The organism is uncultured Roseicyclus sp., from assembly GCF_937892565.1.
Taxonomy (GTDB): Bacteria; Pseudomonadota; Alphaproteobacteria; order Rhodobacterales; family Rhodobacteraceae; genus Roseicyclus.
In genome coordinates, this window is sequence record NZ_CALAHQ010000070.1 from 1 (window position 1) to 56,394 (window position 56,394).

General features: G+C 63.9%; 55 protein-coding genes and 1 tRNA gene (1 of these 56 only partly in view). 26 read left to right on the forward strand and 30 right to left on the reverse strand.

The features are described 5' to 3' along the window. The 5 genes from Q0094_RS09705 to Q0094_RS09725 all read left to right on the forward strand — a co-directional run. Positions 1-449, forward strand: a 449-nt coding sequence (locus tag Q0094_RS09705; RefSeq protein ID WP_297618483.1) for a M23 family metallopeptidase, incomplete at its 5' end; no start/stop codon positions are given. 87 nt (positions 450-536) lie between these two features. After that, positions 537-1,142, forward strand: a complete 606-nt coding sequence (locus Q0094_RS09710) for a LysE/ArgO family amino acid transporter (protein ID WP_297618486.1) — start codon at positions 537-539, stop codon at positions 1,140-1,142. Positions 1,143-1,182: 40 nt separating this feature from the next. Beyond that, positions 1,183-2,118, forward strand: coding sequence for a DMT family transporter (locus Q0094_RS09715; RefSeq protein WP_297618489.1), 936 nt, complete (start codon positions 1,183-1,185; stop codon positions 2,116-2,118). A 151-nt stretch (positions 2,119-2,269) separates the two neighbouring features. Beyond that, positions 2,270-2,962 carry an HAD family hydrolase gene (locus tag Q0094_RS09720; protein ID WP_297618492.1) on the forward strand — a complete coding sequence of 231 codons (693 nt, stop codon included), beginning with the start codon at positions 2,270-2,272 and terminating at the stop codon, positions 2,960-2,962. Positions 2,963-3,058: 96 nt separating this feature from the next. After that, positions 3,059-3,301, forward strand: a complete 243-nt coding sequence (locus tag Q0094_RS09725) for a YdcH family protein (protein ID WP_297618495.1) — start codon at positions 3,059-3,061, stop codon at positions 3,299-3,301. A gap of 124 nt (positions 3,302-3,425) precedes the next feature. Here the strand turns inward: Q0094_RS09725 and Q0094_RS09730 are convergent, their stop codons facing one another. The 4 genes from Q0094_RS09730 to Q0094_RS09745 all read right to left on the reverse strand — a co-directional run bounded on the left by Q0094_RS09730 (position 3,426) and on the right by Q0094_RS09745 (position 7,065). Continuing rightward, on the reverse strand, positions 3,426-3,896 hold the full coding sequence (locus Q0094_RS09730) for a CoxG family protein (RefSeq protein ID WP_297618498.1): 471 nt from the start codon (positions 3,894-3,896) through the stop codon (positions 3,426-3,428). A 33-nt stretch (positions 3,897-3,929) separates the two neighbouring features. Next, positions 3,930-5,363, reverse strand: coding sequence for a short-chain fatty acyl-CoA regulator family protein (locus tag Q0094_RS09735; RefSeq protein WP_297618501.1), 1,434 nt, complete (start codon positions 5,361-5,363; stop codon positions 3,930-3,932). 59 nt (positions 5,364-5,422) lie between these two features. Then, the gene (locus Q0094_RS09740; protein ID WP_297618504.1) at positions 5,423-6,637 is read right to left on the reverse strand and encodes a multidrug effflux MFS transporter; all 1,215 of its coding nucleotides are present in this window, start codon (positions 6,635-6,637) and stop codon (positions 5,423-5,425) included. 74 nt (positions 6,638-6,711) lie between these two features. Next, positions 6,712-7,065 (reverse strand): DMT family protein, encoded by a 354-nt coding sequence (locus tag Q0094_RS09745; protein WP_297618507.1) that lies wholly within the window; start codon positions 7,063-7,065, stop codon positions 6,712-6,714. Between the two features lie 244 nt (positions 7,066-7,309). Between Q0094_RS09745 and Q0094_RS09750 the strand changes: the two genes are divergently transcribed. The 5 genes from Q0094_RS09750 (at position 7,310) to Q0094_RS09770 (ending at position 11,981) form a co-directional block, all read left to right on the forward strand. Then, positions 7,310-8,842 carry an acyl-CoA carboxylase subunit beta gene (locus Q0094_RS09750; RefSeq protein ID WP_297618510.1) on the forward strand — a complete coding sequence of 511 codons (1,533 nt, stop codon included), beginning with the start codon at positions 7,310-7,312 and terminating at the stop codon, positions 8,840-8,842. Positions 8,843-8,880: 38 nt separating this feature from the next. Next, a complete protein-coding gene (locus Q0094_RS09755) occupies positions 8,881-9,291 on the forward strand; it encodes a RidA family protein (RefSeq protein ID WP_297618513.1) in 411 nt (136 codons plus the stop codon). Beyond that, positions 9,288-9,428: a hypothetical protein gene (locus Q0094_RS09760; RefSeq protein ID WP_297618516.1), complete on the forward strand. Its 141-nt coding sequence runs from the start codon at positions 9,288-9,290 to the stop codon at positions 9,426-9,428. The genes Q0094_RS09755 and Q0094_RS09760 overlap by 4 nt, the downstream gene beginning before the upstream one ends. Next, positions 9,425-9,799, forward strand: a complete 375-nt coding sequence (locus tag Q0094_RS09765; RefSeq protein ID WP_297618519.1) for a hypothetical protein — start codon at positions 9,425-9,427, stop codon at positions 9,797-9,799. The genes Q0094_RS09760 and Q0094_RS09765 overlap by 4 nt, the downstream gene beginning before the upstream one ends. Positions 9,800-9,935: 136 nt before the next feature. Beyond that, entirely contained in the window at positions 9,936-11,981 is a 2,046-nt protein-coding gene (locus Q0094_RS09770) for an acetyl/propionyl/methylcrotonyl-CoA carboxylase subunit alpha (protein WP_297618523.1), read from the forward strand. Positions 11,982-12,026: 45 nt separating this feature from the next. Here the strand turns inward: Q0094_RS09770 and Q0094_RS09775 are convergent, their stop codons facing one another. After that, positions 12,027-12,491, reverse strand: coding sequence for a DUF4174 domain-containing protein (locus Q0094_RS09775; protein WP_297618526.1), 465 nt, complete (start codon positions 12,489-12,491; stop codon positions 12,027-12,029). Between the two features lie 200 nt (positions 12,492-12,691). Here Q0094_RS09775 and scpA point away from each other — a divergent pair, with 200 nt between their 5' ends. The 7 genes from scpA to Q0094_RS09810 all read left to right on the forward strand — a co-directional run bounded on the left by scpA (position 12,692) and on the right by Q0094_RS09810 (position 22,564). Then, the gene (gene scpA / locus Q0094_RS09780) at positions 12,692-14,824 is read left to right on the forward strand and encodes a methylmalonyl-CoA mutase (protein ID WP_297618529.1); all 2,133 of its coding nucleotides are present in this window, start codon (positions 12,692-12,694) and stop codon (positions 14,822-14,824) included. A 156-nt stretch (positions 14,825-14,980) separates the two neighbouring features. After that, the gene (locus Q0094_RS09785; RefSeq protein WP_297618532.1) at positions 14,981-16,066 is read left to right on the forward strand and encodes an AI-2E family transporter; all 1,086 of its coding nucleotides are present in this window, start codon (positions 14,981-14,983) and stop codon (positions 16,064-16,066) included. Continuing rightward, positions 16,066-16,773 carry a DnaA/Hda family protein gene (locus tag Q0094_RS09790; protein WP_297618535.1) on the forward strand — a complete coding sequence of 236 codons (708 nt, stop codon included), beginning with the start codon at positions 16,066-16,068 and terminating at the stop codon, positions 16,771-16,773. Before Q0094_RS09785 ends, Q0094_RS09790 begins: the two co-directional genes overlap by 1 nt. Before the next feature lie 61 nt (positions 16,774-16,834). Then, positions 16,835-19,009 carry an RNA degradosome polyphosphate kinase gene (locus Q0094_RS09795; protein ID WP_297618538.1) on the forward strand — a complete coding sequence of 725 codons (2,175 nt, stop codon included), beginning with the start codon at positions 16,835-16,837 and terminating at the stop codon, positions 19,007-19,009. Positions 19,010-19,065: 56 nt separating this feature from the next. Further along, positions 19,066-20,634 carry a Ppx/GppA family phosphatase gene (locus tag Q0094_RS09800; RefSeq protein ID WP_297618541.1) on the forward strand — a complete coding sequence of 523 codons (1,569 nt, stop codon included), beginning with the start codon at positions 19,066-19,068 and terminating at the stop codon, positions 20,632-20,634. A gap of 84 nt (positions 20,635-20,718) precedes the next feature. After that, positions 20,719-22,062, forward strand: a complete 1,344-nt coding sequence (gene proS, locus Q0094_RS09805; protein WP_297618681.1) for a proline--tRNA ligase — start codon at positions 20,719-20,721, stop codon at positions 22,060-22,062. 118 nt (positions 22,063-22,180) lie between these two features. Next, positions 22,181-22,564: a BrnA antitoxin family protein gene (locus tag Q0094_RS09810; RefSeq protein ID WP_297618545.1), complete on the forward strand. Its 384-nt coding sequence runs from the start codon at positions 22,181-22,183 to the stop codon at positions 22,562-22,564. Positions 22,565-22,944: 380 nt separating this feature from the next. Here Q0094_RS09810 and carB read toward each other — a convergent pair whose 3' ends face one another. The 6 genes from carB to Q0094_RS09840 all read right to left on the reverse strand — a co-directional run bounded on the left by carB (position 22,945) and on the right by Q0094_RS09840 (position 32,090). Further along, entirely contained in the window at positions 22,945-26,274 is a 3,330-nt protein-coding gene (gene carB, locus Q0094_RS09815; RefSeq protein ID WP_297618548.1) for a carbamoyl-phosphate synthase large subunit, read from the reverse strand. Between the two features lie 87 nt (positions 26,275-26,361). Then, the gene (locus Q0094_RS09820; RefSeq protein ID WP_297618551.1) at positions 26,362-27,591 is read right to left on the reverse strand and encodes a cyclopropane-fatty-acyl-phospholipid synthase family protein; all 1,230 of its coding nucleotides are present in this window, start codon (positions 27,589-27,591) and stop codon (positions 26,362-26,364) included. A 290-nt stretch (positions 27,592-27,881) separates the two neighbouring features. Next, positions 27,882-29,663: an SLC13 family permease gene (locus Q0094_RS09825; protein ID WP_297618554.1), complete on the reverse strand. Its 1,782-nt coding sequence runs from the start codon at positions 29,661-29,663 to the stop codon at positions 27,882-27,884. An 84-nt stretch (positions 29,664-29,747) separates the two neighbouring features. Beyond that, positions 29,748-30,653, reverse strand: a complete 906-nt coding sequence (locus Q0094_RS09830) for a DMT family transporter (RefSeq protein ID WP_297618557.1) — start codon at positions 30,651-30,653, stop codon at positions 29,748-29,750. Further along, on the reverse strand, positions 30,654-31,469 hold the full coding sequence (locus Q0094_RS09835) for a TIGR00282 family metallophosphoesterase (protein WP_297618561.1): 816 nt from the start codon (positions 31,467-31,469) through the stop codon (positions 30,654-30,656). 54 nt (positions 31,470-31,523) lie between these two features. Further along, positions 31,524-32,090 (reverse strand): 5-formyltetrahydrofolate cyclo-ligase, encoded by a 567-nt coding sequence (locus Q0094_RS09840; protein ID WP_297618566.1) that lies wholly within the window; start codon positions 32,088-32,090, stop codon positions 31,524-31,526. Between the two features lie 74 nt (positions 32,091-32,164). Here Q0094_RS09840 and Q0094_RS09845 point away from each other — a divergent pair, with 74 nt between their 5' ends. The 5 genes from Q0094_RS09845 (at position 32,165) to Q0094_RS09865 (ending at position 36,388) form a co-directional block, all read left to right on the forward strand. Beyond that, complete coding sequence (locus tag Q0094_RS09845) at positions 32,165-32,776, forward strand: VOC family protein (protein WP_297618569.1); 612 nt, start codon at positions 32,165-32,167, stop codon at positions 32,774-32,776. Continuing rightward, entirely contained in the window at positions 32,773-33,243 is a 471-nt protein-coding gene (locus Q0094_RS09850) for a GNAT family N-acetyltransferase (protein ID WP_297618572.1), read from the forward strand. The genes Q0094_RS09845 and Q0094_RS09850 overlap by 4 nt, the downstream gene beginning before the upstream one ends. Positions 33,244-33,294: 51 nt before the next feature. Further along, the gene (locus Q0094_RS09855; RefSeq protein ID WP_297618575.1) at positions 33,295-33,996 is read left to right on the forward strand and encodes a molecular chaperone DjiA; all 702 of its coding nucleotides are present in this window, start codon (positions 33,295-33,297) and stop codon (positions 33,994-33,996) included. A gap of 51 nt (positions 33,997-34,047) precedes the next feature. Further along, the gene (locus Q0094_RS09860) at positions 34,048-34,392 is read left to right on the forward strand and encodes an AAA+ family ATPase (protein WP_297618578.1); all 345 of its coding nucleotides are present in this window, start codon (positions 34,048-34,050) and stop codon (positions 34,390-34,392) included. Positions 34,393-34,558: 166 nt separating this feature from the next. Further along, positions 34,559-36,388: a M3 family oligoendopeptidase gene (locus Q0094_RS09865; RefSeq protein ID WP_297618581.1), complete on the forward strand. Its 1,830-nt coding sequence runs from the start codon at positions 34,559-34,561 to the stop codon at positions 36,386-36,388. A 26-nt stretch (positions 36,389-36,414) separates the two neighbouring features. On the opposite strand, the gene Q0094_RS09870 is transcribed toward Q0094_RS09865, so the two are convergent. The 5 genes from Q0094_RS09870 to Q0094_RS09890 all read right to left on the reverse strand — a co-directional run bounded on the left by Q0094_RS09870 (position 36,415) and on the right by Q0094_RS09890 (position 40,208). After that, positions 36,415-36,660, reverse strand: a complete 246-nt coding sequence (locus Q0094_RS09870; protein ID WP_297618584.1) for a CDGSH iron-sulfur domain-containing protein — start codon at positions 36,658-36,660, stop codon at positions 36,415-36,417. Between the two features lie 59 nt (positions 36,661-36,719). Next, positions 36,720-37,025 (reverse strand): DUF4389 domain-containing protein, encoded by a 306-nt coding sequence (locus Q0094_RS09875; protein WP_297618587.1) that lies wholly within the window; start codon positions 37,023-37,025, stop codon positions 36,720-36,722. Further along, a complete protein-coding gene (locus Q0094_RS09880; protein ID WP_297618590.1) occupies positions 37,015-38,004 on the reverse strand; it encodes a Gfo/Idh/MocA family oxidoreductase in 990 nt (329 codons plus the stop codon). The genes Q0094_RS09875 and Q0094_RS09880 overlap by 11 nt, the downstream gene beginning before the upstream one ends. 119 nt (positions 38,005-38,123) lie before the next feature. After that, complete coding sequence (gene rpoH, locus Q0094_RS09885; RefSeq protein ID WP_297618593.1) at positions 38,124-39,020, reverse strand: RNA polymerase sigma factor RpoH; 897 nt, start codon at positions 39,018-39,020, stop codon at positions 38,124-38,126. A 156-nt stretch (positions 39,021-39,176) separates the two neighbouring features. Beyond that, positions 39,177-40,208 carry an RluA family pseudouridine synthase gene (locus Q0094_RS09890; protein WP_297618596.1) on the reverse strand — a complete coding sequence of 344 codons (1,032 nt, stop codon included), beginning with the start codon at positions 40,206-40,208 and terminating at the stop codon, positions 39,177-39,179. Here Q0094_RS09890 and Q0094_RS09895 point away from each other — a divergent pair. The 3 genes from Q0094_RS09895 to Q0094_RS09905 all read left to right on the forward strand — a co-directional run bounded on the left by Q0094_RS09895 (position 40,207) and on the right by Q0094_RS09905 (position 42,480). Next, positions 40,207-40,524, forward strand: coding sequence for a DUF6476 family protein (locus Q0094_RS09895; protein WP_297618597.1), 318 nt, complete (start codon positions 40,207-40,209; stop codon positions 40,522-40,524). The genes Q0094_RS09890 and Q0094_RS09895 overlap by 2 nt on opposite strands. 186 nt (positions 40,525-40,710) lie before the next feature. Continuing rightward, complete coding sequence (locus tag Q0094_RS09900; RefSeq protein ID WP_297618599.1) at positions 40,711-41,694, forward strand: acetamidase/formamidase family protein; 984 nt, start codon at positions 40,711-40,713, stop codon at positions 41,692-41,694. A gap of 24 nt (positions 41,695-41,718) precedes the next feature. Beyond that, positions 41,719-42,480 carry an SDR family oxidoreductase gene (locus tag Q0094_RS09905; RefSeq protein ID WP_297618602.1) on the forward strand — a complete coding sequence of 254 codons (762 nt, stop codon included), beginning with the start codon at positions 41,719-41,721 and terminating at the stop codon, positions 42,478-42,480. A gap of 5 nt (positions 42,481-42,485) precedes the next feature. Here the strand turns inward: Q0094_RS09905 and Q0094_RS09910 are convergent, their stop codons facing one another. The 10 genes from Q0094_RS09910 to Q0094_RS09955 all read right to left on the reverse strand — a co-directional run bounded on the left by Q0094_RS09910 (position 42,486) and on the right by Q0094_RS09955 (position 53,820). Further along, on the reverse strand, positions 42,486-42,782 hold the full coding sequence (locus tag Q0094_RS09910) for an antibiotic biosynthesis monooxygenase (RefSeq protein ID WP_297618605.1): 297 nt from the start codon (positions 42,780-42,782) through the stop codon (positions 42,486-42,488). 29 nt (positions 42,783-42,811) lie between these two features. Continuing rightward, positions 42,812-44,524 carry an AMP-binding protein gene (locus tag Q0094_RS09915; protein WP_297618607.1) on the reverse strand — a complete coding sequence of 571 codons (1,713 nt, stop codon included), beginning with the start codon at positions 44,522-44,524 and terminating at the stop codon, positions 42,812-42,814. 21 nt (positions 44,525-44,545) lie between these two features. Continuing rightward, on the reverse strand, positions 44,546-46,933 hold the full coding sequence (locus tag Q0094_RS09920; protein ID WP_297618609.1) for an amidase: 2,388 nt from the start codon (positions 46,931-46,933) through the stop codon (positions 44,546-44,548). Beyond that, positions 46,930-47,658 carry an ATP-binding cassette domain-containing protein gene (locus Q0094_RS09925; RefSeq protein ID WP_297618612.1) on the reverse strand — a complete coding sequence of 243 codons (729 nt, stop codon included), beginning with the start codon at positions 47,656-47,658 and terminating at the stop codon, positions 46,930-46,932. Before Q0094_RS09925 ends, Q0094_RS09920 begins: the two co-directional genes overlap by 4 nt. After that, complete coding sequence (locus Q0094_RS09930; RefSeq protein WP_297618615.1) at positions 47,655-48,698, reverse strand: branched-chain amino acid ABC transporter permease; 1,044 nt, start codon at positions 48,696-48,698, stop codon at positions 47,655-47,657. Before Q0094_RS09930 ends, Q0094_RS09925 begins: the two co-directional genes overlap by 4 nt. Next, positions 48,695-49,564, reverse strand: a complete 870-nt coding sequence (locus Q0094_RS09935; protein WP_297618617.1) for a branched-chain amino acid ABC transporter permease — start codon at positions 49,562-49,564, stop codon at positions 48,695-48,697. The genes Q0094_RS09930 and Q0094_RS09935 overlap by 4 nt, the downstream gene beginning before the upstream one ends. A 121-nt stretch (positions 49,565-49,685) precedes the next feature. Continuing rightward, complete coding sequence (locus Q0094_RS09940; RefSeq protein WP_297618619.1) at positions 49,686-50,933, reverse strand: transporter substrate-binding protein; 1,248 nt, start codon at positions 50,931-50,933, stop codon at positions 49,686-49,688. 62 nt (positions 50,934-50,995) lie between these two features. After that, a complete protein-coding gene (locus tag Q0094_RS09945) occupies positions 50,996-52,633 on the reverse strand; it encodes a flotillin domain-containing protein (RefSeq protein ID WP_297618622.1) in 1,638 nt (545 codons plus the stop codon). 274 nt (positions 52,634-52,907) lie between these two features. Then, a complete protein-coding gene (locus tag Q0094_RS09950; RefSeq protein ID WP_297618625.1) occupies positions 52,908-53,564 on the reverse strand; it encodes a hypothetical protein in 657 nt (218 codons plus the stop codon). 179 nt (positions 53,565-53,743) lie between these two features. Further along, positions 53,744-53,820 (reverse strand) — tRNA-His (locus tag Q0094_RS09955). Positions 53,821-53,935: 115 nt separating this feature from the next. Here Q0094_RS09955 and Q0094_RS09960 point away from each other — a divergent pair. Continuing rightward, complete coding sequence (locus Q0094_RS09960; RefSeq protein ID WP_297618627.1) at positions 53,936-54,133, forward strand: DUF6324 family protein; 198 nt, start codon at positions 53,936-53,938, stop codon at positions 54,131-54,133. Here the strand turns inward: Q0094_RS09960 and Q0094_RS09965 are convergent. The 4 genes from Q0094_RS09965 to nusB form a co-directional block, all read right to left on the reverse strand. After that, positions 54,130-54,594 carry an MmcB family DNA repair protein gene (locus Q0094_RS09965; protein WP_297618630.1) on the reverse strand — a complete coding sequence of 155 codons (465 nt, stop codon included), beginning with the start codon at positions 54,592-54,594 and terminating at the stop codon, positions 54,130-54,132. The genes Q0094_RS09960 and Q0094_RS09965 overlap by 4 nt on opposite strands. A gap of 300 nt (positions 54,595-54,894) precedes the next feature. Next, entirely contained in the window at positions 54,895-55,209 is a 315-nt protein-coding gene (locus Q0094_RS09970) for a hypothetical protein (protein ID WP_297618634.1), read from the reverse strand. Between the two features lie 105 nt (positions 55,210-55,314). Beyond that, positions 55,315-56,235, reverse strand: a complete 921-nt coding sequence (locus Q0094_RS09975) for a calcium/sodium antiporter (RefSeq protein ID WP_297618637.1) — start codon at positions 56,233-56,235, stop codon at positions 55,315-55,317. Between the two features lie 118 nt (positions 56,236-56,353). Next, on the reverse strand, positions 56,354-56,394 hold the 3' end of the coding sequence (nusB, locus tag Q0094_RS09980) for a transcription antitermination factor NusB (RefSeq protein WP_297618639.1). The gene runs 460 nt beyond the window's last position; only the last 41 of its 501 coding nucleotides appear in the window; its start codon lies off the right edge, out of view — the gene reads right to left on this strand; it ends in the stop codon at positions 56,354-56,356.

The following is a 56,394-nucleotide window of genomic DNA, read 5'->3' on the forward strand; positions in this document are numbered from 1 at the left end:
TGCCCGCCCCCATCGAACAAGCCGTGCGGCCCCCGCCACAAACCCCGACGCCCGCAGCCGCAGCCGCGCCAGAGCCGCCCGCCCCAGCGGCCCCTGCCAGCACGGCGCGTTTCGCCCAGCCCGTTTCGGGCAACATCATTCGTCCTTACGGCAATGGCAACGAAGGCATCGACATCGGTGCGCCCAGCGGCACGCCGGTGCGGGCCGCGGGCGATGGCGAAGTGGCCGCAATCACGCAAGATACCGACCAGATCCCGATCCTTGTGGTCCGCCATCCCGATGGGCTGCTGACGGTTTACGCCAATATCCGCAACATCACGGTTGCACGCGGCGACAGGGTGACAGGCGGCCAGACCATTGCCGAGGTCGGTGGCGGCAGCCCGTCTTTCCTGCATTTCGAGGTCCGCCGCGGCTTTGAATCGGTCGATCCGAACGAATATCTGCCCTGACCTCGGGGCCTGCGCGCTGTGGCGCAGGCTGGACAAATCCCCGGCGCGGCCTGACTGCCGGGCTGTCGTTTGACCGGAGCCTATCCGATGACCGCCGCCTGGATTGCTGGCTTTGCCCTTTCCTTTAGCCTGATCCTCGCCATCGGGGCGCAAAACGCATTTGTCCTGCGCCAAGGGCTCAGGCGCGCGCATGTGGGCGCGGTGGTGGCGGTGTGCTGCCTGTCGGAAGCGATCTTGATCTTTGCGGGCGTCGCGGGCTTTGGCGCGTTGTCGGCCATCGCGCCTTGGGTGATCGAGGCAATGCGTTGGGGGGGGGCGGCGTTTTTGCTGGCTTATGGCATCCGCAGCCTGCGCGCGGCATGGGCAACGGGCGGCGCGCTCGATCCGGGGGGGGAGGCGACAGGATCGCTGCGGGCGGCCATCGGCACGGCGGTGCTGCTGACATGGGCCAATCCGCATGTCTATCTGGATACCGTGGGGCTGATCGGGGCGGTGGCCGCGACCTATGGGCCGGGGCGCTGGATCTTCGGCACGGGGGCGCTGTCGGCCTCGGTCGTGTTTTTCGGGTTGCTGGGGTATGGCGCGCGGGTTCTGGCACCGCTGTTCGCGCGCCCCGGCGCGTGGCGCATTCTGGACGGGGTGGTGGGGCTGACCATGCTGGCCTTGGCGGTCAAGCTGATCGCCAGCGGTTGAGCCGCTGGACACTGTGCCTGGCCTGCGTCATGTCAGGGCCATGGCCAGCCGATCGCCCGAACCCTCGTTGACCCGCGCGTCCGCAGCACCCGCGCGGCCCCTGGCCGGCATGTTATGGATGATGCTGACGGGCTTGTGCTTTGTGGCGGTCACCGCCAGCGTCAAGATGGTGGGAACCGAGGTTCCCGCCGCGCAATCGGCATTCTTGCGCTATGCGCTGGGGCTGATCTTTCTGATCCCGATGTGGCCCGCCGTGCGCGCCGCGCGGCTTGAGCGCCGCACCTGGGCCCTGTTCGGGTTGCGTGGGGCCTGTCATGCAGTGGCGGTGATCTTGTGGTTCTATGCGATGACCCGCATTCCGATCGCCGATGTGACCGCGCTGAATTACCTCAACCCGATCTATGTGATGCTGCTGGCGGTGCTGTTTCTGGGTGAGCGTCTGGGCCCCTGGCGGATCGCGGCGGTGGCAACGGCGTTTGTGGGCACGCTGATCATCGTGCGGCCCGGTTTTCGCGAGATCGACATTGGCCACATCGCCATGCTGTTCACCGCTGTCGCGATGGCGGCAAGCTACTTCATGGCCAAGTTCCTGACGGGCAAGGCCAAACCGCAAGTGGTGGTGTTCATGCTGTCCGTGATCGTGCCGGTGATCTTGCTGCCCTTTGCGCTGGCCGTCTGGGTGCCCATCGGCTGGGAGGCGCTGGGCTGGCTGTTTCTGACGGCAAGTCTTGCCACGGCGGGTCATTATACCATGACGCTTGCCTTTGCTGCCGCGCCCCTGGCCGTGACCCAACCGGTGACCTTTTTGCAACTGATCTGGGCCACGCTTCTGGGCGTCTTGGTTTTTGGCGAACCGGCGGACGGGTTCGTGATGCTGGGCGGAAGCTTGATCATCGCGGCGATCAGTGTCGTGACCTGGCGCGAGGCCCGGCGCAAGGCGCCGGCCCCAGCGCAGGGCGATACGCCTGTGGCTTGAGTTAACCTTTTTGATTTCGCCTGTTAATTGTGCATAGGTGAAAAGACCCGCACAGGGCGGCGCCAAAGCGTTCTGCCGCAGCGCAGCAATTCCTTTTGACCACTTGCATGTCGGATCAAATCACCGCCCCCTTGCGGCAAGGGAGCACGTCATGACTTTGGAAGCGGTGATTTTTGGTGGCATCGGAACACTGGCTGAGGTCGCAGAACTGGACCGCGCCGCGTGGAATGCCGCCTTTCGGACCCATGGTGTCGACTGGAACTGGTCATGGGATGTCTACGCCGAGCTGATGCGGCCGGGGGGGGATCGCCAGCTAGCGGCCCGCTATGGCGCGCATCTGGGCAAGCTTGTCGATGCAAAAACGCTGGACCGGATCCACCAGCGCCAATTCGCCACCATGCTGGCAGGCGGTGTGCCGCTGCGGCCCGGGGTGGCGCGGGTGATGAATTGGGCGGCACGCGCGGGGGTGAAACTGGCGCTGGTCAGCCGCTCAGAGGTGGAGCCCGTGCGCGCCCTGCTCAAGGCGACGGCACGCGAGCGCGGCGGGGTCGCCTTTGACGTGGCGATCTTGCGCGGGGATGTGGCGCACATGGCACCCCACCCCGCCGGAATGGTCGCGGCGCTGACCCAGCTTGGCGTTGGACAAGGGCGCACGGTGGCCGTGGCCGACACCCCGGCCGCGATGGAAGCGGCCCGGGCGGCGGGTCTGCCGGTTCTGGCCTTTCCGGGGCGATTGACCGCCGGTGAGCCCGAGGTTTTCGGGCCTGACAGCCTGGTGCATGCGCTAGGGCCCGAGGCGCTGACATCGACATGGCGCGGGGCACGCAACGAGGCGGCGGAATAGCTGCACCATCCCCGGCCGCCTTTGATCTGGCGCAAGGTGGCGCGGGCTGCAACCTGTCTACTGTGGGATCGAACCCACAAGCGCAGGAAGACAGCCATGTCGCACACACCCCATGAACTTGCCGAGGATTTTCCGGGCGCCGCTGCCGCGATCCATGATCTGAAAGTGACCGATGCGCATTTCGCCCGCCTGATGGACGACTACCACAGGCTCAATCGCGAAGTGCATCGCGCCGAGACCGGCTTGGAACCGGTGGATGATTTCACCGCCCAGCGCATGCGCAAGGAGCGCATGATGCTGAAAGATCAGATCGCGGCGCTGCTGTCCAAGGCCGGATAGGGCCGCTGCCGCGGCAAGCCCGATTCTTCTACGAAAAATCAGAGAGCCCTGCCCCCTGCCCTTGCCGCTACCCCTGACACGGGGCGGCCCATCGCAATGGTGGCCCAAGCCAGGTCTGGCCAGCTCAGGCCCCCGCCGGCGGTTGGGCTTGGCTGCCTTCGACGCGGGTCTGAAAGCGCTCAAAGAACTGATCGGCCATTTTCTGGGCAAAGCTGTCGACAAGACGCGAGCCAAGCTGCGCGATCTTGCCGCCCACCTTGGCCTGAACATCGTAATGCAGCGCGGTGCCGCCGCCATCGGCTTCGCTCAGGCGCACTTCGGCCGCGCCCTTGGCAAAACCCGCAACACCGCCCTTGCCCTCGCCCGAGATGGTGTAGCTTTCGCCAGGCACGATATTTGACAATGTCACCTCACCCCGGAAGGTGGCTTTGACGGGCCCCACCTTTTGGGTGACGGTCGCGGCAAAACCCGTGTCCGGCGAGCCGGTCAATTCCTCGCATCCAGGGATGCAGGCCTTGAGCGTTTCGGCGTCGTTCAACGCCGCCCAGACAGTCATCCGGTCAGCCGCGATGATGCGGGTCGCATTCAGTTCCATTGGGGGGCTCTCCGTGCCAGTTGCGCTTCAGGATTAGGGGCGGCCGGGGCGTGGCGTCAACGCCTGATCGCCCAGCGGCCTGATCTCGTAGGGCAGCGTGCCGCGCCGGTTGGGGTCGACGACAAGCTGGCGTTCCAGCGGCGGCACCGCGCGCTGGTGGCATTGCGCGCGTTCGCAGATGCGGCAGGAAATGCCGATCGGCTGGTATTCGCTGTCGCGGTCCAGATCGAGCCCATCGGCATAGACCAGATCGGCGGCATGCTTGACCTCGCAACCCAACGAGATGGCAAAGCGGCGCTGCGGGCTGCCCCAGGCGCCCCCAGATTTCGATACGTCGCGCGCCAGGATCACATAGCGCACGCCGTCGGGGGTTTCGGCCAGTTGCCGCAAGAAGCGGGTCGGCGTCTCAAAGGCCTGATGCACATTCCACAACGGGCAGGCTCCGCCGAAGCGGGCAAATTGCAGCCGCGTGGCGGAATGACGCTTGGTCACGGTGCCCGCCTGATCGACGCGGGCGAAGAAAAAGGGGATGCCCTTGGCGCCGGGCCGTTGCAGCGTGGACAGCCTGTGGGCCACCTGTTCGATCGAGGCACCGAACTGGATCGAGAGGCGTTCAAGATCATGGCGCGTCTCGCGTGCCGCAGCGGCAAACCGCGCATAAGGCATAAGGACCGCGCCCGCAAAGTAGTTGGCCATGCCGATCCGGGCGATTTCGCGGCTGGTGTCGGATTGAAAGCGCGCCAGATCGAGTGTCGCCTCGATCAACTTGGCCTGGCCCAAGAGCGCATATTGATGCAACAGCTGAAAGCGCTGGGTTTCGGGCGCGGCACGCGGGCTGAGCGTCAGGATGCGGGTGGCCGGATCATAGGCGCGCACGCCCTGCCCTGCCTCGTGGCGGATGACAAGGCCCATGGCCGCCAGCACGGTTTCGGTATGGGCGGCCAGATCGCCCGTCGCCTGACCCGCAAAGCGTTCGGCGGCGCGATCCACGGCATCGATGTAATTGTCGCAATAATGGAAGAAATCGCGCACCTCTTCCCAAGGCGAGGGCGCGGCGAGGCGCTCTTGACCCAAGGCCTCATCGAGCGAGGCCAACCGCTCATGGGTCTGACGATAGGCGCGGTGCAGATCGAGAAAGGCACGCGCCAAGGCAGGCGCATTGGAGGCGGCCAGCCGCAGATCGGCCAAGGCCGGGGGGGTATCGGCAAAGACCGGATCGGCCAAGGCCTCACGCATGTCGGAAACCAGCCGTTCGGCATCGCCCGCGCGCAATTCGGTGACATCGACGCCAAATTCCTGAGCCAGACCCAGCACCACAGCGGTCGAAACCGGCCGATTGTTGTTCTCCATCTGGTTGAGATAGGGCAACGACACGGCAAGCTTGGTTGCGAAATCCTTTTGCGTCAGCCCAAGCCGGCTGCGAATCTCGCGCAGCTTGGCACCGGCATAAAGCTTGGCTGGGGGCATCGGACCTCCGACAGGATTTGCAAGATCAGTTTGCTGGTTTGCAAAGCGAGGTGCAAGCCTTAGCCGAGCACGCGCTTTTCGCGGCGGATCGTGTAAAGGATCGCCACCACCGCCAAAAGCGATGCCGCCAGCATGATCCCGATCAGCGGATAGGCGCCATACCCACCCGTCAGCAGCATGCCCGCCAGCGCCGACAGGGCCGCGCCGCCCCCCACCATCATCGCACCGCCCAAGCCGCTGGCCGTGCCCGCCAGATGCGGCCGCACCGACAACATCCCCGATGTGGCATTGGGCAAGACCATGCCATTGCCCAAGCCCACAAAGGTCATGAAACCGAAAAACACCAGCGCCGTCTTGAAGCCCAACAAGAACAAGATCAGCGACACCATCAGGCCGCTGGCGGAAATCAGCGTGCCCCACAAGACCATTGCATTGATGCCCGCGCGCACGGAATAGCGCCCCGAGATCCAGTTGCCGAAAAAATAGCCCATGGCCGGTGCGCCGAAATAGAACCCCACCGCCGCAGGCGACAGGCCAAAGACCACCGAGCCGACATAGGGCGCGCCGCCCAGATAGGCAAAGAACGCCCCCGAGGCAAAGGCCGCAGCCAGGCAATAGCCCCAAAACCGCCGCGAGGTCAGCAATTCGGGATACTGGCGAAACTGCGCGGCGAAACTGCCCGATCCGGGGCACGCGGTTTCACCCAGATCGCGCCATGTCAGCGCCAGAACCAAACCACCCAAGCCAAACAGCATCCAGAAATTCGCCTGCCAGCCGAAGCTTTCGTCCAGCACGCCGCCGATGGCCGGGCCGATCATCGGCACCACGGCCATGCCCATGGTGACATAGCCGATCTGGCTGGCGGCCTGATCGGCGGGATACATGTCGCGCACCACCGCCCGCCCCAAGACCAGACCCACCACGACAACCGCCTGCAGCATGCGAAACAGCAGGAAAATCTCGATCGTGGGCGAAAACAGACATCCCAGCGTCGCCAGCATGAACACCGCCACACCCCATAGAAAAACGGGCCGCCGCCCATAGCGGTCGGAAATCGGACCGATCAGGATCTGCAACGCCGCGTTCACCGCCAGATAAAGCGCCACCGAAAGCTGCATCAGCCGATAATCGGTCGCGAAATGCGCGGTCATGCGCGGCAAAGAGGGCAGGAAGATGTTCATCGACAGCGCACCGAGCCCGGTGAGCAAGATCAGCGTGACGATATGAGGCGGGGTCGTGCGGTCAAGAAACCGCACCATCGGATGGGTGGCCATGCCGCGTCAATTAGGCCGAAGTGCCGCGTACGTCCAGCCCCCGTGGCGTGCGGCCTTGCGCGGGACGCTGTGCGCTAGCCCCAGCGGTGAAAGACGAAAAACGCCCCCGCAGCGATCAGCCCAAAACCCACCAGATGGTTCCATGCCAAGGGCTCGCGCAGGTAGACGACGGAAAAAATGCCAAAGATCGTGAGTGTGATGACCTCCTGGATGGTCTTGAGCTCGGCAGCCGAGAAATGGCCATGCCCGATCCGATTGGCGGGCACCTGTAGCAGATACTCGAAAAATGCGATGGCCCAGCTGATCAGGATCACCGCAAAAAGCGGCGCTGTCTTGAATTTGAGATGCCCATACCACGCAAAGGTCATGAAGATATTGGAGGCGATCAATAGACCGATGGTGGTAACGGGAACGGGAATCTGCGGCATGTGGCACACCAGGGCTGTGGGACCGGGAACGATGCATAATCTGGCGTCTTGCTCGGCCTTGTGCGAGCGCCAAAAGATGACTTCACAGATTTGCAAAAAACGGATCCGATCCGCAAACTGATTTGCAAATATGCGGATTCAGACTCGCGCAAGTGCCAAGACAGCCCTAGGGTCCGCCCCGGATCAGGGGGCTGAGCGCGCGGGCGGGCCCCGATGGGGCCAGACCGATGGGGAAGGGACGGGCATGAAGGATATCTTGCAAGAGCTTGAAAACCGCCGCGGCGAGGCGCGTCTGGGGGGCGGTGCAAAACGCATCGAGGCGCAACATGCCAAGGGCAAGCTCACCGCCCGCGAGCGCATCGAGCTGTTGCTCGACGAAGGGTCCTTTGAAGAATACGACATGTTCGTCACCCATCGCTGCACCGATTTCGGCATGGAACAGTCCAAACCGCGGGGCGATGGCGTTGTCACGGGCTGGGGCACGGTCAACGGCCGGATGGTCTATGTCTTCAGTCAGGATTTCACCGTTCTGGGCGGATCGGTGTCGGAAACCCACGCCGCCAAGATCTGCAAGATCATGGATATGGCGATCCAGAACGGCGCGCCGGTCATCGGCATCAACGACAGCGGTGGCGCGCGCATTCAGGAAGGCGTCGCAAGCCTTGCTGCCTATGGCGAGGTGTTTCAGCGCAACATCGAAGCCTCGGGCGTGGTGCCGCAGATCAGCCTGATCATGGGCCCCTGCGCGGGGGGCGCGGTCTATTCCCCGGCGATGACCGATTTCATCTTCATGGTCAAGGACAGCTCCTACATGTTCGTGACCGGCCCCGATGTGGTGAAAACCGTCACCAATGAGGTCGTGACCGCCGAGGAACTGGGCGGGGCCACCACCCATACGCGCAAATCCTCGGTCGCCGATGGCGCCTTTGAAAACGATGTCGAGGCGCTGAACGAAGTGCGCCGGCTGATCGATTTTCTACCCTTGTCGAACCGCGAAAAGCCGCCTGTGCGGCCCTTCTATGACGATCCCGGCCGCATCGAGGAAAGCCTTGACACGCTGATCCCCGACAATCCCAACAAACCCTACGACATGAAGGAATTGATCCTGAAGGTCGCGGATGAAGGCGATTTCTACGAGATTCAGGAAGATTTCGCCAAGAACATCATCACCGGCTTCATCCGGCTCGAGGGGCAGACGGTGGGCGTGGTGGCCAACCAGCCCATGGTGCTGGCGGGGGTTCTGGATATCGACAGCGCGCGCAAGGCGGCACGTTTCGTGCGGTTTTGCGATTGCTTCGAAATCCCGATCCTGACGCTGGTCGATGTGCCCGGCTTCCTGCCCGGCGTGACGCAGGAATATAACGGCGTCATCAAGCATGGCGCCAAGCTCTTGTTTGCCTATGGCGAGGCGACGGTCCCGAAGGTGACAGTGATCACCCGCAAGGCCTATGGCGGGGCCTATGTGGTGATGTCGTCCAAGCATCTGCGTGGCGACATCAACTATGCCTGGCCCACATCGGAGATTGCGGTGATGGGGGCCAAGGGCGCGACCGAGATCTTGTATCGGTCCGAACTGGGTGATCCCGCCAAGATCGCGGCACGCGCCAAGGAATACGAAGACCGCTTTGCCAACCCCTTTGTGGCGGCCGAGCGTGGTTTCATCGACGAGGTGATCCAGCCGCGATCGACCCGCCGACGCATCTGTCGCGCCTTTGCCCAGCTGCGCACCAAGCGCAAACAGATGCCCTGGAAGAAACACGACAACATTCCGCTGTAAGCCATGGCGGGACCAGTCCCGCCCTACGGGAGCCGATGATGAGCGAACCCATCTTTCACATGATCACCGGCGGACCCCGCCCCGTCGCGCCCTTTTCGCACGCGGTCGAGGCGGATGGCTGGGTGATCCTGACCGGCCAGATGCCGACCGATCCGGCAGCCCCGGACGCCCCCCTGCCGCAAGGCGTGGCGGCGCAAACGGTGCGGGTGATGGAAAATCTGCGCGTGGTGCTCAGGGGTGTGGGTCTTGACCTGAACCATGTGGTGCAGATGCGTGCCTATCTGACGGAATTCGAGCGCGACTATGCCGCCTTCAACGAGACCTATCAGACCTTTTTCCCGCCCGATCGCCGGCCCGCGCGCACGACCGTGGGCGTGACCGCGCTGGCCGTTGGGGCCTTGGTCGAGATCGATTGCATCGCACGTCGCCCAGAGACTGAAACGCCATGAACGCGCTGACCCCTTGGCTTGCCCTGCCCTTGGCCCGAAAGGCCGCGCTGACGGCACGCCGCGCGCAATCGTGCCGCTTGACGACGCCCTTCCGGCACAGCGTTGCCGCCACCCCGACCACACAGGCGCGCCAATGATCAAGCATCGCGGATTTCCCGGCCGCCTTCCGGGAACGGATTATCAATTCACGATCCGCCGCGCCAACAAGGAGGGGGCATCCAGACTGATCCGGCGCGAACGCTTCCCCGACCGGCGGCCCGCCGACCGGCGCGCGGATGCTGCCTTCATGGAGGCATTGTGGCTGTGTTTTGGCACCGAGCCCTTTGAACGCGGCAATCTGGATGCAGGGCGTCTGTCGTGGCTTTTCGGCCGCGAGGTGATCCCGGCCGAAGACCGTTTCGACCCGGAAAGCTACGAGGCGCTTTTGATCATCGACGAGGATCGCGCGCGCGCCGCCTTCCCCGAGGCCTTTGACGGCAGCGGCTTGTGGCAAGAGGCGATCGAATGATCGGACCCGTCGACAAGGGCCAGAGCAGGCCAGCAGGCCATCCCCCATCCGATAGGCAGACTGCGCCCGCCACGATGCGCGCATTTCTTTTGCACCAGAACGGGGGCCCAGCCCCGCTACGAAGGGACGACAGCCCATGTTCAAGAAGCTTCTGATCGCCAACCGGGGCGAGATCGCCTGCCGCGTCATCAAGACTGCCCGCAAGATGGGAATTGCCACGGTTGCGGTCTATTCGGATGCCGACCGGGGTGCGCTGCATGTCAAGATGGCCGATGAAGCGGTCCATATCGGCCCGCCGCCGGCATCGGAAAGCTATATCGTGATCGACAAGATCATGGCAGCCATCACCGCCAGCGGCGCCGAAGCGGTGCATCCGGGCTATGGGTTCTTGTCGGAGAACATGAAATTCGCCGAAGCGCTGGACCGCGCGGGCGTTGCCTTTGTCGGCCCGCCGACGGGCGCCATCGAGGCGATGGGCGACAAGATCACCTCCAAAAAGATCGCGTCCAACGCGGGGGTTTCGACCGTGCCGGGCTATATGGGCCTGATCGCGGATGCCGATGAAGCGGTGCGGATCTCCAACGAAATCGGCTATCCGGTGATGATCAAGGCCAGTGCGGGCGGCGGCGGCAAGGGCATGCGCATTGCCTGGACCGATCTTGAGGCACGCGAAGGCTTTCAGGCCTCGAAGAACGAGGCGAAATCGTCTTTCGGGGATGACCGCATCTTCATCGAGAAATTCGTGACCCAGCCGCGTCATATCGAGATTCAGGTGCTGGCCGATGCGCATGGCAATTGCGTCTATCTGGGCGAGCGGGAATGTTCGATCCAGCGCCGCAATCAAAAGGTGATCGAAGAAGCGCCCTCGCCCTTCCTCGATGCCGCCACCCGCCGCGCGATGGGCGAACAGGCCTGTGCGCTGGCGCGTGCGGTGGGCTACACTTCGGCGGGCACGGTGGAATTCATCGTGGATGGCAACCGCAATTTCTATTTCCTCGAGATGAACACCCGGCTTCAGGTGGAACATCCCGTCACCGAACTGATCACCGGCATCGATCTGGTCGAACAGATGATCCGCGTGGCGGCGGGCGAAAAGCTGCCCTTTGCCCAAGACGATATCCGGCTGACCGGCTGGGCGATGGAAAGCCGGCTTTATGCCGAAGACCCCTATCGCAATTTCCTGCCTTCGATCGGGCGGCTGACGCGCTACCGCCCCCCCGCCGAGATCCAGGCGGGCCCTCTCAACCAGTCGGGCAAATGGCAGGGCGATGCGCCTGTCGGCGAAACGGCCGTGCGCAATGACACGGGCGTCTTTGAGGGCGGCGAGATCTCGATGTTTTATGACCCGATGATCGCCAAGCTCTGCACCTGGGCGCCCGACCGTCTGGGCGCGATCGAGGCGATGCGCGTGGCACTTGACGGCTTCGAGGTGGAAGGGATCGGCCACAACCTGCCGTTCCTGTCGGCGGTGATGGAACATGAGCGTTTTGTCAGCGGCAACATCACCACCGCCTTCATCGCCGAGGAATATCCCGAAGGCTTTGGCGGTGCCACTCTGGCCGCCGATGCCGCCCAGCGCGTCGCGGCAGCGGCAGCGGCGATGTACCGGGTGGCCGAAATCCGGCGCACCCGCGTCTCGGGCCGGATGGACAATCACGAACGCCGCGTGGGCAGCGATTGGGTTGTCCGGCTGCAAGCTCAGGAATACCCCCTCACCATCGCTGCCGACCATGAAGGATCGACCTTGTCCTTCGCCGATGGCGCCGTGATGCGCGTGACGTCGGACTGGACACCGGGCGATCAGTTGGCGCGCCTGACGGTTGACGGCGCGCCGCTTGTTCTCAAGGTCGGCAAGATCCCCGGCGGCTTTCGCATCCGCACAAGGGGCGCCGATCTGAAGGTGCATGTGCGCACGCCGCGTCAGGCCGAACTGGCGCGCCTGATGCCCGAAAAGCTGCCGCCGGACACGTCCAAATTCCTGCTGTGCCCGATGCCGGGTCTGATCGTGCGTATCGATGTGGAGGTGGGCCAGGAGGTGCAGGAAGGCCAGACGCTGTGCACCGTCGAGGCGATGAAGATGGAAAACATCCTGCGCGCCGAACGCCGTGGCGTGGTGGCCGCGATCACCTGTGGCCCGGGTGACAGCCTTGCGGTCGATCAGATCATCATGGAGTTCGAATAAGCCCGTGCCCCGCGCCGCGCCGCATATCGCCAGACGGGCGGGGCTTTATTCCCCCATCCGTATCTCTTCCTGGCGAAGGGCGAAATTGTCGATGCCGCGCACGATCTCGCGCACATCCCGCGGGCTGGGGCGTCGCAGGCCGACACGACCATCCTTCTGCACGATCACCAGCGTGAATCCGCGCGGGCGCAATGCGGTGCGCAGCGCGGTTTGTTCTGTGGGATCGGTATCGATGATGATGACCACGTCGCGGTCCAACAGCGGTTGGGGGCGCGCGGCCAGCATCTGCAACTGTTCGCGAAACCGGGGATCGGCGGGCGAATCGGCAAACACCACCAAGGGGCGCGCGATCCACAAAAACTCGTCGAGCGTCACATCGCGTGCATGGCGGGGTTCCATCGGATCGATCATGGCGGATGGCGCATCGTCGCCCGTTTGTGGTGCCACGACACCAGCGGCATCGCCTTGCGTCAGGGCGATGGCGGGAAACGACAGAAAAAGGCCTGTCAACAGGGCAAGGTGCTGTGGTCGCATCGGTCCTCCATTCAAGGTCGATATAGGAAGCGTCGGCGCGAAAGCGAAGATTTTTGCGCAGGGTGCGGTCCGTGAACGGACCCATCGCACGCCATGGCGCAGCGGGTCGAGGGTTTTGACAAACAAAGCGGCAGCGCAGCAGGCGCGCCCGATCGGATACTGAAAAGGACGAGCCGATGACCAAGACGATGGACGCATGGCGCAAGCTGGCCGAAAAGGAACTGGGCGGGCAAAATCCCGACAGCCTGACATGGGATACGCTTGAAGGGATCGCGGTCAAGCCGCTCTACACCGCCGCCGACACTGACGGTTTGGCCCATCTTGATACGCTGCCCGGCTTTGCCCCCTTCACCCGGGGCGTGAAGGCCACGATGTATGCGGGTCGCCCCTGGACCATCCGCCAATATGCGGGCTTTTCCACCGCCGAGGAAAGCAACGCCTTTTACCGCAAGGCGCTGGCCGCGGGCCAGCAGGGTGTTTCCGTCGCCTTCGATCTGGCGACCCACAGGGGTTATGACAGCGACCATCCGCGCGTGATCGGCGATGTGGGCAAGGCGGGGGTGGCCATCGACAGCGTCGAGGACATGAAGATCCTGTTCGAGGGCATCCCGCTCGATCAGATCAGCGTGTCGATGACGATGAACGGCGCCGTGATCCCGATCCTGGCCAATTTCATCGTCACCGGCGAGGAACAGGGCCATGACCGCGCCAAGCTGTCGGGGACCATCCAGAACGACATCCTCAAGGAATTCATGGTCCGCAACACCTATATCTATCCGCCCGAGCCTTCGATGCGGATCATCTCGGACATCATCGCCTATACCTCGGACCACATGCCCAAGTTCAATTCGATCTCGATCTCGGGCTACCACATGCAGGAGGCAGGCGCCAATCTGGTGCAGGAGCTGGCCTATACGCTGGCCGATGGGCGGGAATATGTGCGCGCCGCGATGGCGGCTGGCATGGATGTCGACAAATTCGCCGGGCGCCTGTCGTTCTTCTTTGCCATCGGGATGAATTTCTTCATGGAAATCGCCAAGCTGCGCGCCGCGCGCACGCTGTGGCACCGGGTGATGACGGAATTCGGGGCGCGCGATGAACGCTCCAAGATGCTGCGCACCCATTGCCAGACCTCTGGCGTGTCCTTGCAGGAACAAGACCCCTACAACAACGTCATCCGCACCGCCTATGAGGCGATGAGCGCGGTTCTGGGCGGCACGCAATCGCTGCACACAAACGCACTGGATGAAGCCATTGCGCTGCCGACCGAATTCGCCGCCCGCATCGCGCGCAACACGCAGTTGATCTTGCAAGAGGAAACCGGCGTCACAAAGGTCGTCGATCCGCTGGCGGGATCCTACTACATCGAAAGCCTGACGGGCGCGCTGATTGATCAGGCCTGGGCGCTGATGCAGGAGGTCGAAGAGATGGGCGGCATGACCAAGGCGGTCGCCTCGGGCATGCCCAAGCTCAGGATCGAGGAATCAGCCGCCCGCCGCCAGGCCGCGATCGACCGGGGCGAAGACGTGATCGTCGGCGTCAACAAATACCGCAAGCAAGTCGAGGATCCGATCGACATTCTGGAAATCGACAATGACGCCGTGCGCGAAGCGCAAGTGGCCCGGCTGGCGCGCATCCGCGCAACCCGCGATCAGGCCGCCTGCGACGCCGCACTGGCCGAGGTGGAACGGCGCGCAGCCGAAGGTGGCAATCTGCTCGAGGCGGCGGTCACGGCGGCGCGCGCGCGGGCGAGTGTGGGGGAAATCAGCATGGCCATGGAAAAGGTGTTCGGCCGTCACCGGGCCGAGGTCAAGACGCTCGCCGGTGTCTATGGCGCGGCCTATGACGGCGATGCGGGCTTTGCCGCCATTCAGGCCGATGTCGAAGCCTTTGCCGAAGACGAGGGCCGCCGCCCCCGGATGCTGGTGGTCAAGATGGGCCAGGACGGCCATGACCGCGGCGCCAAGGTGATCGCCACGGCCTTTGCCGACATCGGCTTTGATGTCGATGTCGGCCCGCTGTTTCAGACCCCCGAAGAAGCCGCGCAAGATGCCATCGACAATGATGTGCATGTGGTGGGCATCAGCTCGCAAGCGGCGGGCCACAAGACGCTGGCCCCCAAGCTGATCGCAGCCCTCGAGGCAGCGGGCGCAGGCGAGATCATCGTGATCTGTGGCGGGGTGATCCCGCCGCAGGATTACGATTTCCTCAAGGCGGCAGGTGTCAAGGCGATCTTTGGACCGGGCACCAACATTCCCGATGCGGCCCGCGATATTCTGGCGCTGATCCGGGCCGCGCGCACGGCCTGAGGGGGGCGAAAAACTCAAGTTTTTCGTTTGGGAAAACCGGAGTTTTCCCATACGAAAACCCGGGTTTTCGGCCACCCCCCCGGCCTGCGCGCAGCTTGCCCCTTGCCCTGACGCCGGGCCTGCCCCATCAAGGGGCCATACCTGCAAGGAGGCGCCATGGCCCTGCCCGTCCGCCAGCAACTGCTTTACTGGGGCATCGCTTTGGCGGTGCTCTTTGTGCTGCTCTGGGCGCTTGGCCATGTGATCTTGCCGTTTGTGGTAGGCGGCGCCATCGCCTATTTCCTTGATCCGGTCGCCGACCGGCTGGAACGTGCGGGGCTTTCGCGGCTATTGGCCACGGTGGTGATCTTCATCTTTCTGATCGCCATCGTGATCTTGTCGCTTCTGGTGATCATTCCGCTTCTGGTTCAGCAAAGCCAGGGCCTCATCCAGTCGGCCCCTGACCTGTTCAACCAGTTGCGCAACTGGCTGACCGAACACTTTCCCCAGATCATGGAAGATGGATCGCCCTTGCGCCAATCGCTGATGTCGATTGGCGAGACGATCCAGTCGCGCGGTGGCCAGCTTTTGCAACAGCTCCTCAGTTCAGCGGCCGGGGTGGTGAACCTGCTGGTGTTCATCGTCGTGGTTCCGGTCGTGGCCTTTTACATGCTGATGGACTGGGACAGGATGATCGCCCTGATCGACAATCTCTTGCCGCGCGATCATGCTCCGATCATCCGTCGTCTGGCCGGTGACATCGACCGCACGCTGGCCAGCTTCGTGCGAGGCCAAGGGACGGTCTGTTTGATCCTTGGGGTGTTCTACGCGGTGTCGCTGATGGTGGTGGGGCTCCAGTTCGGTCTGGTTGTCGGACTTCTGGCGGGGCTGTTGACCTTCATTCCCTATGTCGGGGCGCTGGTGGGGGGGGCGTTGTCGGTGGGGCTGGCCTTGTTCCAGTTCTGGGGCGACTGGTGGGTAATCCTTGCGGTTGCGGCGATCTTTCAGCTCGGCCAGATGGTGGAAGGCAATATCTTGACACCCAAGCTGGTGGGCAAGTCCGTGGGCCTGCATCCGGTCTGGCTGATCTTTGCGCTGTCGGCCTTCGGGACGGTGTTTGGCTTTGTGGGCATGCTGGTGGCGGTGCCGATCGCGGCTGCCATCGGCGTCCTGGTGCGCTTTGCGTTGGAGCAATACCGCGCCGGTCTGCTGTATCGCGGTCAATCCCAGCCTGCGGCCAAGGCTGAAGACGAGACACGCTGATGCCCCGACAGCTTGTGCTTGATCTGCCCTTTCGCGCGGCGATGGGGCGCAGCGATTTCTTCGTCTCGGATGCCAACGCTGCTGCCGTTGCGGGGATCGAAGGATGGCAGGAATGGCCATTGGGAAAGATGCTGCTGATCGGACCTGCGGGATCGGGAAAGACGCATCTCGCCCATGTCTTTGCCGCCCAAACCGGCGCGCTTTTGGTGACGTCTGGCGATTTGGCGGGGGGCGATCCCGCGCGTCTGGCCGATGCCCCCGCGCTGATCATCGAGGATGTGGACCGCATCGCGGGGATGGCTGCCGCCCAAGAGGCCCTGTTTCACCTGCACAATGCCGCCGCCGACCGGGGTGCCACACTTTTGCTGACCGCGCGCAATCCGCCCGCACGCTGGGGCGTGACACTGCCCGATCTCGACAGCCGGATGCAGCAGGCGGGGCAATTGCGGCTTGCGGCGCCCGATGATCGGCTGATGTCGGCGGTCTTGGTAAAGCTGGCGGCCGACCGCCAGATGGCGCTGACGCCGGCGCTTTTGTCCTACATCCTGCCACGCATCGAACGGTCGCTTGCCGCGGCATATGCCGTGATCGTCGCCCTTGACGGCGAAGCGCTGGCCGACAAGGCGCGACCGGGCCTTCGGCATGTGAAGGCGATCTTGGGCGATCACAGTCAAAAACAGGGCAGCGCTCTGGACGGCGCTGGATGAGACGCGCAAAATAGAGGCTGTCGTCATGTAGCCGTCATGATCCCGAATTAGGTCCAAGACCATGAACTTTGCCGATTTCCTTTCCGCACCTCTGCCTGATCCCGTGACCCTGCCTGACGCGCAGATCACCGGACCGCAACGGTTTTTCAACCGCGAACTTTCATGGCTGGCCTTTAACTGGCGCGTGCTGGAAGAGGCGATGAACCCGCGTGTGCCGCTGTTGGAGCGGGTCCGCTTCATCTCGATCTCGGCGGGCAATCTCGATGAATTCTACACGGTCCGCGTGGCCGGCCTGCGCGGTCTGGCACAGGAGGGCAATCTGACCCCCGCCGCCGATGGGCGCACGCCCGCGGTCCAGCTCAAGCTGATCAATGCCGATGCGCGCCGACTGATGCAGCATCAGCAGGCGGCGTGGAATGCACTCAAGGCCGAACTGGAGGCCGAGGGCCTCAGCGTGGTCACCGCCGCCAAGCTCAGCGCCGATGACAAGGCCGCGCTGGCCGAGGTGTTCATGGCGCGGGTCTTTCCGGTGTTGTCGCCCCTGGCGATCGATCCCGCCCATCCCTTTCCCTTCATTCCAAACGAAGGCATCGCGCTGGCGCTGCAGATGACGCGCGACCGCGATGGTCGGCGGCTGCAAGCGCTGTTGCCGATCCCCGGACAGATCGACCGTTTCATTCGCCTGCCCGTGACCGATGGCAAGGTGCGCTTTTTGCCGCTTGAGGAACTGTTGCGGCTACAGATCGGGGCGCTGTTTCCGGGCTACAGCCTGTCGGGATCATGCCTGTTCCGCATCCTGCGCGACAGCGATCTTGAGGTCGAGGAAGAAGCCGAAGATCTGGTGCGCGAATTCGAGACCGCGCTCAAGCGTCGCCGCCGCGGCGAGGTGGTGCGCCTTCAGATCAGCGCCAATGCGCCCGAAGATCTGAAAACCGAAATCGTCGATCAGCTGCACGTCAGCCCCGAAGAGATCGTCGAAGTGCGCGGCATGATCGGCCTTGTGCGGCTCAAGGAGCTGGTGATCGACGAACGCCCCGATCTGCTTTGGCCCAGCTTCACACCGCGCGTGCCCGAACGCGTGCAAGATCACGATGGCGACATGTTCGCGGCGATCCGGCAAAAGGACATGCTGCTGCATCACCCCTATGAAACCTTCGACATGGTGATCCGCTTCCTGCAACAGGCCGCGCGCGATCCCAATGTGGTGGCGATCAAGCAGACCCTGTACCGCACGTCGAACGAATCGCCCATCGTCGATGCGCTGTGCGAGGCGGCCGAAAACGGCAAATCGGTGACCGCTCTGGTCGAGCTCAAGGCGCGCTTTGACGAGGCCGCCAACATCCGCCAATCGCGCAAGCTGGAGCGCGCCGGCGCCCATGTGATCTATGGGTTCATCAACTACAAGACCCACGCCAAGATCAGCACCGTGGTACGCCGCGAAGGCGACCGGCTGGTGACCTATACCCATTTCGGCACGGGCAATTACCATCCGATCACGGCGCGCATCTATACCGATCTGTCGCTGTTCACCTGCGACGACGCGCTGGGGCGCGATGCTACCAAGGTGTTCAACTATGTCGGCGGCTACGCAGAGCCCGAAGGGCTGGAAAACCTGAGGATCGCACCGCTCAGTCTGAAATCGACGATCCTCGAGAACATCCTGACCGAGATCGAGCATGCCAAGGCCGGGCGCCCGGCGATGATCTGGGCCAAGATGAACAGCGTGATCGACCCCGATGTCATCGATGCACTTTATGATGCGTCGCGGGCGGGGGTGAAGATCGATCTGGTGATCCGGGGCATCTGCGGTCTGCGCCCCGGTGTTAAGGGTCTGAGCGAGACCATCCGCGTCAAATCCATCGTCGGGCGGTTTTTGGAGCATTCCCGCATCTTGTGTTTCGGGGATGGGCATGGCCTGCCGTCCAAGCATGCGCGGGTCTATATCTCTTCGGCCGACTGGATGGGCCGAAACCTCAGCCGACGGGTGGAAACGCTGGTCGAATGTCGCACGCCCACCGTCAAGGCACAGATCGTCAGCCAGATCATGGCGGCCAACCTTGCGGATGTGGCGCAATCGTGGGTTTTGCAGCCCGATGGCAGCTATCTGCGCCCCGATCTGACCGGCATCGAGACGCCGTTTTCCTGTCACCGATTCTTTATGGAAAACCCGTCACTGTCCGGGCGCGGGTCGGCCGGAGCCAAGGATGTGCTGGAATTGACGCACAGTCACGATTGATCCGCGTCACCCCCATGATTGACGACAGGGCCTTGTCCGTTGCATCACTCTGACCCATGAGCGGACGGCAAATGCGTGCGGAAGAGCCCGAGGTGCACCCCGAATGGGGTCCCTTTGGCGTGCCGCTTTTCGACGGGCCCGAAGCGCAATCGCTCAGCCGTGTGGGTGTGATCGATATCGGGTCGAACTCGGTCCGGATGGTGATTTTTGACGGTGCGGCGCGCAGTCCGGCCTATTTCTTCAACGAAAAGATCCTCTGCGGGCTTGGGGCCGGCTTTTCCGAAACCGGGCTTCTGAACCCACAGGGCAAGATCCGCGCCTTGGCGGCCCTGCGCCGCTTTGCGCGTCTGGCCGAGGCGGCCGAGGTGTCGCCGATGCTGGCCGTCGCCACCGCCGCCGTGCGCGATGCCAAAGATGGGCTGGCGTTCCGCGAACAGGTGCGGGCCGAAACAGGATTGTCCATTCGCGTGATCGATGGCGCCGAAGAGGCGCGGCTGTCGGCACAGGGCGTGCTTTTGGGTTGGCCGGGGGCTGCGGGGCTGATCTGCGACATCGGTGGATCATCGATGGAGCTGGCTGAACTCAAGGGCAGCGGCAAGGTGGGCCAGCGGGCAACATCGGATCTGGGGCCGCTGAAGCTGATGGGGATGACCTGCAGCAAGAAAGCGCTGCGCGCCCATATCAAGGCGGAGGTTGCGACCCTGGCCAAGGGGTTTCCCGAGACGCCGGGGCGGCTGTTTCTGGTGGGCGGCTCTTGGCGGGCCATTGCGCGCATCGACATGGAGCGCCGGGGCTATCCGCTGAAGGTGCTGCATGAATACCGCATGACGCCCAAGGGCATCCTCGATACGCTGAAATACATCGACGGGACCGACATCGAAGCGCTGCGCGCGCGCACCGGAACCAGCCCGGAACGGATGCGTCTGGTGCCCATGGCGGCGGATGTGTTGCGCGCTCTGGTGCGCAAACTCAAGCCGCGCGAAATCGCCATATCCTCTTATGGGATCCGCGAGGGGTTGCTCTATGAGCAGATGTCGGATGCGCTCAAGGAACGCGACCCGCTGATCGAAGCCGCTCGCCATTCCGAGGCGCAATCGGCACGGATGCCGGGCTTTGGTCGCAAGCTCTACCGCTTTGTCGAGCCGCTGTTCCCGCGCGCGCGCCATGACAAGAAGCGCCTGATCCGGGCCGCCTGTCTGTTGCATGACGTCAGCTGGCGCGCCCATCCCGATTACCGCGCCGAGGTCTGTTTCGACAATGCCACGCGGGCCAATCTGGGCGGCATGACGCATGGCGAACGTGTCTATCTGGGGCTGGCGCTGTTGCACCGCTACCGATCCAGCCGGGTGGGCACGGGGTTCGATACGGAGTTGCTGGCGCTCTTGCCCGAAGATCAGGTGCGCGAGGCCGAAATTCTTGGCCGCGCCATGCGCTTTGGCGCCATGTTCGCGGTCGCCAACCCGTCCGAGCATGGGACGCTGACGTATCGGCCCAAGCGGCGCGAGCTGATCTTGCGGCTGCATACGGATGCGGGGCGCGATCTGTTCGGCGAAGTGGCCCAAGCCCGTTTCCGTGCGCTGGCCAGTGCAATGGATGTCGAGCCGATCATCGAGCAAGGCAGCTGAGCGCGCACCGCCAGCGCCCGCTTGTGAGGCGATTTCCAATGGCGTATGGCTCGCGCAAACGAAGTAGCCAGAAAGATGACCACCATGCGCCTGAGCCGCTATTTCCTGCCCGTCCTCAAGGAAACCCCCGCCGAGGCGCAGATCGTCAGCCACCGGCTGATGCTGCGGGCCGGGCTGATCAAGCAGGCCAGCGCCGGCATCTATTCCTGGCTGCCTTTGGGCTACAAGGTGTTGAAACGGCTTGAGGATATCGTTCATCAAGAACAGATCCGGGCGGGTCATCTGCCGATGCTGATGCCCACGATCCAATCCGCCGACCTGTGGCGGGAAAGCGGCCGCTATGACGCCTACGGGGCCGAGATGCTGCGCATCAAGGACCGCCATGACCGCGACATGCTGTTCACGCCCACCGCCGAGGAACTGATCACCGACATTTTCCGCGGGCATGTGACAAGCTACAAGGATCTGCCGCTGACGATGTACCAGATCCAGTGGAAATTCCGCGACGAGATCCGCCCGCGCTTTGGCGTGATGCGGGGCCGGGAATTCTACATGAAGGACGGCTACAATTTTGATCTGACGAAAGAAGATGCGCTGCACGCCTATAATCGCCATCTGGTCAGCTATCTGCGGACCTATGAGCGGATGGGCTTGCAGGCGATCCCGATGCGCGCGGCCTCGGGGCCGATTGGTGGCGATGATACGCATGAATTCCTTGTGCTGGCCGAAACGGGCGAGTCAGAGGTATTCTATGACAGCGAGATCACCGATCTGCGCTTTGGCGATCGCGAGATCGACTATGCGTCCCATGCGCAATGCCAGTCGGTGCTGGAAGAATTCACCTCGCGCTACGCGCGCACCGACGAGACCCATGACCCGGATGTATTCGCGAAAATTCCCGTTGAACGTCAACGGGTTGCGCGTGGGATTGAGGTGGGGCAGATCTTTTATTTCGGGACCAAGTATTCCGATGCGATGGGGGCTTTGGTTGATGATGGTCAGGGCAACCGCGTGCCGGTGCATATGGGCAGCCATGGCATCGGGGTGAGCCGTCTGGTCGGCGCCATCATCGAGGCCAGCCATGACGAGAACGGCATCATCTGGCCCGAAGGGGTGACGCCCTTCCATGTTGGCATCGTGAACCTGAAACAAGGCGATGCGGCCTGCGACGGGGCCTGTGAGGATCTGTATAAAGCCTTTGCAGCCAAGGGGTTGGAGCCGCTTTACGACGACCGCACGGAACGCGCGGGCGCGAAATTCGCCACCATGGACCTGATCGGCCTGCCGTGGCGGATCACGGTCGGCCCGCGCGGTCTGGCGGGCGGCACGGTGGAGCTGACCAGCCGCAAGACAGGTGAAAGCCGGGAATTGTCGCTTGAGGCCGTCGTGGCGCGGGTGGCGGAGATCTACGCCCCGCATCGGGGATAAACCCGGGGCGGCACAGCGCGTACACAGGCCGTACACAGCCGGTCCACTGGCGCTGCATCAACGCTTTGTTCATCTGACCAGCCGAAACTGCCCCCTTTCCACGAGAAAGGGGGCGGGCATGGAACCGTCAGAACAGCCGCTGGGCCGCCGCCAGCGGGAACATCATTTCTACATGGTCGAGGCGCTGCGGCGTTTCGAATGGGACATGCACCAGCGCATCTGGCTGGACCAGCGCATCCCGCAAGACTGGCACGAGATCGCCAGCCGCCGCGAGAGCGCCAAGACACGGGTGACGGTCCGGCTGGATCAAGATGTGGTGCGCTGGTTCCGTTCGATGGGGCCGGGCTACCAGCCCCGGATGAACGACGTGCTGCGGTCCTTCATGCATGCCAAGCTGGCGGGGCTGTTGCGCGGCGAAGAAACGATCGAGCCCTTCCGCGAGAACTGGCAGGCCAGCCAGCCGATGCCGGACTGGGGGGATATGGAAAAGCGGCGGCGGTGAGGGCGCGGATGCAGAGCGTGCGGCGGCTTGGCGGGTGGGGCGGCCGGGGCAAGTAAGGGCGGGGCACCGGGCCCACGCCCGGCCCATGGCGCGACGGCGCGCGGAGATGGTGGGTTGCACCCACCCTGAAGCTTGCGATGCGCATTGACCAATTCATCCCGCCGCGCGGGACAAGGCCGAAGGCCGCCGCGCATCGCCGGGCCGCCCCCCGGCACGGCGATGCGCGGCTTGGTGTGGTGGGATACGGGCAAAGGGGCCGGGCCAAAGCCCGGCCGAGGGGGCAGTGGTGGGGTGAAACCCCACCCTACGGCCCGCAAGGTGCGCCCCACGGATTTCTGGTGGGGGAGGGGCGGGCTGGTTGGGTTGCACCCAGCCTGGGGTCAGCCTTGCAGCGACCTGACCCCCAGCTCGCCTTCCCTACTTGCGCGCATCGCAAGTGCTGCCGCGTGGCTGCCGGCCAGCGTGGTGAAATAGGGGATCTTGTCGGCCAGCGTCACCGCGCGCATGGAGCGTGAATCCTCCACCGCCTGGGCGCCTTCGGTCGAGTTCAGAACCAGCTGCACGCCGCCATCCTTGATGATGTCGACGATGGAGCGGCCGCCCTCATAGGCCTTGTTCACGACAGCCGATGGGATGCCATGGGCCTTGAGGAAGGCTGCCGTGCCGCTGGTCGCCAGCAGATCGAAACCGAGCGCGCGCAAAATCCCGGCGGTCTCGATCAGAACCGGGCCCTTGTCGTCATCCTTGATCGAGACAAAGACGGTGCCCGCATCGGGCAGCACGGTGCCCGCGCCCAGCTGTGCCTTGAGAAAGGCCCGGGGGAAGGTACGGTCCCAGCCCATCACCTCGCCGGTGGAGCGCATTTCGGGGCCCAGAAGCGTATCGACACCGGGAAAGCGGCCAAAGGGCAGCACCGCTTCCTTCACCGAGAACCATGGCGTGCGGTAGGAGGCCAGCGTCATCGGATCGCCCATCGGAATGACGGTGGCGTCATCGACGGGTTTATGGGGTGCGGCCTGCGGAAAGGCCGACAGCTTTTCGCCCGCCATCAGGCGGGCCGCGATCGAGGCGATGGCCGAATCCGTCGCCTTGGCGACAAAGGGCACGGTGCGCGAGGCGCGCGGGTTGACCTCGATCAGATAGATCTCGTCATCCTTGACGGCGAATTGCACATTCATCAGCCCCACGACATTGAGGGCATGGGCAAGCGCCCTGGTCTGGTCGATGATGCGGGTCTGGATATCGTCGCTGAGCGTGTGGGGCGGCAGCGAACAGGCGCTGTCGCCGGAATGCACGCCCGCTTCCTCGATATGCTGCATGATGCCCGCGACATGCACATCGCTGCCGTCGCAGAGCGCATCGACATCGACCTCGACCGCGCCCGACAGGTAGCGGTCGAGCAAGACGGGGCTGTCGCCCGAGACAACGACCGCCTCGCGGATGTAGCGATCAAGCTGGCCCGTATCGCGCACGATCTCCATCGCGCGGCCGCCCAGGACATAGGAGGGGCGGATCACCAGCGGATAGCCCAGTTTCTCGGCCGCCGCTTTCGCCTCAGCGTCGGTGGTGGCGATGGCGTTTTCGGGCTGTTTGAGGCCCAGACGCTGGACAAGCTTCTGGAAGCGTTCGCGGTCTTCGGCCAGATCGATGGCATCGGGCGTGGTGCCAAGGATCGGGATGCCCGCATCATGCAGCGCATTGGCCAGCTTGAGCGGCGTCTGGCCACCGAATTGCACGATCACGCCATGCAGCGTTCCGCGCGATTGTTCGACGCGCATGATTTCCATCACATGCTCAAAGGTCAGCGGCTCGAAATAGAGCCGGTCCGAGGTGTCGTAATCGGTGCTGACGGTTTCGGGGTTGCAGTTGATCATGATGGTCTCAAAGCCCACGTCGCTGAGCGCGTAGCAGGCATGGACGCAGCAGTAATCGAACTCGATCCCCTGACCGATCCGGTTCGGGCCACCGCCAAGGATCACGATTTTTTTGCGGTCGGAGGGGCGGGCCTCGCATTCGGGTTCGCCCATGGTGGGGTGTTCATAGGTGGAATACATATAGGGCGTCTGGGCCTCGAATTCGGCGGCACAGGTGTCGATGCGCTTGAACTGGGCGTGGATGCCAAGGTTGAGGCGCGCACGGCGGATGTTGGCCTCGTCCCGGCCGGTGAGCCGGGCCAGCCGCGCATCGGTAAAGCCCATCATCTTGAGGCGGCGCAGACCATCCTCGGTCATGGGCAGGCCATCGCGGCGGATCTGGGCCTCGGTGTCGACGATCTCGCGGATGCGGGCCAGAAACCACGGATCAAAGCGGGTGACATGGTGGATGGCGTCGTCGCCAAGGCCGTGGCGCATGGCTTGCGCGATGATGCGGATGCGGTCGGGGGTCTGACGCGACAGCGCCTTGATGATCGCCGCTTCCTGCGGGGCGCCGGCGATGTCGATCTCGTCAAGGCCGGTCAGGCCGGTCTCGAGGCTGGCCAGCGCCTTTTGCAGGCTTTCATGAAAGCTGCGGCCGATGGCCATGGCTTCGCCCACCGATTTCATCGCGGTCGTCAACGTGGGTTCGGCGCCGGGGAATTTCTCGAAGGCAAAGCGCGGGATCTTGGTGACGACGTAATCGATGGTCGGCTCGAAGCTGGCGGGGGTGACGCGGGTGATGTCGTTGTCCAGCTCATCGAGCGTATAGCCCACGGCCAGTTTCGCGGCGATCTTGGCAATCGGAAAGCCCGTGGCCTTGGAGGCCAGCGCGGATGAGCGTGACACGCGCGGGTTCATCTCGATCACCACCATGCGGCCGTCGGCGGGGTTGACCGCCCATTGCACGTTCGAGCCGCCGGTTTCCACGCCGATCTCGCGCAGAACCGCGATCGAGCCGTTGCGCATGATCTGGTATTCCTTGTCGGTCAGCGTCAGCGCGGGCGCGACCGTGATGCTGTCGCCCGTATGCACGCCCATCGGATCGACGTTTTCGATGGAACACACGATGATGGCGTTGTCGGCGCGGTCGCGGACAACCTCCATCTCGAATTCCTTCCAGCCTAAGAGCGACTCGTCGACGAGGATTTGCGCGACCGGCGAGGCCTCCATGCCGGTGCGGCAGTAGAACTCGTATTCCTCGCGGTTGTAGGCCACACCGCCACCCGTGCCGCCAAGGGTAAAGGCGGGGCGGATGATGGCGGGCAGGCCGACATATTCGATGGCGTCGATGGCTTGTTGCAGACCGGTCTTGATGTCGTATTTGCCGTTCGGCAGCCTGGGCGCGGCGACGATGGTGGCCTTGGGGTTTTCCAGCCCGATCCGGTCCATCGCTTCACGAAAGAGCTTGCGGTCTTCGGCCATTTCGATGGCGGCCCGCTTGGCGCCGATCATCTCGACCCCGAATTTCGCCAGAACGCCCATTTCCTCGAGCGCGAGCGAGGTGTTCAGACCCGTCTGACCGCCCATGGTGGGCAAGAGCGCGTCGGGGCGTTCTTTCTCGATGATGCGGGCCACGACCTCGGGGGTGATCGGTTCGATATAGGTGGCATCCGCCAGCCCGGGGTCGGTCATGATCGTGGCGGGGTTGGAATTGACCAGAATGACCCGATAGCCTTCCTCGCGCAGCGCCTTGCAGGCTTGCGCGCCCGAGTAGTCGAATTCGCAGGCCTGGCCGATGACGATGGGCCCCGCGCCGATGATCATGATCGAGCGGATGTCGGTTCTTTTCGGCATGGGGTCCCCCGCGACGGCTGGCGCAAATTGGCGGTGTTATAGACAGGGACAGCCGGGGCGCAAGGTGCGAATGCGGGGGAGGTGTCGCTACTGGGCCGCGTGCAGCGCGCGGGGGGCCCGAGCCGGGTAGAGATAATCGCGCGTCAGCGGCACCGCGTCCTGGCGGCGGGCCAGTTGCAGTTGAAACACGCATTGGCGGTTGTGGCGAAAGGTGTGTTCGCTGGCCTTGAGGTAAAAGCGCCACATGCGACAGAAGCGGTCGTCATAAAGGCTGCGGGCCTGTGGCAGGTTTGCCTGAAAGCGGTCGTGCCAATGGCGCAGCGTTTGGGCATAATGCAGGCGCCAGACCTCCAGATCGGTGGGGCAGAGACCCGCGCCTTCGACGGCGGCGGCCATTTCCGACAGGGCCGGAACATAGCCGCCCGGAAAGATGTATTTGGTGATCCACGGGCTGGTGGCCCCCGGCGGCCCCATGCGCCCGATGGTGTGGATCAGCGCCACCCCATCGGGCGCGAGCCGGTCGCGGATCAGGTCGAAATATTCCCCGTAATGGGGCACGCCCACATGTTCGAACATGCCGATCGACACGATGCGGTCAAAGCGGCCCGCAACCGCGCGGTAATCGGTCAATTCAAAGCGAACCCGATCCGACAGGCCCGCCCGGGCGGCGCGGTCGGTGGCGATCTTGTGCTGTTCCTGCGACAGCGTCACGCCCAGCACGCGCACCCCGTAATCGCGCGCCAGCGTCAGCGCCATGCCGCCCCAGCCACAGCCGATCTCGAACACCTCCATGCCCGGCCGAAGGCAGAGCTTGGCGGCGATATGGTGGGTCTTGGCGATCTGGGCCTGTTCCAGCGTCATCGCGGGATCGGCGAAATAGGCGCAGGAATACTGACGATCCGCATCGAGAAACAGATCATAGAGCGCGCCGGACAGATCATAGTGATGGGCGACATTGGCGCGCGCCCGCTCTGCCGGGTTGGTCTGATCGCGCCGCCGTGTCCAACGCGTGACGCGCTGAGCCAATGCGCGCAGCCCCACCGGCGGATGGGCCGCGTTGCGCGTCATCAGCGCCAGAAACCCGTCCAGATCATCGCCCGCGATGGTGAGCGTGCCATCCATATAGGCCTCGCCCAGCGCCAGTTCGGGCGACATCACAAGCCGCCGGGGCAGCGCGGGGTCATGCAAGGCGACCTGCACATCCGCCCCCTGCCCCCCCGGCCCATAGCGGCGACGCCGCCCATCGGGAAAGGTCAGATCAAGCGCGCCGGTCACGATGAACCGGTCGAGCATCCGGTCGAGGGCCATGGTCCACATATCGCGCCGTCCTGTGCGGCCATGACCCGTGCAAGGCTGCAGCACTTGGGTCAGGGCGGATTACCTTGGGAGGAAACGATAGCCCCGGTCAGGGCGGGGCGGCTTGACCGGCGTCAACGGGTTTGGCGCAAATGCACGCCCAGCCATGATGATGGTGGAAAGGGGGGGCGGAAAACCCGGGTTTTCCGCACCGGAAATCTTGAGATTTCCGGCCCGCGAAGCATGCTTCGCGGGTGGGAAAACAGGCGTTTTCCCACGGGTTTTCCGTCAGGAAAACCCACCCCCCCCAATCACAGCGGCCACAACAAGGGGATGGTCAGACAGACCACCACGCCAAGGCTCAGGTTCAGCGGAATGCCGATGCGCAGAAAATCGGTGAAACGATATCCGCCCGGCCCATAGACCAGCATGTTGGTCTGATAGCCGATGGGCGTCGCGAAACAGGCCGATGCCGCGATCATCACCGCCACGACAAGCGGGCGCGGATCAACCCCCATGGCGTGGCCCAGCGCGATGGCGATGGGTGCCATGATCACGGCGATGGCGTTGTTGGACACAAGCTCGGTCAGGATGGTGGTCATGTAATAGACCGCCCAGACCAGCACCCAGGGCGGCAGATCGCTCAGCCATGGCACCACCTGGCCCACGATCAATTCGATGGCCCCGGTGTGATCGAGCGCCGCACCCACGGCCAGCATCGCAAAGATCAGCGCCAGCAGCCGCCCATCGACAAAGGAAAACGCCTCATCCGCATCGATGCAGCCCGACAAGAGCACAACCGCCACCGCGATCACCGCCAGCACAAGGATCGGGGCAATGTCGAAGGCCGCCAGACCCACGATCCCCGCCATGGCGGCGATGGCAATGGGGGCCTTGTCGCGGCGATAGGCCCGTTCCGAGGGTTCGCTGACATCGCCAAGGTCCATGTCGGCGGCAAGGCGCTGGATGTCGGTCGGCTCGCCTTCGATCAGGAGGGTATCGCCGACGCGCACGATCAGCTCATCGAGCTGGGTGCCGATGTTCTGGTCCCTCCGATGCACCGCAAGCGGATAGACCCCGTAGCGGCGGCGCAACCGCAGGCTGCCCAGGGTGCGGCCGACCATGCGCGCGCCGGGCGTGATCAGCACTTCGACCGTGATGGTGGAGACCGAGCTGAGCTTGTCGACGGTCTTGAGTTCCCGTGACGCCTGAAGGCCCAGCACCTCGGCCATGTCGGTGCGCAAGACCACCCGGTCGCCGGCTTGCAGCACCACGCCCGTCATGTCGCGCCGGAGCGACGCGTCGCCCCGCAGCACATCGATCAGCCGCACACCGTCACGGGCGAAAAGATCGACCGCATTCACATTCTGCCCGATCAATGCGGAGCCTTCGGGCACGGCCACTTCGGTGAAGAATTTCGGCCGGGAACGCGCATTGCCCAGCAATGCGGCCATCGAACTGCGCTCGGGCAGCAGATGGCGGCCAAAGACCAGCAGATACACGAGGCCCCATGCCACCACCACCAGCCCGATGGGCGTGATTTCAAAGATGGTAAAGGGGGTCATCCCCTCGGCACGGGCAACGCCGTCGACCAACAGGTTGGTCGAGGTGCCGATCAGCGTCATCGTGCCCCCCATGATCGCCGCATAGCTGAGCGGGATCAGGAGCTTGGAGGGCGCCACGCCCAGAATGCGCGCGATCTGCACGAAAACGGGCAGCATGATCACCACGATCGGGGTGTTGTTCATGAAGGCCGAGGCGATCGCCACGAACCCCAGAAGCGTCGCCACCGCCAGCGCCGGGTTCGACGCGGCGCGGGCCTCGGCGAATTTGGTCAGCCGATCCAGCGACCCCGTGCGCACCAGCGCACCCATCACGATGAACATCGCCGCGATGGTCCATGGCGCAGGGTTGGCCAGAACGGCGGTGGCGCGGTCCGTCGGCAAGAGCCCGAGGATCAGCAACAGCGCCACACCGCCGATGGCCACCACCTCGGTCGGCCAGCGTTCACGCAGGAACAACACAAACATGCCCAGCATCAGCGCGATGGCCAGAAGCGCTTGGCCGGTATCGGTAAGGGGAAGCGCCAACATACTGATCCCTTCACACACGCGTCCTGGGCTGCGGCCAGTGTAACCTTGCGCCAGCGCAGCACAAGCCGACAGGTCGTGGGCGTGTCAGGCGGCCGCGACGGGCGCGGGCGGTTTGCGCGGCTGCACCAGCGCAAGCCCTGCCAGCATCAAGACCAGCGCCGCCCAGACCCAGGGCGAATAGGTCTCGCCCAGCAACAGCTTGGCCCACAAAATGCCAAAGCCCGTCACCAGATAGGACACCTGTGCCGCAAAGACAGATCCGGCGCGCGTCACCAGCCAGACATAGGCGGTATAGGCCCCCGCATGGGCCAGCGATGAGCCGATGATCGCCCATTCCGCCATGCCCAAAGGCCGGATGGGCGAGATGAATTGGCCGGTCATCACCGAAAGCGGCGCGGCCAGCACAAGCCCGACCAGGGAGGCCCCGAGCAGGACCTGCACGGCGTCCAGCCCCTCGGTGCCATAGCGGGCGACGAAATTGGCCTCGAAGGCATAAAAGACCGGGGCCACCAGCGCCAGCGGCAGCCACCAGACCATCGCCCGATCCGGCAGGCTGCTTTCGGGGGCGGCAATCAGGATCATCGCGACCAGACCAAGCACCAGCCCCACCAGACGCAGCGCCGAAAACCGATCGAGCCCCAGCGCCAATGCGATGGGAAAGGCCAGCATCGGGATCAGCGACAAGACGATCGACATGATCCCCGACGGCAGATGGATCGCGGCGGTGTAGCTGGCGGAATTGGGTAAAAGCGTGCCGATCAGCGCGATGATGGTGTAAAAGGCCAGATGCCGCCCCTGGCGCGGGAGCGGGCGGCGGCGCGCCAGATTGATCGCGCCCAACAGGGCCGCACCGATGGCGAATTGCCAGAAGATGATGCCGAAATGCCGATAGCCTTCGGTCACCGCGATCTTGGCGAGGGGCTGTGACATGCCCCAGGCCGCGCCGCACAGCACGAGGATCAGCGCATAGCCCGCCCAGTCACGCCGCATCTAAAGCGGGCCTGCGGGCAAAAGCGGTCCACCGATGCGCACCGGGTGGAGCGCGCTGGCAGCCCCCGTGCGATCCTCGGTTTCGACCAAAAGCCCCGACAGCGTGGCGGGCCCCGAGGCGGGGGTGAACCGATCGCGCGCCATGCCGGTGATGAAGCGGCGCATCGGTTCGGCCTTGTCCATGCCGATGACCGAATTGTAATCGCCGCACATCCCCGCATCGGATTGATAGGCGGTGCCGCCGGGCAGGATCATCGCATCGGCCGTGGGCACATGGGTGTGGGTGCCCACCACGATGCTGGCGCGCCCGTCGCAGAAATGACCCACGGCCATCTTTTCCGATGTCGCCTCGGCATGGATATCGATCAGCGCGGCCTGCACCGTGCCGCCGCGCGGGAATTTCCTGAGCACCGCGTCAAGCGCGGAAAAGGGATCGTCAAAGGGGCGTTTCATGAACACCTGACCCAAGGCCTGGGCCACCAGCACCTGCCGCCCGCCGCGCGCCTGAAACACACGCGCGCCTGCGCCGGGGGCATCCTTGGCAAAGTTGAGCGGGCGCAGGATGCGCGGCTCTTGCGTGATGGCTTGCAGCATGTCGCGCTGGTCAAAGGCGTGATCGCCCAAGGTCAGGCAATCGGCACCGGCATCCAGAATCTCCTTGGCGTGGCCCACCGACAGGCCGGCCCCGGCGGTCGCGTTCTCGGCATTGACCACCACGAAATCGAGGCGCCAATCGGTGCGGAGTTTCGGCAGATGCTCGGTGACCGCGGCGCGGCCCGCGCGCCCCATCACGTCGCCAAGAAAAAGGATACGCATGCCCCATGGATTAGGCGCGGGCGCGCGGCGGGGCAAGCGGGAAATCACGGCCCCTCAGGGCCGGATCACCCCCGCCTCGGTCACGATGGCATCAAGCGCGATATCGGTGGGCTCTGTGGGCAGCGGCGGCAATTGCTGGGCGGCAAAGGCAAAGCCAAGGCTGCGCACGGGGCCAGATGCCGCCAGCCGCGCCAGCGTGCGGTCATAGAACCCCCCGCCATAGCCCAGGCGGTTGCAGGCCGCATCGAACCCCACCAGCGGCACGATCAGCGTGTCGGGCGTGATCCAGTCGCCACGCTCGGGGATCAACGCGCCGAAGGGTCCGGGGATCAGCGCCGCCTCGGGCGTCCAGAGCCGGAAATCGAGCGGCCGGCCCGCCCCCGCGATCACCGGCACGCCGATGCGCGCACCCATCTGGTGCAGCGCCGCCATGGCGGGGCGGGGGTCGATCTCGGTGCGGATGGGCAGGTAGCCCGCGATGCTGTGCCCATCAGCCGGGCCGATCTCGGCCAGAAGATGGGCGGTGGCCGCCGCAAGGGCACCACTTTGCGCGCACACCTCAAAGGCCTGCTTGCGGGCGGCATGGGCGGTTTGGCGCAGCGCGGTCTTGACGTCGGACATGGGCGCGACGGAAAAGCCATTCGGGCGCGCGCGCATGGCGCGGGGCGACGGGTTTGGGGCAAAGGGCGACAGGGATGCTGGTTTTCGATCATATCGCGGTGGCGGCCACCGATCTGGCGGCGGGCGCGGCGGCGGTGGAGGCCGGGCTCGGTCTGGCGCTGCAGCCCGGCGGGCAGCATCCGCACATGGGCACGCACAACCGGCTGATGTCGCTGGGCGCCGAGTATCTGGAGGTCATCGCCATCGACCCCGAAGGCACCGCCCCCGCCCAGCCGCGCTGGTTCGATCTGGACCGCTTCGCGGGGCCGCCGCGCGCCACGACATGGATCTGTCGCTGCGCCGATCTGGAGGCGGCTCTGGCACTGGCGCCGCCGGGCACGGGGCGGCCATGGGATCTGGCGCGCGCCGATCTGCGCTGGCGCATGGCGGTTCCGGTGGATGGGCGGCTGCCCTTTGACGGGCTGTTTCCGGCGCTGATCGAATGGCAGGGCACGGCGCATCCGGCGGCGCGCCTGACCGATCTGGGCGCGCGATTGGTGGGGCTGACGCTGTTTTCACCGCAGGCCGACGGCTTGCGGGCGGCGCTTGCCGGGCTGATGGATGACCCGCGCATCGCGATTGTCCCATCCCCTGCCCCGCGGATGGAGGCGCGCATCGCCACAGCCAAAGGCGAGGTGGTGCTGTGATCCGCCGGGCCAAGGCCGACGACGCGGGCAGCATCGCCGCGATCTGGAACCATGTGATCCGCGACACCAGCCAGACCTTTACCACCGCCGCGAAAGACCCCGTGGCACTGGCGGTGCAGATCGTCGATCAGCCCTGTTTCGTGGCCGAAGGCGCGGGCGCGGTTCTGGGGTTCGTGATCTATGGCCAGTTCCGCAACGGACCGGGCTATGCCCATACGATGGAGCATTCGATCCATGTGGCCGAAGCGGCACGCGCCGCAGGGCTGGGGCGCGCGCTGATGACCGCGGCCGAGGATCATGCGCGGGCGGCGGGCATCCATTCGATGATCGCGGGCGTGGCGGGCGAGAATGCGGGCGGGGCCGGGTTTCACGCCGCCTTGGGCTATCAGGTGATCGCCCGCCTGCCTGAGGTGGGGTGGAAATTCGGGCGCTGGCACGATCTGGTCGTGATGCAGAAAATGCTCTGAGCCGATGCGCTTTGCGCTGACAGGGCACGGCGCTTTGGGCTAGAAAGACCCATGTCGCTTTGGTCCCGCATTCAAGATGCCTTGGCCGCCCTTGCCACGGGCGAGGGGCTTTCGGTCGTGTTCGACCGGCTGCGCACCCCGCCCGAGCGGTCGGTCGCCTTTACCATCGCGGTGATCGCGCTGTCGGCCAAGATGGCCAAGGCCGACGGGCAGGTCACCCGCGACGAGGTGGCAGCCTTTCGGCAGGTGTTTCACATCCCCCCCGCCGAGGAACGCGCAGCGGCGCGCGTTTTCAACCTGGCGCGCGAGGATGTGGCGGGCTTCGAGGACTACGCCCGGCGCATCGCGCGCATGTTTCAGGGGCGCGGCCGCGACGGGGTCTTGCCGGATCTTTTGGGTGGGCTGTTTCACATCGCCACCGCCGATGGGGCCTATCACCCGGCCGAAGATGCGTTCCTGTCGCGGGTGGCCCACATCTTCGACCTGAGCGAGGCCGAGTTTTGCCGCATCCGCGCGGCCCATGTGGCGGGTGCAGCCCCCGATCCCTACACGGTGCTGGGGGTCACGCCCGCAACGCCGCTTGAGGATATCCGCACCGCCTGGCGTGCCGCCGTGCGCGCGACCCATCCCGACCGCATGATGGCGCGCGGCGTGCCGGAAGAGGCGATGAAGCTGGCCGAACGGCGGCTGATCGCGATCAATCGGGCATGGGAAGAGATTTCCGAGCGCGCCCAACCGGGCCGGACAGGGTGACATCGCGCGCACGCACCCCCATATGACCCATACCTGAGGGAGGATTGGACCATGCGACGGGCCGGTGTCTTGATCATCTGTGGTGCGGTGATGCTGAGCCTGTCTGCGCCCCTGCGGGCGCAAGAGCCCGCGCCCGATCTGCGCCGGGGGCTGGAAATGCTGGGCGAGGGGGCACGTGCGGCTCTCGAAGGGCTGATGGACGACATCGGCCCGCTTCTGGAGGACGATGTGCTGGCGATGCTGGGCCGTCTGGGCGCGCTGGTCGATGATCTGTCGCAGTATCAGATGCCCGAGCGCTTGCCCAATGGCGACATCTTGATCCGCCGCGCGCCCGACGCGCCGCCGCTGGACGACCCCGGGCCAGGCAAGGGCTTGCAAGGCGATGTCGAGATCTAGGGGCGGGGGCGCGCCGCGCAAGCGGCGCGCCCCCCGCCCGAGCGGCCCTTTGGGCCGGTTTGCCACGGGATTTTTGGAAATCTCTCATGCTGCGGGTCTGCGGCGGGTTGAGACCTTGGGCGCAGCGGGGCATATCGGAACAAACATCCGCTTCATGAGGTCCGCCATGCCGCTTTCCCGTTCTGCCCCGATTGCCCGCGATGCTGTCACGGATGCAGGGGGCGTGCCGCTGGGCCGCTTGCCGGAATGGGATCTGTCCGATCTCTACAGCGCGCCCGATGCGCCGGAACTTCGGCGCGATCTGGAATGGCTGGAGGGGGAATGTGCGGGCTTTGCACAAAGCTATCAGGGCCATCTCGCGACGCTCGACAGCGCGGCGATGCTGGCCTGTGTGCGCCGCTACGAGACGATCGATCGGGTGGCCGGGCGGATCATGTCCTATGCGGGATTGCGCTATTACCAGCACACCACCGACCCGCAGCGCGCCAAGTTCATGTCGGACATGCAAGACCGCATCACCGCCTGCACCACGGCCCTGGTGTTCTTCAGTCTGGAATTCAACCGCATCCCCGAGGCGCGCTATCGCAGCATCTTTGGCGCGGATGCCGATCTGGTCCGCTACAGCCCCGTGTTTGACCGGATGCGCGCCATGGCGCCCTATCAGCTGTCCGATGAGCTGGAGCGGTTCGTGCACGATCAATCGGTGGTGGGCGCAAGCGCGTGGAACAAGCTGTTTGACGAGACCATCGCCGGGATGGAGTTCGAGGTCGAAGGCGAAACGCTGGGCATCGAGGCGACGCTGAACCTGATGACCGATCCGGTTCGCGCCCGGCGCGAAGCGGGCGCGCATGCGCTGGCCCATGCGTTTGGCGAAAAGCTGCCGCTGTTTGCGCGGGTCCACAACACGCTGGCCAAGGAGAAAGAAATCTCGGACCGCTGGCGCAAGCTGCCCAGCCCGCAGATGGGGCGGCATCTGTCCAACCATGTCGAGCCCGAGGTGGTCGAGGCGCTGCGCAATGCGGTGGTGGCGGCCTATCCGCGCCTGTCGCATCGCTATTACGCGCTGAAAGCGCGCTGGCTGGGGTTGGAGCGGCTGCAGATCTGGGATCGCAACGCGCCCCTGCCGATGCAGGAAACCCGCATCTTTCCCTGGGAAGAGGCCCGCGCGCTGGTCAGCCGCGCCTATGACGGGTTCCACCCCGATCTGGCCGCCTTGGCCGAGCCGTTTTTCACCCAAGGCTGGATCGATGCCGCCGTCAAGGATGGCAAGGCGCCGGGCGCGTTTGCCCATCCGACGGTCAGCGATGTGCACCCCTATGTGATGCTGAACTATCTGGGCAAACCGCGCGATGTGATGACGCTGGCCCATGAGCTGGGCCATGGGGTGCATCAGCGGCTGGCGGCCGAACAGGGCGAATTGCTGTCGGCCACGCCGCTGACGCTGGCCGAAACCGCAAGCGTGTTCGGCGAGATGCTGACCTTTCGCAAGATGCTGGCCGAAGCCAGGGATCCGGCCACGCGCAAGGTGCTGCTGGCGGGCAAGGTCGAGGACATGATCAACACGGTCGTCCGCCAGATCGCGTTCTATGATTTCGAGTGCAAGCTGCACGCCGCGCGCCGGGCGGGCGAATTGACCCCCGACGACATCGGCGCGCTGTGGATGAGCGTGCAGGCCGAAAGCCTTGGGCCGGTGTTTGATTTCATGGAGGGATATGACCGCTTCTGGGCCTATATCCCGCATTTCGTGCATTCGCCTTTTTACGTCTATGCCTATGCCTTTGGCGACGGCTTGGTGAATGCGCTTTACGCCGTCTATGCCGAAGGCACGCCGGGGTTCGAGGACAAGTATTTCGCCATGCTCAGGGCTGGCGGATCGAAGCACCACAAAGAGCTGTTGGCCCCCTTTGGTCTTGACGCATCCGACCCCGCGTTCTGGGACAAGGGGTTGGCGATGATCGAGGGCTTTATCGACGAGTTGGAGGCGATGGAGGGCTGACGCCCCCCATCCCCACCCCGGCGGGGTCAGAGCCGGTTGTGCGCCCCATCGCAGAGCGGTGCCTTGGCGCTGGCCTTGCAGCCACAGAAAAAGGCGCGGCCGTCTTTTTCGGCGGTCCATTTCTGCGGCTGGAATGGCGTGCCCTTGTGCGAGCCGTCGCAAAAGGGCTGGTTTTGCGAGCGGCCGCAACTGCACCAGAAATAGGTCTTGCCTTCGGTCACATCGACCGCAAAGGGGGATTTTTGCGCAATGATCGGCGCGTCGTCTGACATCTGGCCTGCTCCTGTGGCTGGATTTTCGGCACCACCAGATGGGTCGCGCGGGCCTTGCGTCAATCCAGATCGGTCCAGGGCCATGGCTTGACCGGCGAGGCGGCCGATTGATAGCGCGCGGCCTTGGCCATCCAGATGCCCAGATCGGTGCCGAAATTGGCCAGTCGTTGGTTCTTTTCGCCGGTGTTGACCAGCATGATGATGAATTGCACCACCGTCAGAACCGCCAGCACCGTGTGGCTCAGGCTGAGCATGATCGAGATCAGCACCAAATACAGAAAGCGAAGCCCCATCGACTCCTTGGGCGTATCGGGCTGTTCACCCGTCAACCGCCCCGCAAACTGCGCATCCTCGTTACGATCCATCCCCGACACCTTTCGTCTTGAGCCATGCAAATACCGCGTCGATGGCAACCTGTGTGCCGCGCGCGGCCTCCAGAGGATAGGCGAATTCGGCGCCGTCGAGAAGGGTGGCAGCAAAAGCTTCGACCTGACGGGCGTATTGCCGCGCATCGGGAAAGGCAAAGACGCGGTCGGGCTCCCCGTCGGCAGCCAAGATCACATCGGCCTGACCATATTGGCCGGGGTTGAACGGGGCCATCACCGACAGGCGGGCACGGCTGCCTTCGAAGACCATGGCCTGATAGCGGGTGGTGCGCATCGAGACATGGAAGGAGAAGCGGATATCGCCCGCGCGTGCCTGCACCCAGGCCGAGGTATCGACGCCATTTTCGATGATCGCGTCCGCCCACAGGATTTCCGGCTCAAGCCCCGTGGCGAAGCGGAAAGCGCCGATGGGATAGACCCCCACATCGCGCAGCGCGCCGCCCGCCAGATCGGCCGACAACCGGATGTTGCCCGGATCGTCCAGACCATAGGTGAAGACGCCCGTGACACTGTACAGCGCGCCCAGCGTGCCCTTGGCGATCAGATCGCGCACAAGGGCCCATTGCGGGTGATGGGCGGGCATCCAGGCTTCGGCGATCAGACATCCGGTGGCCTCACGCGCCGCAATGAGCGCGTCGAAATCGGCCGCGCACAGCGCGATGGGTTTTTCGCACAAGACAGCCTTGCCCGCTTGCGCCGCGCGGATCGACCAGTCGACATGCAGCGCATTGGGCAGCGGGATATAGACCGCGTCGATGCCCGGATCGGCCAGAAGCGCGTCATAGCTGTCATGGATGACCAGGCCCGGCGCGATGGCGGCGAAGGGTTCGGCGCGCGCCGGGTCGCGGGTGGCCACCGCCACAAGCCGCGACCGGCGTGCCTCGTTCAAGGCAGGGGCCATGGTTTTCAGCGCAAAGCCGGATGCGCCCAGAATGCCCCAGCGGATATGGTCCGTCATCTATAGTCCCTCCGATTGCCACGACCCTGTCGGATGCGCACAGGAACAGGCGGCACGCCGGAACGCAAGACGGCGCGAGGATCGCCCCCGCGCCGCCAAACACGCATCAGCCGCAGAGATCAGGCGCTGGCCAGCATCCCTTGGTCCCGGGCCAGGTCGCGCATGCGCTTTTGCAGCTTTTCAAAGGCGCGCACCTCGATCTGGCGGATGCGTTCGCGGCTGACATTGTAGACGGCCGACAGATCCTCGAGCGTGACGGGGTCGTCGCGCAGGCGGCGCTGGGTCAGGATTTCCCGCTCGCGCGTGTTCAGGACCGTCATGGCATCAGCCATCAAGGCCATCCGGCTTTCATATTCCTCGCGCTCGGCATAATCGCCGGCCTGATCGGCATCGGTGTCTTCCAGCCAGTCTTGCCATTGCGTCGATCCATCCTCATCCGCGCCGATCGTGGCATTCAGCGAGGCATCCCCCCCCGACAGACGGCGGTTCATCGAAATGACCTCAACCTCGGTCACGCCCAGATCATGGGCGATGCGCGCGACATTTTCGGGCCGCAAATCGCCTTCTTCCAGCGCACCGATGCGCGCCTTGGCCTTGCGCAGGTTGAAAAACAGCTTTTTCTGCGCGCTGGTGGTGCCCAGCTTGACCAGCGACCAGGACCGCAGGACATATTCCTGGATCGAGGCGCGGATCCACCACATCGCATAGGTGGCAAGGCGAAAGCCCTTTTCGGGGTCGAATTTCTTGACCGCCTGCATCAGGCCGACATTCGCCTCCGAGATCACCTCGGCCTGCGGCAGACCGTAGCCGCGATAGCCCATCGCGATCTTGGCGGCCAGACGCAGATGCGAGGTGACAAGCTTGTGGGCCGCGTTGCGGTCCTGATCTTCGACCCAGCGCTTGGCAAGCATGTATTCCTCTTCGGGTTCCAGCATCGGGAAACGCCGGATTTCCTGAAGATAGCGGTTGAGCCCCTGTTCGGGCGATGGCGCTGGAAGATTGGCATAACTGGTCATGGGTATGGACCCCCTGTCAGGTTCCGATGACATTCATGTAAAGCGCGTTAACTTATCGTCAAGAGGCGGAAGTGAACTGTTGGGTTCAGATAATGATCCCCGCGCCCGCCCGCAACAAGTCGCATTTGCGTGAGCTCACCGGGCTGTGTGCGGATGTTACAGACGCGCCGCGCGCAGGGCCTGTATCAGGGCGTCCATATCGGCGGGCAGATCGGCGATGAATTCCATCTCGTCCCCCGTGACGGGATGAACAAACCCCAGCCGCGCCGCATGCAACGCCTGCCGCGAAAAGCCATTCAGCGCGCGGGCCAGATCGGCGCCCACCAGCTTGTCGGAAATGCGCCTGCTGCCCCCATAGACCGGATCGCCCAGAAGCGCATGGCCCACATGGGTCATGTGCACCCTGATCTGATGGGTGCGCCCGGTTTCCAGGCGGCACGAAACCCGCGCCACGGGGCCCAGCGCCTCGTCCACGCGCACCCTTGTGACGGCGTGGCGGCCGCCCTGAAACAGCACGGCCTGACGTTGGCGGTCGGTCTTGTGGCGGGCCAGCTGGGTGGTGATCTTGAGAATGCCGCCCAGCTCGAAATTGACGCCGCGCACCCCGTTCAGGCGCGGATCCCCCGCATCGGGCACGCCATGGCACAGCGCGATGTATTCGCGTTCGATCGAATGATCGGCAAATTGCGCCGCCAGCCCATGATGGGCGCGGTCCGATTTCGCCACCACGAGCAGCCCGCTGGTATCCTTGTCGATCCGATGCACGATGCCGGGGCGCTTTTCGCCGCCGATGCCTGACAGCTTGCCACCGAAATGATGCAAGAGCGCATTGACCAGCGTGCCGCCGGGCGATCCGGGCGCGGGATGGACAACCATGCCCGCGGGCTTGTCGATCACGATCAGATCCTCGTCTTCGTGAACGATGGAGAGCGCTATGGCCTCGGGGGCTGTGTCGGTCTGTATTGCGTCGTGCACGGTGATGGTGACGCTGTCGTCTTGCGACACGCGGGCGCGCAGATCGGTCACGACCACGCCATTGACCGCCACGGCCCCCTCGGCAATCAGCCGCGCAAGCCGCGAGCGGCTGAGCGCTTCGTCCTCTGGCACGGCGTCGCCCAGTGCCTTATCAAGGCGGCTGGCCGGGTCCGGGCCGATCAGGACCGTAACGATGCGAGTGGCCAAAGCCATGAAAACGCCCCCTGACGCGGAATTGCCCGAAACGCTGCCCGCCTCCTTGCGATTTCTCAAGGGGTTGGTGACGGTGCTGACCGCGGTGATGATCCTTGGCGTCTTAACCATCGTTGCGCTGCTTGTCATCCGGCTGAACGCAGGGTCTGCCCCCCTGCTGGTCGCGCCGGGCAATTTCACGCTGCCCGATGGCGTGGGTGCCGTGGGCATCAGCGTGATCGATGGCTTCAGCGTGATCGTGGGCGATGATGGTGTGATCCGGGTGTATGACAGCGAAACCTTTGCGCCGGTGCAGGAATTTCGCATCGGCCCATAAGCGGGCCCGTGGCCCGGCCGCAACGGGCGATCGCGCGCGGGAGGCGCCGTTCGGGCCGACGGCCGGCAGCGAAGGAAAATCGGACAAACGTTCGGTTTTTTGTCTGTTGCCCGCCGATCCGCCTTGCCAATCCGCCAAGAAAACCTAACCCTCGGACGGACAAAACCGAACGGAGGGACACCGGAAATGACATGGCTTGCATCCTCGGTCATGGGGCGGCGCGGCGTGGCGCAGGCGCGCGAGGGCGCGCATCATCATCTGAGCGAAAGCGCACAAGGAACCTATCATTACGTCTATGGGCCCTATGCCAGCCCGGTGATGACCATCGCGCCGGGTGATGTCGTGGCGGTCGAAACGCTGGACGCCTTTGGCGGTGCCGTGAAAACCGAAGCCGATCTGCCGTCAAAGGTGCTGAACATGCCCTTTGTGAACCCGCAAAACGGCCCGATTGCGGTCAAGGGGGCGCAAAAGGGGGATGTTCTGGCGGTGTATGTCAAAAGCCTTTTGCCGCGCGGGCCGCAACCGGTTGGCACGACAGCCTTGATCCCCGATTTCGGCGGGCTTGTCGCCAGCAGCCTGACGCATCTGAACGCCCCCATCCCCGAGCGCGTCAAGAAGATGGTGGTCACCGAGGATGGGGTGCAATTCTCGGACAAGATCACCCTGCCCTACGAGCCTTTCGTGGGCACGATGGGGGTATCGCCCCAGCTTGAGGCGATCTCGTCTCTGGTGCCTGACTATTACGGCGGCAACATGGATTTGCCCGATGTGGCACCGGGCGCGGTGATCTATTTCCCCGTGCAGCGCGATGAGGCGTTTTTCTATATCGGCGATTGCCATGGCCGGCAGGGTGACGGCGAATTGTGCGGCGTGGCGGTGGAAATTCCCGCCACGGTGACGGTCCAGATCGACCTGATCAAGGGCTGGTCCATCCCCGGTGTGCGGCTGGAAACCGAAGACTTCATCATGGCCGTCGGCAGCGCCCGCCCGATGGAGGATGCGGCCCGGATGGCTTACCGCGACCTGATCCGTTGGATGGTGGAGGATTACGGCTTTGAGCAATCAGAGGCCTATTTCCTTGCGACACAGGCTGGAAAGATGCGTGTGGGCAACATGGTGGACCCGAAATATTCGCTGGGTGCATCGATGCTGAAGACTTATCTGGGCTAAGCCCGGCGAACAAAGGGTGGAAAGATGGATCTTGGATTAAAGGGCCTGCGGGCGCTGGTCACGGGCGGCACCAAGGGGATCGGGCTGAAATGCGCCGAAATCTTTGCCGCCGAGGGTGCCTCTGTTTCGGTGTGTGCGCGCGATGCCACAGGCGTGACAGCCACCGTCGAAGCGCTCAAGGCCAAGGGTGGCCATGCGTTTGGGCGCGCGGTCGATGTGTCCAATGCCCATGCCCTCAGGGCATGGGTGCAAGACAGCGCCGCCGCCTTGGGCGGCATCGACATCATCGTGGCCAATGTCTCGGCGCTGGCGGTTGCGGATGATGAGGCGGCATGGCAGGCCGGCTATGAGACGGACATGATGCATTCCGTGCGTCTGGTGAACGCAGCCCTGCCCTGGCTGGAAAAATCAACGGCGGGGTCGATCACGCTGATCTCGTCGGTGTCGGGGCGCGAGGTGGATTTCACCGGCCCGGCCTATGGCGCCTTCAAGGCGGCCCTGGTGCATTATGCGCAAGGTCTGGCGATGAAACTGGCGCCCAAGGGCATCCGCGCCAACACCGTATCGCCCGGCAACACCTATTTCGACGGCGGCATCTGGCAGTCGATCGAAAGAAACAACCCCGCCCTGTTTGCGGAAGCCCTGGGGATGAACCCGATGGGCCGGATGGCACGGCCCGAAGAAATCGCGCGGGGCGTGGTGTTTCTTGCCTCGCCCGCGTCGAGCTTTACCAGCGGCACCAATCTGGTGATCGATGGTGCGCTGACCAAGGGCGTGCAGCTCTGAGCGGTTTATCTTGAAAAGATCTCTGGCCCTGTCACCACGGTGACGGGGCCATCGAGAAGGTGACCCGCCTGAGCAAAGAACCCCTTGGACCCCGCCCCATCATTGTGCCGATCCATGGCCGCGCTGTCGGCAAAGCGTTCATGGGTGACAAAAAGGCAAGGGTCGCTTGCGGATTGCGTGACATAGAAGCTGACCGTGTCAGGTTCTTGCGCCCGGACATGCGCGCCCACCTGCAACAGGGCCGCTTTCACCGTGGCTTCGTGGCCGGGTCTGGCCCGCAAAATGGCGGTCAGTGTGTGCATGAACGGCTCCTTTTGGGGCGATCAGGCGGTCAGGCGGTCAGGCCCAGATCAGCCATCATCTTGTCGCGCATGATGAATTTTTGTGGCTTGCCCGTGACCGTCATCGGCATTTCGGTTACAAAGCGGATGTAGCGCGGCACCTTGTAATGCGCGACCTTGCCGCGACACCAATCGCGCAAGGTGTCTTCGGTCAGGGTGGCACCGGGGCGCAAGATCAGCCATGCCGCGACCTCTTCGCCATATTTGGCGTCGGGGATGCCAAAGACCTGGGCCTGCGAGATATCGGGATGGGTGGACAGGAATTCCTCGACCTCGGCGGGATAGACGTTTTCGCCGCCACGGATCAGCATGTCCTTGGACCGGCCGGTGATGCGGCAATAGCCCTCGGCGTCGATGGTGGCCAGATCGCCCGTATGCATCCAGCCGCGCTGGATCGTCTCGGCGGTGCGTTCGGGGTCGTTCCAATAGCCCTTCATCACCAGATAGCCGCGCGTCAGCAATTCGCCCTGCTGGCCCACGGGCAGGGTGCGGCCATCGGGCCCGACGACCTTGCATTCGGCATGGGGCTGGATGCGGCCCACGGTCGACACAAGGCGGTCCACCGGATCATCGACGGCGGATTGAAAGGAAATCGGGCTGGTTTCGGTCATGCCGTAGCCGATGGTGATCTGGCGGCAATGCATGCGTTCCATCACCCGCCGCATCAGCGGTTCGGGGCATGGCGCGCCGGCCATGATGCCGGTGCGCAGGGATCGCATGTCGAAGCTGTCGAACTCGGGATGATCGAGCATGGCCTGAAACATCGTCGGCACGCCGTGAACGGCCGCGCAGGCTTCGGCATCGATGGCGGCCAGCGTATCGCGGGCATCAAAGGATTCACCGGGAATGACCATCGCCACGCCATAGGAACAGGCCGCCAGATTGCCCAGAACCATGCCGAAGCAATGATAGAAGGGCACGGGAATGCACAACCCCTCGCCCGGTTGCAGCCGCATGGCCCGTGCGGTCGAGATGGCGTTGTTCACGATGTTGCGGTGGCTCAGCGTTGCGCCCTTGGGCGCGCCCGTGGTGCCGCTTGTGAACTGGATGTTGATGGCATCATCGGGGTTCAGGGTGGCGCTGATCGCATCCAGTCGGGTGCGCAGCGCGCGATTGCCACGGTCCATGACCTCGTCAAAGGCAAAGGCCCCGGGGCGCGGTTTGGGCCCCAACTGCACCACGCTGCGCAAGGCAGGAAGCCGCGCGGCGTGCAACCGGCCCGGCGGGCAGCTTGCCATTTCAGGTGCGAGTTCCGTCAGCATCGCCATGTAGTTGGACGATTTGAACTGCGGTGCCACGATCAGGGCGGACACGCCCGCCTTGTTCAGCGCATATTCCAGTTCCGATGTGCGATAGGCCGGGTTGATGTTCACCAGAATCGCGCCGATCCGGGCCGTGGCGAATTGCGCCAGCAGCCATTCGGGACGGTTGGGCGACCAGATGCCGACCCGGTCGCCCTTGTAGACGCCGACCGAGAGCAGACCCGCCGCCAGACGGTCGATCAGCCGGGCAAATTCATCATAGCTCCAGCGATCACCGGTCTGCCGAAAGACGGCCGCCGTGCGCGCGCCATGCCGGCGCACCACCTCGGCCAGAAATGCGGGGATCGTCGCGTCGATCAGCGGGCGGTCGGTGGAACCCGCCACATGCGACAATCCATTGGCTGGCCGGATGCCCGGCCGCGATGTGACCCTTGCCGACATGTTCCCAAGCCCTTTCCAGACTTACAGTTTGCGCCAGTCACCAGCCTGTTCAAAGGCGCCGGCGGCGCGATAGATCGTGCTTTCCTCGTAACGCCGGCCGACCAATTGCAGCCCGACAGGCAGCCCATCCACCATGCCGCAGGGGATCGACATCGCCGGGTGACCGGTCACATCGAAGGGCGCGGTATTGGCCAGCATCTCGAAGGCCCGCTGGCACCACAGCTCAAGGCTGGCATCGGCGGGCGGCAAGGGGGTCGCCTTCATCGGCGTGGTCGGCATGAGCAACAGATCATAAGAGGCAAAGACCTTGTTGTATTCCTCGCGCAGTTGCCGCGACAGGTTCTGGGCCTTGGCATAATAGCGCCCGCGCGTGTGCTTGAGGTGATACTGACCGACCAGCATCGAAATCTTCAAGGTATCCGACAGCTCATCGGCGCGGCTGCGCCAGTTCGAATGATAATCCAGCAAGGATGTGGTATAAAGCCCCTCCCACCCCGTGCCAAAACCATTGCCCAGCATCATCTGGTTGGTCAGGCCCTCAAGCCCGATCGGGGTCCAGATCGAAATGCCATGCAGGTGCCATGGGATGGAAATCTCGTCCACGGTGGCCCCCAGACGGCGGAACATGTCGGCCCCGGCGCGAACCTTGGCATCCACGCCCGCCTCGGATTGTGCGTGGCCAAAGCCCTCCTTGACGATCCCGATCCGCAAGCCGGACACACCGCGGTTGACCGCAGCGGTGTAGCGGTCGGTGACCACGTCATACTGGCGCGGGTCAAGGCCATCGGCCCCGGCGATCACTTCCAGCATCAAGGCGTTGTCCATCACGGTCTGCGTCATCGGCCCTGCATGGTCGATGGTGTTCTCGATCGGCATGATGCCGGAATAGGGCACCAGACCATGGGTCGGCTTCATCCCGTAGACACCACAAAAAGAGGCCGGCATGCGGATCGAGCCACCCTGATCGCCGCCGATGGCCATATCGACCAGCCCCGCCCCGACCAGCGCGCCAGAGCCCGACGAAGACCCCCCCGCCGAATAGCCCGGCTTGTGCGGGTTATGAACCGCCCCCGTTGCGTTGGTATGGCTGCCGCCCGAGAGACAGAAATATTCGCAATGCGCCTTGCCGACGATGGTGGCGCCCGCATCCAGAAGCCGCGTCACGATCGTGGCATCGATGTCGGGGGTATATCCCTTGAGCGTGGATGCGCCGTTCATCATCGGCACACCGGCCAGACAGACGTTGTCTTTCAAGGCGACGCTGCGCCCCAACAAGGGACCGCGCGGCGCGCCCTTGATCTCGGTCTTGACATACCATGCGTTCATCGGATTTTCGTCCGCGGTCGGCCGATGGCCCGACGTGCGCGGGTAGAGAACCGGCGGCAGATAATCGGGCAGCGCGTCGACCACATCATAGGCATCAAGCGTGCCTTGCATCACATCAAGAAATTCCTGAATGCGGGCATCCGACATGTTCATGCCCAATTCGGCCACGATCGCCTTCATCTGGGAATGGGTGGGGCGCTGGACGGTCATGTAGGACATCCTTTGTTGCAGCGGTGCCGGTGCGGTGGCGCGGTGAGCTGGGGTTTGAGGCTGGGCTTTGGGCGCGTGCGGCTGTGCGGGCGGCGCAGACGCGCGGTCGGCCGTGGACGCGGTGGCAATCTTGGGCGCAGGTTTGGCGGTTTTGCCCGCGCCCGCCCCAAAGCCGGTGAATTCTTCGATCAAGGCAGGATCGGCGGCCTCGGACCCGGCCACCTCGCCCATGATCTTGCCCTTCTGGATCAGCAAGACCCGGTGCGACAGGGCCGTGATGAAATCGAGGCTTTGTTCGACCAGAACGATGCTGAGCCCCTCACGGCGGTTGAGTTCCTTCAGAAGATCGATGATTTCGTCGATGATCGAGGGTTGGATGCCCTCGGTCGGTTCATCAAGCAAGATCAGGTCCGGTTCCGAGACCAGACAGCGTGCCAGCGCGAGCAATTGCTGCTCACCGCCCGACAGCGCGCCACCCTCACGGTCCAATAGACGTTCAAGGCGGGGAAAATCCGCCATGACGCGGTCGATGGCGCTGTCTTCGTCCATGTCATGGGCTGCGACACCCATCCGCAGATTGTCGCGCACGCTGAGGTTTGGGAAAATGCCCCGCCCTTGGGGCACATAGCCGATGCCCAGCTGCGCCCGGCCCGATGACCGGGTGCGCGCCATGTCCTGCCCGTCAAAGACCATGCTGCCGGCGGTGGCCGGGATGATCCCCATCAGGGTTTTCAAAAGCGTGGACTTGCCCATGCCATTATGGCCCAGCACGCCCAGAATCTCGCCCTCGTTGACGGTCAGATCCACGCCATGCAACACCGGCACCCGGCCGTAACCGGCCCGCAGGCCCGATACCTTCAAAAGCGCGCTCATGCCCGATGCCCCAGATAAACTTCGCGCGCGCGCTTGTCCGCCGAGATGGCGTCCATCGTATCCTCCATCAGGATGCGGCCCTCGTGAAACAGCGTGACCGTGCGCGAGATCATGCGGATGAACTGCATGTCATGTTCGACCACGATCAAGGCCGATGTCTTGTTGATCTCTTCGATCAATTCGGCCGTGCGAAAGGTTTCATCATGCGTCATGCCGGCGGCGGGTTCGTCGAGCAGCACCAGCCATGGTTCGGCCGCGACCACCATGCCCAATTCCACCCATTGCCGCTGACCATGCGCAAGACGCCCCAGTTGCATCCGGCGGATATCGCCCAGACGCAGCCGTTCGATGGTGTCCGCCGTCACCGCACGCGTGCGCCGTTCATCATGCCAGCGACGGGCCGAGATCCAGATGTTTTCCTCGGCCGTCAGCCCGTCAAAGACATTTGGAACCTGTGTCTTGATCCCCACGCCAAGGCTGGCCACCTCAAAGGGTTCCGCCCCGGTCATGGCCTGTCCGCGGATCATCACCTCACCGGCGCTGGGGGTCAGTTGGCCGGTCAGACATTTGAAAAACGTCGATTTGCCCGCACCGTTCGGGCCGATCAGGCAACGCAATTCACGGTCGAACAGGGTGAAATCGACCTGGTCGACCGCCCGCACGCCACCGAAATGCATGCACAGCCCACGCGTTTCCAGCACCACATCGCCACGTTGCCGTGTCATTCCGTTCCCTCCGCCCGCGCGCCACGGCGGCGGCGCACGCGCACCGGAGCCGTCTTGCGGCGCGCGTTCACCCAATCGATCACCGTCGGGGCGACGCCCTTGGGCACCAAAAGCACGAAGACGATCAAGATGGCGCCCAGCACCAGATTGTTGTTCAACACGCTTTGGCCACCCAGCGCCGAGGTCAGGTAGAACAAGGCAAATGTTGCCCCGATTGGCCCGATCAGCGTGCCGCGCCCACCCACGATGACCCAGATGATCGTGAGCGCCGCATTGTAGAGGTTGAACACATCGGGTGTGATCCGTCCCACGCCATTGCAAAACAGCACCCCGCCAATGGCGGCGATGCCCGCGCCGATCGTGAAGATGCCCAGCTTGTAAAGCCGCGAGTCGTACCCAAGCAACTCGGCGCGCAATTCGTTCTCGCGGATCGCCACGCAGACGCGGCCGAATTTGGTGTTCACCAGCCAGCCCGCGAAAACATAACAGATGATGAGCGCCGCCATGGCGACATAAAAGACATGTTCGGGAAACAGGAACTGGCTGGTGTTCCATGGCAGGTTGATGGGCGGCGATGACACACCGTTGAACCCACCCAGCAAGGCGTTGCCGATCTTGTATTCCGGGCCGGATGTGCGCCGGATCAAGGAAAAGAAGATCAACGTGACCGTCAGCGTGATCACGCCCAGATAAACGTCGGACACCCGGCCAAAAAAGATGAAATAGCCCAGCGCCGCCGCAAAGGCCGAGGTGACCAGCACCGCCATCACGATGGCCCAGGTCGAGCCGCCGAAATTGATCGCGGAAATGGTGTAGACATATGCGCCCAGCCCGAAAAAGGCGACCTGCCCAAAGCACAAGATGCCGCCATAGCCCCAGATCAGCGCAAGGCTGAGCGCAAGCACGGCCAGCGCGATGGCGGTGGTCAGGTTGATGATGGTGAACAGTTGCAGCACCTGGGGTGCGACAAACATGAACACCAACCCCAACAGGGCGTAGAAAAAGGTCGGGCGCATCTGGCGCAACATGCCGCTGTTCATAGCGATTTCCGGAAAAAGCGGCCGGTGATCCCGCGCGGCATCAGACGCAGCAGAAGGATGGCGGCCAGCAGAAGCGCAATCTCACCGAAGGTCGATCCCGCGATGAAGGTGAAGATACCGTTCAGCCCCCCCAGCAGGACCGAGCCCGTCGCGGTCCCCGCAAGAATGGCCGAGCCGCCCGAAATCACCGTGATGAAGGCCTTGGCGATGTAGGTGGCCCCGATGGTGGGCAAGACCCCGGTCATCGGTGCCAGCAAGGCCCCCGCCAACCCCGATACTGCGGCGCCCAAGCCAAAGGTGATCATGTAGATGCGGCTGGTCGAGACCCCCAAAGACGAGGCCATCTGTGCGTTCTGCATCGTGCCGCGCGCCAGGAGCCCCAGCTTGGTGAACCGCAGCGTCAGCCAGACCAGAACCAGAAGGACAAGCGTGATCAGGATCAAGAACAGCTCATATCCCGACGCCGAATAAGACCCGATGCGGATCGCCCCAAGGGGTGGCGCCACGGTCGTCGCGGTGGAGGCGCCGAAGATCGACGTGACAAGCCCCACCAGCAACAGCGACAAGCCCCATGTGGCCAGCAGCGTATCGACCATCCGGCCATAGAGCCAGCGGATCAGCAATCGTTCCACGATCACACCGATGATGCCCACCACCAGGGGCGCGACAATCAGCATGGCCACCCAGATGTTCACACCCGCATTGGTCGCCACGACGACGGTGTAGCCCCCCAGCATCAGGAATTCTCCATGTGCCAGGTTGATCACACGCATCATGCCAAAGATGATCGCAAGGCCCAGACTGATCAGCGCGAGGTTCGCGATGACATAAGCCAGTTGCAGGCCGATCGCAGCAACGAGATCCAAGGGGCTCTCCGTCAATGTCTGGGCCGCGGCGGAACCATCGGGTTGCGGGCGCGGGGCGCGTCGGTAGAGCCGCCGGGGTCAAACGCCCCCGGCGGCAAGTCGGCGTGGCAGAGCCTGTGGATCAATCGATCCCGGCGGCCGCCAGTCCATTTTCGAAGTAGAAGGTCGACAGGGTCGGATCGGCATTCAGATCGCACACAAGCTGCGTGTCGGAGGGCGGTTGCGCCTCGTAGCTTTCGACGATGTTGAATTCCTGATCCTGCAATTCGCCCAGCACGACGTTCTGGATCGCGTGGTTGGTCTGCGGGTCGATGGTGATCGGGCCGGAGGGTCCGTTGAAGGTCAGACCGGATTTCAGCGCCGCCGACACTTCGGCATGATCGATGCTGCCGGCCAGCTTGACGGCTTCTGCCCAGAGCATCGCACCCTCGTAGGAGCGCACGCTCAATTCGTTCATCGTTGCGCGGTTTGCGCCGAATTTTGCGTCCATCCGCGCAAGGAAGGCCGCGTTTTCGGCATTCTGCACGCCTTCGAAGTAGGAATAGGCCGCCAGGAGCCCGTTGCCTTCCTCGGCCGAGATCAGCTTGTGCTCGTTGCCGATCCCGAAGGTGGTCGAGGCGATCGGGATCTCCGCATTCATGCCGGCCGCGGCATACTGACGGTAGAACGACACATGCGCGCCACCCACAAGGCCCGAGAACACCAGATCGGGCTTGGCTTGCTGGATCTTGTTGATCGTGGGTCCGAAATTCGTGACGTCGAGCGGGAAGAATTCGATCGCAACGGTTTCGCCGCCGTTCTCACGCACGAAACGGTCCACCCATTGCGCGATGATCTGGCCATAATTGTAGTCTGCCGCGATGATGTAGGCTTTCTTGCCCCATTTGTTCATCGCATAGGGCACGACCTTTGCCACCGTCTGCGCCGGCGTGGAGCCCGTGCAGAAGTTGTTGAAGTCGCACACGCCGCCTTCGTATTGGGTGTTGTAGAAATACATGGTGCGAAAGCGCGCAAGCGTCGGGCGGATCGCTTCACGGCTGGCCGAGGTGATGCCACCATGCACCGTTGCGGCGCGGTCGCCCGCGGCGGCTTGGGTCGCATACTGGGTGTAGAACTGGATGGTGGACTGAGCGTCATACATCTTCAGCTCGACCTCCTGGCCCAGCAGACCGCCCGCCGCGTTGATATCGTCGATGGCAAGGCTGGTGGCGTCGGCCATCGCGGTGCCGTAGATATCAAGGCCCCCCGACAGATCGAGGATGGAGGCAAAGAGGATCTTGTCGCTGCCCTGTGCGCGCCCGATGATCGGAGCCGAAGACAAGGCCAGCGCCGAGGACCCTGCAAGGAAGCTTCTACGCGAAAAAGTCATAGCGGTCTTTCTCCTGTTGGTGTGTTGCATCTGCGGTGTCCCCTGCGGGGAAAACCGCGTGATCAGTCCTTGGACTCAGACGGTTTTTCATCCGTTTTCTTGGTGCGGGCTGCCCCGCTGCTGCGGCGATCGAGTTGTGCGGCGACGCCGCGCACCCCGTCACCGATATTCATGCCCACCTCTTCGCCCAGTCTCTGGACAGCGGGCAATTGCAGGGCCATCGACAAGACACCATCGACCAGTTGGTTGACCGTGCCGCCCTCGCTGCTGCCGCCACCTTCGCCACCAGCGGTGCCCGAACGGCCCATTCCGGTGATGTGGTTGATGCGGATGCTTTCGATTTTTTCGGCGGGCTTGAGCATGCGCTCGACCACATCGGGAAGGGTGCGAATGCGCGCCTCGTCAAGCTTCATGGCCATCAGTTCGGAGCTTTGCGTGTTTTCGGCGGTGATGACCGCCGACCGGCCCTCGGCCTCGGCAATCAGCTTGGCCTTTTGCGCTTGTGCACGCTCCAGCATGGCCTTGGCTTCTGCTTCGGCCATGGCCAGCATCGTGCCGACTTCGGACCGCACGCGGGTGTCGTCGACCTCGGCCTGTTCGGCCGCTCTGATCAAGGCCAGAACCTTGTCGCGGTCTGCCGCGGCTTGTTCGCGGATGGTGCGCACCTTTTCCTCTGCCTCGGCCCCGGCTGCGGTGGCGGCGATGGCTTCGGCTTCGGCATGGGCTTCTTCGACACGCTTTGCGGCCAGCCGCACGGCGTTTTCGGTCCTGGTCAGCGCGGTGGCCAATTCCGCGGCAAGTGTCTTTTCGCGCAATTCGCGGTCTTTGCCGATCTCGGTCAGGCGCACTTCGCGTTCACGCGAAATGCGGGCCGCCTCGCGGCGCTTTTCGGATGCTGCCTGTTCTTCGGCGGTTTCCGCCATCGACCGCGAGCGCGCGATTTCGATCTCGCGATGCTGGGTGATCATCGCCTCTTCTTCTTCGCGGCTGATCGTGAGCTTGCGCTTGGTGGCATCAAGCTGGCTTTGACGCACGGCCACCTCGGCATCGGCTTCGATCACGGCGCGCTCTTTCTTGTTGACCGCGATGATCTCGGCCAAACGACGCATGCCAAGCGCGTTGAACGCGTTGTTTTCGTCGAGCGCGTGGAATGGCGTCTGGTCGATCCGCGTCAGCGACACGGATTCGAGCAGCAGACCGTTTTGCGCCAGATTGTCGGACAGCACCTCCGAGACCTCGCGCGCGAAGGCCGCGCGATTGTCTTGCAGCTCATCCATCGTGTAGCGCGCGGCGACCGACAGCATGGCGTCGACCAGCTTGCCCTCAAGGATTTCCGCCAGATCGGCCGACCGAAAGGATTTGCCCGCCAATGCCTGCGCGGCGGTGGCGACGCCTTCGGCCGAGGCCCGAACGCGGACATAGAATTCCGCCCCGATGTCGACGCGCAAGCGGTCCCGCGTGATGATGGATTTCGGCCCCAACCGCTCGATCTCGAGCTTGGTGGTGCGCATGTTGACCTCGGATACCTTGTGCAAGAAGGGCAAGGCAATGCAGCCCCCATCCAGCACGACCCTTTGGCCACCGGCACCTGTCCGTACAAGGCTGACCTCGCGGGTGGCCTTGCGATAGTAGCGGTTGAGGAAAAGAATACCCAGTATGACGACGATAAGAAGGATGACGAGGCTTACGAACACCAGCATCAGACGCGCTCCCGTTCAGGCTGGCCTGTCGATCAGTCAGACCGCAGAACCTTGTTGGACCGAACAGCCGGCTCATTAATTGAACGTTCGTTCGATTCCGTGACCCAACGTACGCAGGGTGTGAAAAACCTGTCAATCGACAGATGCGCGCGCGTCACGAGAATTATCGATTATTTCATGTTTCGGCCGACCCCGATCTTTCGTGCAGCGATCCCCGGGCGCCGGTTGGCCCATCTGGTGCGAAAACGGGCGATCCGAAAAGGCGCGGCCGGGGTCAGATGCGCGACTCACGGCAGGCCGTTTCCAACCCGATCAAAACGCCCGCGATCATGTCGTCACGATGCATCGAGGCATAATCGGCGCGTTGGTGCATCTCGAGGTGGCTGTCGGTCGCCATCTGATCCAAGAGATCTGCGACCTGCGCGGGCAGGTAGGGAAGATGCATGAAACCGGCGACACTGTCCGGGTGATGCCCTGCGCAATGATGCAGCGTGACATAGGTTGTGGCGTTGCACAGATAGGTTCCCGCAGTTGCCGATTGACGGCACGGCAGACCCGCGGCGCGAATCGCTGCCTGCATCGCATCGGCGGGCAGCGTGGACAGATAGCCGTCGGGACCGGCTTCGATCACCTTGCCGTTCTGGCGGTGACCGATGTTGTCGGGCAGTTCGAACCATGACCAGTTCGAAGCGACCCGTTCGATCCGCAGCATCGGCTCGCCGGGCCAAAGCCCCAGCGACAAGATCACCTGTGGGCGCACATCGTCGATCAGTGCCGGCATCTGGACACACATGGCCGCGAAATCGACAGGCAAGACATGGCCGCGCACCGTCGTTCCCGCAATGCGGGTGCCGTCCAGGGCCCGCGCGATCACCTCGGATGGATTTGCGCTGCGTCCGCCATAGCCTTGAAACCCTGTGACCAAGATCATGCCGTGCCCCCCATTCGGCCGCCGGTGAGGGCGGCACCTGAGGCAAACTGGACCGCCTTTGGGCGGATGTCACTTGGCAAATGCAGCGCTGATCTTGTGCGGGAACGGGCACGGCCGCTTGGATGCGCCATCCGGCCAAGCTGTGCCGATCACAAACGGGGGCGGGGGATTTCCGTGGGTGGTACCAGCGCCCCGGCTTGAACGGGGGACCTCCTGATCCACAATCAGGCGCTCTAACCAACTGAGCTACGCCGGCACGAGGGGTGGGATAGCCAAGCGAGGGCGCGATTGCAAGGGGTCATGGCCACCACATCGCTTGCGCTTGGCCGCGTCTGCGGCTACCCCGGCCACAGGGCTTGGAGGTGCAGGACATGGGTATCAACAAGGAAAGCGAGATCGCAGCCAACCTGCAGATCGGACCGACGACGCTTGGCATGGTGCGCATCTATGTCGAAGGCGATGGTGTTGATCTGCCGCTCGATTTCGAACCCGAAGAGGCCGAGGAAATCGCCGACGAGCTGCGCGCAGCCGCCGCTCTGGCGCGCAACATGACAAAGCAAAAGCGCTAGAGCGGTCCCAGCCCCGCGCCGGGATCGCGCATCCCCTGAAGCCGCAGCGCGGCGTGTCGGGCAAAGCGCTGGATGACCGCGCGCCGCCTTGCAGGCGCCAGTTTCGTCTCGGGCCCCATGCGCAAGATCGCGGCGTCATACGCATCGGCGATGATCAGACCGGTGCCATCGGGCAAGAGGTCGGCGGGAAAATCCGCATCCACCGCCCAGAAATAGCGATCCCCCCATTCCAGATAGCCACCCCATTTCCCGTCCGAGGTGAAATCGGCGCGGCTTGATTTGCATTCGATCACCCAAAGCTCACCCTTGGGGCCCAGCGCCATGACATCCAGCCGCTTGCCCCGTTCGGGGGTGAATTCCACCAAGGTCACAAAATCATGGCCCCGCAAGTGGCGACAGACGCCGCGCGCCAAAAGCTGACCGGGGGCAACAGGATCGGGAGTGGCGGGGGAATGGGACATGGCACAAGACTGGAACAGAATGGGAACGCTGGCAAGCCATGCTGGGTACTTGCCAGCGCGGTCGCGGGGGCCTATCTGAAAGGGTGACGGCTCTGCTCTTCGCGTGCCTGTGGCAAAATTCCGGTGGCCTTAAGCATTTCCGAGGGGGCTGGCTCTGTCCGGATCCTGGTCCGGTTATCTGGCGCCCACCTGTAAAACCAGGTCCTCGGGAATTGACGCCTCCACGGTTGCTGCGGTCCCCGTCACAGCAAGACGCCGCCCCGCAAGGGGCGGCGTGTGCGCTGGCCCCCCAGCGGCGGCTTAACGGCGCTGGCGGCTCTCGCGCACCCGCACCAAGATCGCATCGCGCTGAAATTCCGGGGCGCGGTGACCGCCTTGGTCATCATCATCATCATCGTCGCCCAGCATCATGATCTGATAGCCGATCTGCACCGCGCCAAAGGTGATGGCAAAAAACACCACCAGCATCACAAGTGCGATCGGCCCTTCGGCGGTATGGGTCACCAGATGCCACAGCCCCGCCACATCAAAGACCAACAGCAAGCCCACGAACACAACCGCCAATGCAAAACCAATCAAGGCGTGACGCAAAATGAAGGCGATGTGTTTGGGCATGGCACGCATCCTTTGGCTTGGTGTCATCCAAAGGTAGCGGTCGTTGCGCCGCGCACAAGAGGGCGCGGCGCTTGATCGCGTTTGCGGCGCTGTCTTGCCCAAAAGTCAGGCAGCGTTCAGCGCCAGCCACCCGATATAGGCCGCATAGACGGCAAGAAACAAAAGACCCATGCCACGCCCGATCCGCCCCAACGTCAGCGCCCCAATGAGCAACAGCGCCGTTCCCGCCACCAGCCCAAGATCCAGCATCGACAGATCGGCCGGCACCGGGATCGGCACGATCACCGCCGTCAGACCCAGAATGGCCAGAATGTTGAACACATTCGACCCCAGCACATTGCCCAAGGCCAGCCCGGCCTCGCCACGCCGGGCGGCAATGATGCTGGTCGCCAGTTCCGGCAACGACGTGCCCACCGCAACGATGGTCAGCCCGATCAGGGTTTCACTGACGCCAAAGGCGCGCGCTATCCCCGTGGCACCCTCGACCAAGAGCCAGGCACCGCTGACCAGAATGCCCAAGCCCACCAAGAGATAAAGCGCGATCATCCCCGGCCCCATCTGCACAACTTCGGGGACAGGTTCCATCGTGGCATCGCGCCCAAGCGCGCGCCAAAGATAGACCGCCAGCGCACCCAGAAGGATCATCCCCTCGATGCGGCCGATATCGGCCCCGATCATGATCACACCGATGCCAAGAACGGTTGCCACGACCAACCAGACACGATCCTCGGTTTCGGCGGTGTCGGTCGGGATCGCGGCGATCACAGCGGCAACGCCCAAAATCAGGACGATATTGGCGATATTGGAGCCCAACACATTGCCGATCGCGATCCCCGGCGCCCCCGACAGCGCCGCCGAAAGCGACGTCAGCATCTCGGGCATGGATGTGCCAAACCCCAAGACCACCGCCCCCACGACCGCCATGGGCAATCGCATCCGCGTGGCAAACGCCACAGCACCCCGCACGAGGCCTTCGCCCCCGACCAGCAACATGGCCAGCCCGGCCACCATCATCACGGCATTCATGTCTGACTGTTCCCTTGATCCGGCGCTGGCGCATCCGCACACACGCGTTTGTGATGAGATGGGTGGCCGCCACAGGGCGGCAAGGGGGCCCGACCCGCATTATTCATGCAAGATCATTTCAGAACGCTTCGGGCCTCGCCTCACGCGCCATGTGATCGA

Bases quoted from the DNA above. Each gene is read 5' to 3' on its own strand.
- Q0094_RS09710 (WP_297618486.1), top strand. From the start codon at position 537: ATGACCGCCGCCTGGATTGCTGGCTTTGCCCTTTCCTTTAGCCTGATC.
- Q0094_RS09715 (WP_297618489.1), top strand. From the start codon at position 1,183: ATGGCCAGCCGATCGCCCGAACCCTCGTTGACCCGCGCGTCCGCAGCA.
- Q0094_RS09720 (WP_297618492.1), top strand. From the start codon at position 2,270: ATGACTTTGGAAGCGGTGATTTTTGGTGGCATCGGAACACTGGCTGAG.
- Q0094_RS09725 (WP_297618495.1), top strand. From the start codon at position 3,059: ATGTCGCACACACCCCATGAACTTGCCGAGGATTTTCCGGGCGCCGCT.
- Q0094_RS09730 (WP_297618498.1), bottom strand. From the start codon at position 3,896: ATGGAACTGAATGCGACCCGCATCATCGCGGCTGACCGGATGACTGTC.
- Q0094_RS09735 (WP_297618501.1), bottom strand. From the start codon at position 5,363: ATGCCCCCAGCCAAGCTTTATGCCGGTGCCAAGCTGCGCGAGATTCGC.
- Q0094_RS09740 (WP_297618504.1), bottom strand. From the start codon at position 6,637: ATGGCCACCCATCCGATGGTGCGGTTTCTTGACCGCACGACCCCGCCT.
- Q0094_RS09745 (WP_297618507.1), bottom strand. From the start codon at position 7,065: ATGCCGCAGATTCCCGTTCCCGTTACCACCATCGGTCTATTGATCGCC.
- Q0094_RS09750 (WP_297618510.1), top strand. From the start codon at position 7,310: ATGAAGGATATCTTGCAAGAGCTTGAAAACCGCCGCGGCGAGGCGCGT.
- Q0094_RS09755 (WP_297618513.1), top strand. From the start codon at position 8,881: ATGAGCGAACCCATCTTTCACATGATCACCGGCGGACCCCGCCCCGTC.
- Q0094_RS09760 (WP_297618516.1), top strand. From the start codon at position 9,288: ATGAACGCGCTGACCCCTTGGCTTGCCCTGCCCTTGGCCCGAAAGGCC.
- Q0094_RS09765 (WP_297618519.1), top strand. From the start codon at position 9,425: ATGATCAAGCATCGCGGATTTCCCGGCCGCCTTCCGGGAACGGATTAT.
- Q0094_RS09770 (WP_297618523.1), top strand. From the start codon at position 9,936: ATGTTCAAGAAGCTTCTGATCGCCAACCGGGGCGAGATCGCCTGCCGC.
- scpA (WP_297618529.1), top strand. From the start codon at position 12,692: ATGACCAAGACGATGGACGCATGGCGCAAGCTGGCCGAAAAGGAACTG.
- Q0094_RS09785 (WP_297618532.1), top strand. From the start codon at position 14,981: ATGGCCCTGCCCGTCCGCCAGCAACTGCTTTACTGGGGCATCGCTTTG.
- Q0094_RS09790 (WP_297618535.1), top strand. From the start codon at position 16,066: ATGCCCCGACAGCTTGTGCTTGATCTGCCCTTTCGCGCGGCGATGGGG.
- Q0094_RS09795 (WP_297618538.1), top strand. From the start codon at position 16,835: ATGAACTTTGCCGATTTCCTTTCCGCACCTCTGCCTGATCCCGTGACC.
- Q0094_RS09800 (WP_297618541.1), top strand. From the start codon at position 19,066: ATGAGCGGACGGCAAATGCGTGCGGAAGAGCCCGAGGTGCACCCCGAA.
- proS (WP_297618681.1), top strand. From the start codon at position 20,719: ATGCGCCTGAGCCGCTATTTCCTGCCCGTCCTCAAGGAAACCCCCGCC.
- Q0094_RS09810 (WP_297618545.1), top strand. From the start codon at position 22,181: ATGGAACCGTCAGAACAGCCGCTGGGCCGCCGCCAGCGGGAACATCAT.
- carB (WP_297618548.1), bottom strand. From the start codon at position 26,274: ATGCCGAAAAGAACCGACATCCGCTCGATCATGATCATCGGCGCGGGG.
- Q0094_RS09820 (WP_297618551.1), bottom strand. From the start codon at position 27,591: ATGTGGACCATGGCCCTCGACCGGATGCTCGACCGGTTCATCGTGACC.
- Q0094_RS09825 (WP_297618554.1), bottom strand. From the start codon at position 29,663: ATGTTGGCGCTTCCCCTTACCGATACCGGCCAAGCGCTTCTGGCCATC.
- Q0094_RS09830 (WP_297618557.1), bottom strand. From the start codon at position 30,653: ATGCGGCGTGACTGGGCGGGCTATGCGCTGATCCTCGTGCTGTGCGGC.
- Q0094_RS09835 (WP_297618561.1), bottom strand. From the start codon at position 31,469: ATGCGTATCCTTTTTCTTGGCGACGTGATGGGGCGCGCGGGCCGCGCC.
- Q0094_RS09840 (WP_297618566.1), bottom strand. From the start codon at position 32,090: ATGTCCGACGTCAAGACCGCGCTGCGCCAAACCGCCCATGCCGCCCGC.
- Q0094_RS09845 (WP_297618569.1), top strand. From the start codon at position 32,165: ATGCTGGTTTTCGATCATATCGCGGTGGCGGCCACCGATCTGGCGGCG.
- Q0094_RS09855 (WP_297618575.1), top strand. From the start codon at position 33,295: ATGTCGCTTTGGTCCCGCATTCAAGATGCCTTGGCCGCCCTTGCCACG.
- Q0094_RS09860 (WP_297618578.1), top strand. From the start codon at position 34,048: ATGCGACGGGCCGGTGTCTTGATCATCTGTGGTGCGGTGATGCTGAGC.
- Q0094_RS09865 (WP_297618581.1), top strand. From the start codon at position 34,559: ATGCCGCTTTCCCGTTCTGCCCCGATTGCCCGCGATGCTGTCACGGAT.
- Q0094_RS09870 (WP_297618584.1), bottom strand. From the start codon at position 36,660: ATGTCAGACGACGCGCCGATCATTGCGCAAAAATCCCCCTTTGCGGTC.
- Q0094_RS09875 (WP_297618587.1), bottom strand. From the start codon at position 37,025: ATGGATCGTAACGAGGATGCGCAGTTTGCGGGGCGGTTGACGGGTGAA.
- Q0094_RS09880 (WP_297618590.1), bottom strand. From the start codon at position 38,004: ATGACGGACCATATCCGCTGGGGCATTCTGGGCGCATCCGGCTTTGCG.
- rpoH (WP_297618593.1), bottom strand. From the start codon at position 39,020: ATGACCAGTTATGCCAATCTTCCAGCGCCATCGCCCGAACAGGGGCTC.
- Q0094_RS09895 (WP_297618597.1), top strand. From the start codon at position 40,207: ATGAAAACGCCCCCTGACGCGGAATTGCCCGAAACGCTGCCCGCCTCC.
- Q0094_RS09890 (WP_297618596.1), bottom strand. From the start codon at position 40,208: ATGGCTTTGGCCACTCGCATCGTTACGGTCCTGATCGGCCCGGACCCG.
- Q0094_RS09900 (WP_297618599.1), top strand. From the start codon at position 40,711: ATGACATGGCTTGCATCCTCGGTCATGGGGCGGCGCGGCGTGGCGCAG.
- Q0094_RS09905 (WP_297618602.1), top strand. From the start codon at position 41,719: ATGGATCTTGGATTAAAGGGCCTGCGGGCGCTGGTCACGGGCGGCACC.
- Q0094_RS09910 (WP_297618605.1), bottom strand. From the start codon at position 42,782: ATGCACACACTGACCGCCATTTTGCGGGCCAGACCCGGCCACGAAGCC.
- Q0094_RS09915 (WP_297618607.1), bottom strand. From the start codon at position 44,524: ATGTCGGCAAGGGTCACATCGCGGCCGGGCATCCGGCCAGCCAATGGA.
- Q0094_RS09920 (WP_297618609.1), bottom strand. From the start codon at position 46,933: ATGAGCGCGCTTTTGAAGGTATCGGGCCTGCGGGCCGGTTACGGCCGG.
- Q0094_RS09925 (WP_297618612.1), bottom strand. From the start codon at position 47,658: ATGACACGGCAACGTGGCGATGTGGTGCTGGAAACGCGTGGGCTGTGC.
- Q0094_RS09930 (WP_297618615.1), bottom strand. From the start codon at position 48,698: ATGAACAGCGGCATGTTGCGCCAGATGCGCCCGACCTTTTTCTACGCC.
- Q0094_RS09940 (WP_297618619.1), bottom strand. From the start codon at position 50,933: ATGACTTTTTCGCGTAGAAGCTTCCTTGCAGGGTCCTCGGCGCTGGCC.
- Q0094_RS09945 (WP_297618622.1), bottom strand. From the start codon at position 52,633: ATGCTGGTGTTCGTAAGCCTCGTCATCCTTCTTATCGTCGTCATACTG.
- Q0094_RS09950 (WP_297618625.1), bottom strand. From the start codon at position 53,564: ATGATCTTGGTCACAGGGTTTCAAGGCTATGGCGGACGCAGCGCAAAT.
- Q0094_RS09960 (WP_297618627.1), top strand. From the start codon at position 53,936: ATGGGTATCAACAAGGAAAGCGAGATCGCAGCCAACCTGCAGATCGGA.
- Q0094_RS09965 (WP_297618630.1), bottom strand. From the start codon at position 54,594: ATGTCCCATTCCCCCGCCACTCCCGATCCTGTTGCCCCCGGTCAGCTT.
- Q0094_RS09970 (WP_297618634.1), bottom strand. From the start codon at position 55,209: ATGCCCAAACACATCGCCTTCATTTTGCGTCACGCCTTGATTGGTTTT.
- Q0094_RS09975 (WP_297618637.1), bottom strand. From the start codon at position 56,235: ATGAATGCCGTGATGATGGTGGCCGGGCTGGCCATGTTGCTGGTCGGG.